The 56,884-nt window shown below is 75.3% G+C and carries 49 protein-coding genes and 1 pseudogene (1 of these 50 cut by a window edge); 29 read left to right on the top strand and 21 right to left on the bottom strand.

The window, feature by feature from the left end:
* Together ACI795_RS11350 and ACI795_RS11345 are read left to right on the top strand one after the other, a co-directional pair.
* Positions 1-695, top strand: partial view of a ferredoxin reductase gene (locus ACI795_RS11350; RefSeq protein WP_457075603.1) — the 3' portion only. The gene continues 409 nt to the left of window position 1, outside the view; 695 of the gene's 1,104 nt are visible here — the last part of the coding sequence; its start codon lies off the left edge, out of view; it ends in the stop codon at positions 693-695.
* Between the two features lie 34 nt (positions 696-729).
* Positions 730-1,947, top strand: coding sequence for a fatty acid desaturase family protein (locus ACI795_RS11345; RefSeq protein ID WP_457075602.1), 1,218 nt, complete (start codon positions 730-732; stop codon positions 1,945-1,947).
* 59 nt (positions 1,948-2,006) lie between these two features.
* Here the strand turns inward: ACI795_RS11345 and ACI795_RS11340 are convergent, their stop codons facing one another.
* From ACI795_RS11340 to pabB, 5 genes are all read right to left on the bottom strand, one after another.
* The gene (locus ACI795_RS11340; protein ID WP_457075601.1) at positions 2,007-3,215 is read right to left on the bottom strand and encodes an esterase-like activity of phytase family protein; all 1,209 of its coding nucleotides are present in this window, start codon (positions 3,213-3,215) and stop codon (positions 2,007-2,009) included.
* Between the two features lie 195 nt (positions 3,216-3,410).
* A complete protein-coding gene (locus ACI795_RS11335) occupies positions 3,411-4,718 on the bottom strand; it encodes a glucose-6-phosphate dehydrogenase (RefSeq protein ID WP_457075600.1) in 1,308 nt (435 codons plus the stop codon).
* Positions 4,715-5,575 (bottom strand): NAD-dependent epimerase/dehydratase family protein, encoded by an 861-nt coding sequence (locus ACI795_RS11330; protein ID WP_457075599.1) that lies wholly within the window; start codon positions 5,573-5,575, stop codon positions 4,715-4,717. Before ACI795_RS11330 ends, ACI795_RS11335 begins: the two co-directional genes overlap by 4 nt.
* 66 nt (positions 5,576-5,641) lie before the next feature.
* Positions 5,642-7,276 carry a glycoside hydrolase family 13 protein gene (locus ACI795_RS11325; protein ID WP_457075598.1) on the bottom strand — a complete coding sequence of 545 codons (1,635 nt, stop codon included), beginning with the start codon at positions 7,274-7,276 and terminating at the stop codon, positions 5,642-5,644.
* 387 nt (positions 7,277-7,663) lie between these two features.
* Entirely contained in the window at positions 7,664-9,433 is a 1,770-nt protein-coding gene (gene pabB, locus ACI795_RS11320; RefSeq protein WP_457075597.1) for an aminodeoxychorismate synthase component I, read from the bottom strand.
* Positions 9,434-9,549: 116 nt separating this feature from the next.
* Between pabB and ACI795_RS11315 the strand changes: the two genes are divergently transcribed.
* The 7 genes from ACI795_RS11315 (at position 9,550) to ACI795_RS11285 (ending at position 18,276) form a co-directional block, all read left to right on the top strand.
* A complete protein-coding gene (locus ACI795_RS11315) occupies positions 9,550-10,779 on the top strand; it encodes an ROK family protein (protein WP_457075596.1) in 1,230 nt (409 codons plus the stop codon).
* A gap of 327 nt (positions 10,780-11,106) precedes the next feature.
* Positions 11,107-12,669, top strand: a complete 1,563-nt coding sequence (locus ACI795_RS11310; protein ID WP_457075595.1) for a sugar ABC transporter ATP-binding protein — start codon at positions 11,107-11,109, stop codon at positions 12,667-12,669.
* The gene (locus ACI795_RS11305) at positions 12,669-13,802 is read left to right on the top strand and encodes an ABC transporter permease (RefSeq protein ID WP_457075594.1); all 1,134 of its coding nucleotides are present in this window, start codon (positions 12,669-12,671) and stop codon (positions 13,800-13,802) included. The genes ACI795_RS11310 and ACI795_RS11305 overlap by 1 nt, the downstream gene beginning before the upstream one ends.
* 128 nt (positions 13,803-13,930) lie before the next feature.
* On the top strand, positions 13,931-14,986 hold the full coding sequence (locus ACI795_RS11300; RefSeq protein ID WP_457075593.1) for a substrate-binding domain-containing protein: 1,056 nt from the start codon (positions 13,931-13,933) through the stop codon (positions 14,984-14,986).
* 60 nt (positions 14,987-15,046) lie between these two features.
* Positions 15,047-16,246, top strand: a complete 1,200-nt coding sequence (locus ACI795_RS11295; RefSeq protein ID WP_457075592.1) for a Gfo/Idh/MocA family protein — start codon at positions 15,047-15,049, stop codon at positions 16,244-16,246.
* The gene (locus ACI795_RS11290) at positions 16,246-17,253 is read left to right on the top strand and encodes a sugar phosphate isomerase/epimerase family protein (protein ID WP_457075591.1); all 1,008 of its coding nucleotides are present in this window, start codon (positions 16,246-16,248) and stop codon (positions 17,251-17,253) included. Before ACI795_RS11295 ends, ACI795_RS11290 begins: the two co-directional genes overlap by 1 nt.
* A gap of 57 nt (positions 17,254-17,310) precedes the next feature.
* Complete coding sequence (locus ACI795_RS11285; RefSeq protein WP_457075590.1) at positions 17,311-18,276, top strand: threonine/serine dehydratase; 966 nt, start codon at positions 17,311-17,313, stop codon at positions 18,274-18,276.
* A 29-nt stretch (positions 18,277-18,305) separates the two neighbouring features.
* On the opposite strand, the gene ACI795_RS11280 is transcribed toward ACI795_RS11285, so the two are convergent.
* Positions 18,306-19,568 (bottom strand): FAD-binding protein, encoded by a 1,263-nt coding sequence (locus ACI795_RS11280; RefSeq protein ID WP_457075589.1) that lies wholly within the window; start codon positions 19,566-19,568, stop codon positions 18,306-18,308.
* A gap of 475 nt (positions 19,569-20,043) precedes the next feature.
* On the opposite strand from ACI795_RS11280, the gene ACI795_RS11275 reads away from it, so the two are divergent.
* Positions 20,044-21,072 (top strand): LLM class flavin-dependent oxidoreductase, encoded by a 1,029-nt coding sequence (locus ACI795_RS11275; RefSeq protein WP_457075588.1) that lies wholly within the window; start codon positions 20,044-20,046, stop codon positions 21,070-21,072.
* A 79-nt stretch (positions 21,073-21,151) separates the two neighbouring features.
* Here the strand turns inward: ACI795_RS11275 and ACI795_RS11270 are convergent, their stop codons facing one another.
* Entirely contained in the window at positions 21,152-22,684 is a 1,533-nt protein-coding gene (locus ACI795_RS11270) for an ATP-dependent DNA ligase (protein ID WP_457075587.1), read from the bottom strand.
* Positions 22,685-22,755: 71 nt separating this feature from the next.
* Here ACI795_RS11270 and ACI795_RS11265 point away from each other — a divergent pair, with 71 nt between their 5' ends.
* From ACI795_RS11265 to ACI795_RS11255, 3 genes are read left to right on the top strand one after another with little or no spacing between them, the layout of a single operon-like run.
* The gene (locus tag ACI795_RS11265) at positions 22,756-23,406 is read left to right on the top strand and encodes a class I SAM-dependent methyltransferase (RefSeq protein WP_457075586.1); all 651 of its coding nucleotides are present in this window, start codon (positions 22,756-22,758) and stop codon (positions 23,404-23,406) included.
* On the top strand, positions 23,403-23,978 hold the full coding sequence (locus tag ACI795_RS11260; protein ID WP_457075585.1) for a hypothetical protein: 576 nt from the start codon (positions 23,403-23,405) through the stop codon (positions 23,976-23,978). The genes ACI795_RS11265 and ACI795_RS11260 overlap by 4 nt, the downstream gene beginning before the upstream one ends.
* On the top strand, positions 23,975-24,352 hold the full coding sequence (locus tag ACI795_RS11255; protein ID WP_457075584.1) for a DUF4267 domain-containing protein: 378 nt from the start codon (positions 23,975-23,977) through the stop codon (positions 24,350-24,352). Before ACI795_RS11260 ends, ACI795_RS11255 begins: the two co-directional genes overlap by 4 nt.
* Positions 24,353-24,369: 17 nt before the next feature.
* Here the strand turns inward: ACI795_RS11255 and ACI795_RS11250 are convergent, their stop codons facing one another.
* Both ACI795_RS11250 and ACI795_RS11245 read right to left on the bottom strand, forming a co-directional pair.
* Positions 24,370-24,549, bottom strand: a complete 180-nt coding sequence (locus ACI795_RS11250; RefSeq protein WP_457075583.1) for a hypothetical protein — start codon at positions 24,547-24,549, stop codon at positions 24,370-24,372.
* Positions 24,546-24,698 carry a hypothetical protein gene (locus tag ACI795_RS11245; protein WP_457075582.1) on the bottom strand — a complete coding sequence of 51 codons (153 nt, stop codon included), beginning with the start codon at positions 24,696-24,698 and terminating at the stop codon, positions 24,546-24,548. The genes ACI795_RS11250 and ACI795_RS11245 overlap by 4 nt, the downstream gene beginning before the upstream one ends.
* Before the next feature lie 74 nt (positions 24,699-24,772).
* On the opposite strand from ACI795_RS11245, the gene ACI795_RS11240 reads away from it, so the two are divergent.
* A complete protein-coding gene (locus ACI795_RS11240; RefSeq protein WP_457075581.1) occupies positions 24,773-26,422 on the top strand; it encodes a bifunctional 3'-5' exonuclease/DNA polymerase in 1,650 nt (549 codons plus the stop codon).
* A gap of 65 nt (positions 26,423-26,487) precedes the next feature.
* Here ACI795_RS11240 and ACI795_RS11235 read toward each other — a convergent pair whose 3' ends face one another.
* Positions 26,488-26,706: a hypothetical protein gene (locus ACI795_RS11235; protein ID WP_457075580.1), complete on the bottom strand. Its 219-nt coding sequence runs from the start codon at positions 26,704-26,706 to the stop codon at positions 26,488-26,490.
* Positions 26,707-26,941: 235 nt separating this feature from the next.
* Between ACI795_RS11235 and ACI795_RS11230 the strand changes: the two genes are divergently transcribed.
* Both ACI795_RS11230 and ACI795_RS11225 read left to right on the top strand, forming a co-directional pair.
* Positions 26,942-28,045 (top strand): glycosyltransferase, encoded by a 1,104-nt coding sequence (locus tag ACI795_RS11230; protein WP_457075579.1) that lies wholly within the window; start codon positions 26,942-26,944, stop codon positions 28,043-28,045.
* Entirely contained in the window at positions 28,042-28,770 is a 729-nt protein-coding gene (locus ACI795_RS11225; protein WP_457075578.1) for an SGNH/GDSL hydrolase family protein, read from the top strand. Before ACI795_RS11230 ends, ACI795_RS11225 begins: the two co-directional genes overlap by 4 nt.
* On the opposite strand, the gene ACI795_RS11220 is transcribed toward ACI795_RS11225, so the two are convergent.
* Positions 28,747-29,727: a patatin-like phospholipase family protein gene (locus ACI795_RS11220; protein WP_457075577.1), complete on the bottom strand. Its 981-nt coding sequence runs from the start codon at positions 29,725-29,727 to the stop codon at positions 28,747-28,749. The two genes, ACI795_RS11225 and ACI795_RS11220, sit on opposite strands and share 24 nt — an antisense overlap.
* Before the next feature lie 185 nt (positions 29,728-29,912).
* Between ACI795_RS11220 and ACI795_RS11215 the strand changes: the two genes are divergently transcribed.
* From ACI795_RS11215 to ACI795_RS11200, 4 genes are read left to right on the top strand one after another with little or no spacing between them, the layout of a single operon-like run.
* Positions 29,913-32,381 carry a molybdopterin oxidoreductase family protein gene (locus ACI795_RS11215; RefSeq protein ID WP_457075576.1) on the top strand — a complete coding sequence of 823 codons (2,469 nt, stop codon included), beginning with the start codon at positions 29,913-29,915 and terminating at the stop codon, positions 32,379-32,381.
* The gene (locus ACI795_RS11210) at positions 32,378-32,860 is read left to right on the top strand and encodes a hypothetical protein (RefSeq protein ID WP_457075575.1); all 483 of its coding nucleotides are present in this window, start codon (positions 32,378-32,380) and stop codon (positions 32,858-32,860) included. The genes ACI795_RS11215 and ACI795_RS11210 overlap by 4 nt, the downstream gene beginning before the upstream one ends.
* Positions 32,860-33,543 carry a GPR1/FUN34/YaaH family transporter gene (locus tag ACI795_RS11205; protein ID WP_457075574.1) on the top strand — a complete coding sequence of 228 codons (684 nt, stop codon included), beginning with the start codon at positions 32,860-32,862 and terminating at the stop codon, positions 33,541-33,543. The genes ACI795_RS11210 and ACI795_RS11205 overlap by 1 nt, the downstream gene beginning before the upstream one ends.
* Positions 33,544-33,574: 31 nt before the next feature.
* Positions 33,575-34,927 carry a DUF2254 domain-containing protein gene (locus ACI795_RS11200; RefSeq protein WP_457075573.1) on the top strand — a complete coding sequence of 451 codons (1,353 nt, stop codon included), beginning with the start codon at positions 33,575-33,577 and terminating at the stop codon, positions 34,925-34,927.
* A 29-nt stretch (positions 34,928-34,956) separates the two neighbouring features.
* On the opposite strand, the gene ACI795_RS11195 is transcribed toward ACI795_RS11200, so the two are convergent.
* Positions 34,957-35,562: a copper chaperone PCu(A)C gene (locus ACI795_RS11195; RefSeq protein ID WP_457075572.1), complete on the bottom strand. Its 606-nt coding sequence runs from the start codon at positions 35,560-35,562 to the stop codon at positions 34,957-34,959.
* Between the two features lie 159 nt (positions 35,563-35,721).
* Between ACI795_RS11195 and ACI795_RS11190 the strand changes: the two genes are divergently transcribed.
* Together ACI795_RS11190 and ACI795_RS11185 are read left to right on the top strand one after the other, a co-directional pair.
* A complete protein-coding gene (locus ACI795_RS11190; protein ID WP_457075571.1) occupies positions 35,722-37,272 on the top strand; it encodes an LLM class flavin-dependent oxidoreductase in 1,551 nt (516 codons plus the stop codon).
* A 325-nt stretch (positions 37,273-37,597) separates the two neighbouring features.
* Positions 37,598-38,446 (top strand): hypothetical protein, encoded by an 849-nt coding sequence (locus ACI795_RS11185; RefSeq protein WP_457075570.1) that lies wholly within the window; start codon positions 37,598-37,600, stop codon positions 38,444-38,446.
* 216 nt (positions 38,447-38,662) lie between these two features.
* Here ACI795_RS11185 and ACI795_RS11180 read toward each other — a convergent pair whose 3' ends face one another.
* The gene (locus ACI795_RS11180; protein ID WP_457075569.1) at positions 38,663-38,956 is read right to left on the bottom strand and encodes a hypothetical protein; all 294 of its coding nucleotides are present in this window, start codon (positions 38,954-38,956) and stop codon (positions 38,663-38,665) included.
* Positions 38,957-39,084: 128 nt separating this feature from the next.
* Here ACI795_RS11180 and ACI795_RS11175 point away from each other — a divergent pair, with 128 nt between their 5' ends.
* Positions 39,085-40,833: a DUF2207 domain-containing protein gene (locus tag ACI795_RS11175; RefSeq protein ID WP_457075568.1), complete on the top strand. Its 1,749-nt coding sequence runs from the start codon at positions 39,085-39,087 to the stop codon at positions 40,831-40,833.
* A 38-nt stretch (positions 40,834-40,871) separates the two neighbouring features.
* Positions 40,872-42,329 carry a protein adenylyltransferase SelO gene (locus ACI795_RS11170; RefSeq protein WP_457075567.1) on the top strand — a complete coding sequence of 486 codons (1,458 nt, stop codon included), beginning with the start codon at positions 40,872-40,874 and terminating at the stop codon, positions 42,327-42,329.
* A gap of 20 nt (positions 42,330-42,349) precedes the next feature.
* Here ACI795_RS11170 and ACI795_RS11165 read toward each other — a convergent pair whose 3' ends face one another.
* Positions 42,350-43,384 carry a 5-methyltetrahydropteroyltriglutamate--homocysteine methyltransferase gene (locus ACI795_RS11165; protein ID WP_457075566.1) on the bottom strand — a complete coding sequence of 345 codons (1,035 nt, stop codon included), beginning with the start codon at positions 43,382-43,384 and terminating at the stop codon, positions 42,350-42,352.
* A gap of 50 nt (positions 43,385-43,434) precedes the next feature.
* Positions 43,435-44,109, bottom strand: coding sequence for a M23 family metallopeptidase (locus ACI795_RS11160; RefSeq protein WP_457075565.1), 675 nt, complete (start codon positions 44,107-44,109; stop codon positions 43,435-43,437).
* 166 nt (positions 44,110-44,275) lie between these two features.
* Here ACI795_RS11160 and ACI795_RS11155 point away from each other — a divergent pair, with 166 nt between their 5' ends.
* Positions 44,276-45,784 carry a mannitol dehydrogenase family protein gene (locus tag ACI795_RS11155; protein ID WP_457075564.1) on the top strand — a complete coding sequence of 503 codons (1,509 nt, stop codon included), beginning with the start codon at positions 44,276-44,278 and terminating at the stop codon, positions 45,782-45,784.
* Positions 45,785-45,798: 14 nt separating this feature from the next.
* Here the strand turns inward: ACI795_RS11155 and ACI795_RS11150 are convergent, their stop codons facing one another.
* Entirely contained in the window at positions 45,799-46,554 is a 756-nt protein-coding gene (locus ACI795_RS11150; protein ID WP_457075563.1) for an IclR family transcriptional regulator, read from the bottom strand.
* Positions 46,555-46,699: 145 nt separating this feature from the next.
* On the opposite strand from ACI795_RS11150, the pseudogene ACI795_RS11145 reads away from it, so the two are divergent.
* From ACI795_RS11145 to folP, 3 genes and pseudogenes are all read left to right on the top strand, one after another.
* Positions 46,700-47,623 (top strand): annotated as a pseudogene (locus ACI795_RS11145) (PDR/VanB family oxidoreductase); the annotation flags it as partial.
* Between the two features lie 17 nt (positions 47,624-47,640).
* Positions 47,641-48,852, top strand: a complete 1,212-nt coding sequence (locus tag ACI795_RS11140) for a cytochrome P450 (protein WP_457075562.1) — start codon at positions 47,641-47,643, stop codon at positions 48,850-48,852.
* 146 nt (positions 48,853-48,998) lie between these two features.
* On the top strand, positions 48,999-49,898 hold the full coding sequence (gene folP / locus ACI795_RS11135; RefSeq protein WP_457075561.1) for a dihydropteroate synthase: 900 nt from the start codon (positions 48,999-49,001) through the stop codon (positions 49,896-49,898).
* Between the two features lie 60 nt (positions 49,899-49,958).
* Here folP and ACI795_RS11130 read toward each other — a convergent pair whose 3' ends face one another.
* Positions 49,959-50,552 carry a GNAT family N-acetyltransferase gene (locus tag ACI795_RS11130; protein ID WP_457075560.1) on the bottom strand — a complete coding sequence of 198 codons (594 nt, stop codon included), beginning with the start codon at positions 50,550-50,552 and terminating at the stop codon, positions 49,959-49,961.
* Positions 50,553-50,655: 103 nt separating this feature from the next.
* On the opposite strand from ACI795_RS11130, the gene ACI795_RS11125 reads away from it, so the two are divergent.
* On the top strand, positions 50,656-51,465 hold the full coding sequence (locus tag ACI795_RS11125; RefSeq protein ID WP_457075559.1) for an arginase family protein: 810 nt from the start codon (positions 50,656-50,658) through the stop codon (positions 51,463-51,465).
* A 350-nt stretch (positions 51,466-51,815) separates the two neighbouring features.
* On the opposite strand, the gene ligM is transcribed toward ACI795_RS11125, so the two are convergent.
* The 4 genes from ligM to purU form a co-directional block, all read right to left on the bottom strand.
* A complete protein-coding gene (gene ligM / locus ACI795_RS11120) occupies positions 51,816-53,216 on the bottom strand; it encodes a vanillate/3-O-methylgallate O-demethylase (RefSeq protein WP_457075558.1) in 1,401 nt (466 codons plus the stop codon).
* A 73-nt stretch (positions 53,217-53,289) separates the two neighbouring features.
* On the bottom strand, positions 53,290-54,156 hold the full coding sequence (locus ACI795_RS11115; RefSeq protein WP_457075557.1) for a methylenetetrahydrofolate reductase: 867 nt from the start codon (positions 54,154-54,156) through the stop codon (positions 53,290-53,292).
* Between the two features lie 201 nt (positions 54,157-54,357).
* Positions 54,358-55,215, bottom strand: coding sequence for a bifunctional methylenetetrahydrofolate dehydrogenase/methenyltetrahydrofolate cyclohydrolase FolD (gene folD, locus ACI795_RS11110; protein WP_457075556.1), 858 nt, complete (start codon positions 55,213-55,215; stop codon positions 54,358-54,360).
* On the bottom strand, positions 55,215-56,123 hold the full coding sequence (purU, locus tag ACI795_RS11105) for a formyltetrahydrofolate deformylase (protein WP_457075555.1): 909 nt from the start codon (positions 56,121-56,123) through the stop codon (positions 55,215-55,217). The genes folD and purU overlap by 1 nt, the downstream gene beginning before the upstream one ends.
* Positions 56,124-56,884: the final 761 nt, after the last annotated feature.

The raw sequence follows: 56,884 nt of genomic DNA, 5'->3' as shown, positions 1-56,884 counted from the left end.
CGATCGTCCAGCTCGACCAGGCCACCGGTGAGTTCGTGCTCCCGGCGGAGCGGCCGGCCAAGGCGCTGTTCGTCACCGCCGGCTCGGGGATCACGCCGGTGATGGGCATCCTGCGCAACCACGTCGACGAGCACGAGGACGTCGTCCTGGTGCACTCCGCGCCCACCGCCGACGACGTCATCTTCGGCCGGGAACTGCGGGAGCTGGCGGCCGCCGGCCGGATCCGGCTGGTCGAGCGGCACACCGCCACCGACGGGCTGCTCGACGCCGCGGCTCTGGCCGACCTCGTGCCCGACCTGGCCGAGCGGTCGACCTGGGCGTGCGGGCCGATCGGGCTGCTCGAGGCGCTGGAGGAGCACTGGGCCACCGAGGGGATCGCCGACCGGCTCTACACCGAGCGCTTCCGCCCCCGCGTGCTGGTCACCGGTGAGGGCGGCACCGTCTCCTTCGCGAAGTCCGGCCGGGACATCGAGGTCGACGGCTCGACCCCGATCCTCGACGCCGCGGAGGAGGCGGGCCTGCTCATGCCCAGCGGCTGCCGGATGGGCATCTGCTACGGCTGCGTCCTGCCGCTGCGCGAGGGCGCCGTCCGCGACCTGCGCAACGGGGAGCTGACCGTCGCCGCCCCCGGCGACGGCGTGCTCGTCCAGACCTGCATCAGCGCCGCCGCCGGCGCCTGCGACATCGACCACTGACCCACCCGACCGAGCACTCCGGAGGAGCCACCTCGTGACCGTCCTGCAGAAGAAGCCCGACAACCCCGTCGCCCACCTGACCCCCGAGGACATCGAGGCGATCGGGCGTGAGCTCGACGCCATCCGTCAGGGCGTGATGGACAGCCGCGGCGAGTCCGACGCCGCCTACATCCGCCGGGTGATCGACGTCCAGCGCAAGCTCGAGCTGGGCAGCCGTGCGGTGCTGCTGTTCTCCAAGTTCCCGCCGGCCTGGGTGCTGGGCACCGCCGGGCTGTCGGTGGCCAAGATCCTGGAGAACATGGAGATCGGGCACAACATCCTGCACGGGCAGTGGGACTGGATGCGCGACCCGAAGATCCACTCCACGACGTGGGAGTGGGACATGGCCAGCCCGGCCGAGCAGTGGAAGCACTCGCACAACGAGCTGCACCACACGTACACGAACGTGATCGGCAAGGACAATGACCTCGGCTACGGCATCATGCGCGTGGACGAGGACCAGCGCTGGGTGCCGATGTTCCTGCTCCAGCCGGTGTGGAACTTCATCAACGCCTGCTTCTTCGAGTACGGCATCGCCGCCTACGACCTCGAGCTGGGCAAGAACCTGGCCACGCCCGAGCGCCGGAAGAACCCGGCGTTCCGGGCCGCGGCCAAGCAGGTGCTGAAGAAGATCCGCAAGCAGGCGACCAAGGACTACCTGGTCCACCCGGCGCTGTCCGGCCCGTCGTTCCTGCCCACCCTGGCGGCCAACTTCACCGCCAACGTGGTGCGCAACCTGTGGTCGCACTCGGTGATCATGTGCGGCCACTTCCCGGAGGGCGTGGAGACCTTCGAGAAGAAGTCGATCGACGGGGAGACCCGCGGTGAGTGGTACCTGCGCCAGATGCTCGGTTCGGCCAACATCTCCGGCAGCAAGGCCATGCACATCATGACCGGCAACCTCTCCCACCAGGTCGAGCACCACCTGTTCCCCGACCTGCCGAGCAACCGGTACGCCGAGATCGCCCCGCAGATCCGCGACCTCTTCCAGCGCTACGGCCTGCGGTACCACACCGCGTCGCTGCCGCGTCAGGTCGCGTCGGCCTGGCACAAGGTCATCCGGCTGTCGCTGCCCAACGGCTGGCTGGCCGAGACCACCCCGGCCAACGCCCCGGCCCAGGTCGCCAAGCTGTACAAGATGACGACCGGCGGCCCCAAGGTCCGCCGTCAGCTGCAGGGCGCCGCCTGGAACCAGGGCAGCCAGGCCGCCTGATCGCCGCCTGACACACAACGGCGCCCCGACCCGACGGGTCGGGGCGCCGTTGCGTGTGGTCAGCGGCGGCCGCGGGCGTTGATCGCGGCCAGCGCCGGGTCGACCTGCAGGTCCTCGTCCACCTGGATCACCACGTACTCGTTGTCGTCGGGCACGCCGGCGGTGCGCCCGGCCGAGCCCGGGTAGTTGTTGTCGTTGCCGACGATGATGCGGTGGTCGTCCAGGACGGCGATCTGCTCGATGGTGACGAACGGGAAGGTGAAGTAGCCGCCCGCGGTGCCGCCGACGCCCTGCGGGTCCGGGATGGCCATCAGGTTGGCGATCAGCCGCTTGTCGGCGTAGCCGTCCCGGTCGATGTCCCGGGTGTCGATGAGGTAGACGGCCTTGAGCTGGGCGGTCGGGCCCTGGCCGTTGTCCCGCTCCAGGATCAGGAAGCGGTTCTGGTCCAGCGCCACCATGTCGCCCAGGGCGTTGTTCGGCACCTCGAACTTCACCTTCGCCTTGAGGCCGGTGTACTTCCCGCGGTTGGTGTCGAAGGAGTAGATCCGGCGGGTGGCCGGGTCGTCACCGGCGACGGCGCCCTCCAGCATCGGGTACAGGGTGTGGCCGTCGACGCCGAGGGCCATCCCCTCGAAGCCCCTGCTCGAGCCCAGCGTCGGGGCGGCACCGCCCAGGTTCCAGGCCTCGGGGGAGCGGACGCCCTCGGGCTGGACCGGCGCGGACAGCACCCGGCCCGTCGCGTCGACGTGCACCAGGCTGGGGCCGAACTCCTCGCCGATCCAGAAGGTGCCGTCGGGCATCCGCTGGAACGACTCGGGGTCCAGGTCGGCGCCGGTGAGCCGGCGGTCGCTGCGGGTCAGCGGGAACGGCAGCTTGCGGTCGGGGTCGGACAGGCTGAAGCCACCGTCGAGCACCGTCGTGCGCTGGGTGGCGGTGTCGATCCGCAGCTTGACCACGCGCAGCAGGAAGTCGCCGCTGTTGGCCTTGGTGCCGTACCCGTTGTCCTCCAGCACCAGCCAGTCGTCGCCGTCCCGCAGCAGTCCGGAGAAGCCCTGGATCGGCTGGGCGGCGAACGGCGGGGTGACGCCGTTCGCCGGGCTGGCCAGGGCGCCGGAGGGGACCTGCTCCCCGAAGGTGGCCGAGGGCAGGACGGAGTGCCCGACGAGCTGGGCCTGCTGGGTCCCGTTGCCCTGGGGCACGGGTGGGGTGCTGCTGGCGATGGCCGGCACGGCGACGGCGGTCAGCAGACCGGCAGCGGTGAGGGTCACGGCGGTACGGCGGGACGGACGGCGCACGGGTGGTCTCCCTGGCTCGGGCGGTGGAGGCGGGCCGGGGAGACGGTGTCGCGGTCAGGCAGCCGGCGGTCGGCGCCTCCGTGGCCGCGCTGTGAGGAGCCCGTGAACGCACCGGGTCGGTCGCCGGCGGTACCGGCGACCGACCCCACCCTCACCGGGACGGCGGGGTCACCGGGACGGCGGGAGCGAGCCGGCGGGGTGCTCCAGCAGCGGTGGCTCGCCGTCGGACCAGGCGCGCCGCACCGGGTCGACGAAGCGCCAGGCCTCCTCCGCCTCCGCGGCGCTGACCGCGGTCCGGGTGCCGCCGGACAGGACGTCGGCGAGCACCGTGCCGTAGGCGGTGCGCTCCCCGGGCGCGTGCACCCGGACCCCGTCGTCGGCCGGCCGTGCGCCGTCCAGGGCGATCTCCAGCCGGTCCTCGGCGACCCGCTCGACCCCCGGCGGGCACTCCACGGGTGCCGGCGCGCGCAGGTGCAGCACCACCCGCTTGCGGTCGGCCGGCATCGCCTTGCCGGTGCGCAGCACGAACCGGGTGCCGGCCCACCGCGGCGTGTCCACCTCGAGGACCAGCTCGGCGAAGGTCTCGGTGCACCGGGCCGGGTCGACGCCGTCGGCCGCCACGTAGGCGCGCGTGGCGGGGCCGGCGGCGTAGCGCGCCCGGCGGGTGGCCGTCACCTCGGGCACCCGCACCGCCCGGAGCAGCTCCAGCCGTGCGTGGTGCAGGTCCTCCTCGGCCGGCGTCGTGGGCAGCTCCATCGCCAGCAGGGTGAGCACCTGGACCAGGTGGTTCTGCAGCACGTCGCACAGGGCACCGGTGCGGTCGTAGAAGCCGGCGCGGCTGCCGACGTCCAGCGTCTCCTCCCAGACCACGTCCACCTGCGCGAGGTGCTCGGCGTCCCACCGCGCGGCGAGGGCGCTGTCCGGCCCGCGCAGCCCCGGGAGGGCGGCCACCGCCGGCATGCCGAGGAAGTGGTCGACCCGGAAGGCGGCCCGGTCGACGCCGCCGGTCACCTCGGTCAGCAGCGCGTTCAACGACCGGGCGTCTGCCAGGTCCCGGCCGAACGGCTTCTCCACCGCGATCCGGCTGCCCGGCGGCAGCCCGGCCGTCCCCAGGGCGCGGATCGCAGCGGCGAACAGCGGCGGTGGCAGGGCCAGGTACGCGGCGACCGGCCCGGTGCCGGCGACGCCCGCCACGGCGGCCGCGACGGTGGCCGGCTCGCCGAGGTCGACCCGGCGGTAGCGGACCGCCGCCAGCAGCGCCTGCCGGGCGGCGGACGGCACGTCCCCGGCGTGCTCCTGCAGCCGGGCGGCGACGTGCTCGGCGAACCGGGCGTCGTCCCAGTCCTGCTCGGCCGCGCCCACGACCTCCAGGCCCCCGGGCAGCCGCCCGGCCGCGGTCAGCTCGGCGAGCGCGGGCAGCAGGAAGCGGCCGGCGAGGTCGCCGGTGGCACCGAGCAGCAGCAGCCGGGTGATCACCGGGCTCCGGAGTCGCGCCAGGAGTGCTCGGGCTCGAAGCCGAGCAGCCGGCGGGCCTTCTCGATCGACAGCAGCGTCTCGTGCTCGCCCAGCTCCCGGGTCACCGGGACGTCGGGGAAGACCTCGGCGGCCAGCTGCGCCGTCGGCCGGGACATCACCGTGTCGGCGTTGGCGACGATGAACACCTCCGGCCCGGGCAGGCGCTGCTCCAGGGCGCGCCGCACCGCCTGGGCCCCGTCGCGGGCGTCGATGTAGCCCCAGAGGTTCCACCGGCGGAGCTGCGGGTCGGCGTCGAAGGCGGGGAAGCCGGCGTACTCCTCGGCGTACATGACGTTGCTGAACCGCAGCCCGGTCATCGACAGGTCCGGGTGCCACCGGCACAGCTGGCGGGCCAGCTCCTCCTCCATGGTCTTCACCAGCGAGTAGGTGGTCGTCGGCCGCGGCGGGTACTCCTCGTCGACCGGCAGGTACGGCGGCGCGTCGTCGAACGGCAGCCCCAGCACGGTCTCGCTGGAGGCCCACACGATGCTGCGCACGCCCGCGCGCAGCGCCGCGGTGTAGACGTTGAACGACGCCGTCATGTTGTTGGCGAACGTGGTCGCGTTGGGCACCAGCCCCGGGGCCGGGACGGCGGCCAGGTGGACCAGGGCGTCGATCCCGTCGTGCACGTCGTCGATGCCGCTCACCGCCTCGACGGCCTGGCCGAAGTCGGTGAGGTCGACGACGGAGGAGGCGACGTCGGTCCGGGGCGAGCGCACCCGGTCCAGGGCGACGACGTCCCACCCGTGCTCGACCAGGTGGTCGACCACCACCCTGCCGAGCTTCCCGCTGCTGCCCGTGACCGCGACCCGCGCCATGCACCTCTCCTGTCCTCGGAACCGGCCGTCAGCCTGACCCAGCCCGGCTCGGTCCGCGAGGCGGGGTCAGTCCTCGGCGAGCCAGACGGCGCTGTCGGCGGGCAGCGCGACGCTGCCGGCCGACCGGCGGACGCCGGTGGTCGAGGCGAGCAGCACCGTGCCCCGGGTGCGGACCAGCGTCGTGCCTCCGCCCATGTTGACCACGCAGCGCACGACCGAGCCGTCGGCCGCGGTGCACCGCACGGTCAGCACGTCCCCGCGGGTGCTCACGGTCGCCGCACCCGACCCCAGGGCCGGGTGCGCCTCGCGCAGCGCCAGCGCCCGCCGGTAGAGGGTGAGCATCGAACCGCCGTCGCGCGTCTGCCGGGAGACCGCCCAGCGACCCCAGTTCTCCGGGACGGGGAGCCACGGCCGGGCGGCGCCGTCGGTGGAGAAGCCCACGCCGGTGGTCTCGTTCCACGGCATCGGCACCCGGCAGCCGTCGCGGCCGGCCCGGGCCCCGCCGCTGCGGTGGAAGATCGGGTCCTGCTTGGCCTCGTCCGGGACGACGGCCTGCGGCAGTCCCAGCTCGTCGCCGGCGTAGACGTAGGCCGATCCGGGCAGCGACAGCATCAGCAGCGCCGCGGCCCGGGCGCGGGCGGTGCCGACCTCGCCCCCGCCGAAGCGGGTGACCTGCCGGTCCTTGTCGTGGTTGCCCAGCACCCAGGAGACCGGGGCCCCGACGGCGCCGAACGCCTCCAGCGCCGACCGCACGCCGTCGGCGAACTCCCCGACGACCCAGCCGGACTTGAGCAGCCGGAAGCAGAACGACTGGTGCATCTCGTCCGGGCGGGAGTACAGCGCGACCTGCTCCGGGTCGGCCAGGCAGACCTCGCCGACCAGCATGGTCTCGGGGTACTCGTCGCAGATCGACCGCCAGCGCCGCCAGACGTCGTGCACCTCGGGCTGGTTCCAGGTCATCGCCTGCTCCGGCCCGTGCCCGAACAGGGTGGGGGAGTAGACGCCCGGGTTGTCGCGCAGGCCGGCGTCCTTGAACAGGCCGTAGGCGACGTCGACCCGGAAGCCGCTGACCCCGCGGTCCAGCCAGAAGCGCAGCGTCCGCTCGAAGTCCGCGCCCACCGCCGGGTCGCGCCAGTTCAGGTCCGGCTGCTCCGGGGCGAACAGGTGCAGGTACCACCGGCCGTCCGGGGTGCGCGACCACGCCGGCCCGCCGAACAGCGAGCGCCAGTTGTTCGGCGGCTGCTCCGACGGCGGCGCGAAGTGGTAGCGCCCGGCCTCGGGGCAGTCGGGGTCGGCCAGCGCCGCCTGGAACCACGGGTGCTGATCGGAGGTGTGGTTCGGGACGACGTCCAGGACGACGCGCAGCCCCAGCTGGCGGGCGTCGGCGACCAGGGCCTCCAGGTCGGCGACGTCGCCGTAGTCCGGGTCGACCGCGCGGTAGTCGCTGATGTCGTACCCGCCGTCCGCGCCGCCGGAGGGGTAGTGCGGGTTGATCCACAGCGCGTCGACGCCCAGCCAGGACAGGTAGGGCAGCCGGGACCGCAGGCCGGCCAGGTCACCGATGCCGTCGCCGTTGCTGTCGGCGAAGGAGCGCAGGTAGACCTGGTAGACCACGGCCGAGCGCCACCAGGGGTCGGTCGCGACCTCGGGGGTGAGCCCGTGCCGGGGAGAGGTCCGCGCCGTTGCGAGCCGAGCTGCCATGCACCGATCATCGGCAGCCGCCCGCCGCGCCTGTTGTGGCGCCGGTCACGAACATCGGCCGGGAAGTTCGGCGGTTCTCGACAAGGCAGTGCGCGACCGACCCCTGGACCCGCAGCTCCTCCCGCCGCCCGTCGGCATGATCACCACGGGCTGAGCGCGGTCACCCGGCCCGGGTGACCGCGCTCAGTCCGTTCTCGATGCCGGCGGCACCGGATCAGAACTGGCCGGAGTCCTGCTGGAACTCGGGGCGGCCCTGCAGCCGGAGGGGGAGCCGAGCCCGGTGCCGACTGGCGCTCTCCGTTCGGGGGTGAGTGGCTGTCGGCGCCCAGCCTGCTCAGCGGCGGGCGGCCCCGGAGAGCCGAACGCCCCGGACCCGCGGGCCGCTGGTCAGCTGCCTGACGTGGCGTCCAGCAGCACCGCGGGGCGCCAGCCGCGCAGCGAGCTCACCAGCGCCAGTTCCTCGGCCGCGGCCAGGTCCGCGAGGTGCAGCACCCGCTCGCGCAGCACGCCGGCGTCCAGCAGTCGGCCGCGCTCCACCCCGGGCAGGCAGCCGACGTCGACCGGTGGGGTCCACCAGCTGCCCCCGATCCGCACGGCCAGCGACGCGACCGTCGTCTCGGTGACCTCGCCGCGCTCGTTGACCAGCACCACGTCGTCGGCCTCCGGGTGCCGCGCCGCCCGCGCGGTGTACACGTCGCGCCGGGTGGTCTTGTGCTGCAGCCAGCGGCTCGCGGAGTCGACCGGCTCGGGGTCGACCACCAGCCGTACCGGACCGGACGGCGCGGCCGGCAGGTCCGCGAGCTCCACGGTGACCACGCCGGCCCGGTCCAGCAGCAGCCGGACCCGGGCGCCCCTGTTCCGCCCGGCCACGGCGTCGGCGACCGCGGCGCGCACCCGGTCCGGTGCGCAGGCGAACCCGAGGAAGCCGGCCGAGTCGGCCAGCCGGGCCAGGTGGCGCTCCAGGTTGCGGACGCTCGTCCCGTCGAAGGCCATCGTCTCGAGAAGCTGGTGCTCCCCGGCCGGCTCGGTCAGCACCGCCGCCTTGGCCCGCACCTCGGCGCGCTCGGCCGCCGGGTCCGATCCCCAGGTGATCCCGCCGCCGACGCCGTAGACGGCCGCGCCGGTGCTGCGGTCGACGACCACCGTGCGGATGGCCACGTTGAACCGCGCGCGGAACGGCGCCCCCGGCGGGGCCACCAGGCCGACGGCGCCGCAGTACACCCCGCGGGGTGCGGGCTCCAGGTCGGCGATCAGCTGCATCGTGCGCCGCTTCGGCGCGCCCGTGACGGAACCGCACGGGAAGAGCGCGCGCAGGACGTCGACCAGTCCGACGTCCGGCCGGGTGCGCCCGGTGACCTCGGAGGTCAGCTGCCAGACCGTGGGGTAGCGCTCCAGCGCGAACAGCTCCGGCACCGCCACGCTGCCCACCTCGGCCACCTGTGCGACGTCGTTGCGCAGCAGGTCGACGATCATCAGGTTCTCCGCCTGCTCCTTGGCGCTGGCCCGCAGCTCGGCGGCCTGCGCGGCGTCCTCGGCGGTGTTCCGGCCCCGGGCTGCGGTGCCCTTCATCGGGCGGGTGCGCAGCCGGGCGCCGTCCCACTCGAAGAACAGCTCCGGGCTGGCGCTGGCCACCGCGAACCGGCCGAGGTCCAGGAAGGCGTTGTGGGCCCCGCGCTGCGCCAGGGCGAGGTCGGCGTAGAGCCGCTCGGGGTCGCCGACGTCGCGGGCCCGCAGCCGGTCGGTGAGGTTGCACTGGTACGTCTCGCCGGCGGCGATGTGCTCGCGGACGGCGGCCACCGCGCGGGCGTGCTCCGCGTCGGACCAGTCCGGCGTCCAGCGCACCGGCGGCCGCTCCCGGGGGGACGGCGCGACCGGCGGCACCTCCTCGGGCGCACCGCAGAGACCGAACCAGGCCAGCGGCAGCCCGTCGCCGGCGGGCGGGGCGACCGGCAGGGCGGGATCCAGCCCGGCGGCCGCCTCGTAGGCCAGGTAGCCGAACGCCCAGCTCCCGGCCGCCGTCGCCCGCTCCACCTCGGCCAGCACACCGGCCACCTGGTCGACGCGCTCGGCGACCAGCACCCGGTCCGGGGGCGGGCAGCGCAGCGCGGTGCCGGCGACCAGGTCGTCGAACCGGGCGCCCGGCGCGGTCGCGGTCACGGCAGCCCCCTCCGACGTCGGTGTCCCGGTGATCCTCGCCCACCGGTCCCGGACGGCGGGACCGGGGCGCCGGGACGGTTGCTCGGAGGGGTCGGCCACGACTCCGGCGTGCGACGATGGCTGTCGTGGCGCACCCCTCTGCCTCGGCCGGCGCACTGCTGCGGCACGTGCGGACCGGGCGGGCGCGGAGCCGGGCGGAGCTCGTCGCCCTCACCGGGGCAGCCCGCAACACGGTGAGCGCGCGGGTCGACCAGTTGATCGCCGCCAACCTGCTGGAGGAGGGCGGCCGCGGCTGGTCCACCGGTGGGCGGCCGCCCACCCTGCTGCGCTTCAACAGCCGCGCCGGGTGCGTGCTCGCCGTCGATCTCGGTGTCACCAGCGTCGACGTGGCGGTCACCGACCTGTCCGCGCAGATCCTGGCCACCGTCGGGCACCCGATCGACATCGGCGAGGGGCCCGGGCCGGTGCTGGCCGAGGTCGACCGGCTGGCGCAGCAGGTGCTGGCGGAGGCCGGGCTGACCACCGGGGACGTCTGCGCGATCGGCATCGGGGTGCCCGGACCGGTCGAGTTCTCCACCGGTCGGCCGGTGCACCCGCCGATCATGCCCGGCTGGCACGACTTCTCCATCCCCGGCGCCTTCGCCCGCTACGGCTGCCCCGTCTTCGCCGACAACGACGTCAACGTCATGGCGCTGGGGGAGATGGGCATCGCCGGGTCCGACGAGGACGTGCTGGTCGTCAAGGTCGGCACCGGCATCGGCTGCGGCATCGTCGTCGACGGCCAGATCTACCGCGGGGCGCAGGGCAGCGCCGGGGACATCGGGCACATCTCGGTGGCCCCGCCGCGCGGGCGTTCGGTGCTGTGCCGCTGTGGCAACGAGAACTGCCTGGAGGCGATCGCCGGCGGTGGGGCGCTGCTGCGGGACGCGATCGCCGCCGGTCTGCCGGCCACCACGACCCGGGAGCTGGTGCAGTTGGCGGCCCACGGCGACGGGCCGGCGCTGGAGCTGGTGCGCAACGCCGGGCGGACGATCGGCACGGTGCTGGCCAGCCTGGTCAACTTCTTCAACCCGCACCGGATCGTGATGACCGGCGGGGTGGCGCAGGCCGGGCCGCCGTTGCTGGCCGGGATCCGGGAGGCGGTGTACGGCCGGTCGCTGCCGCTTGCCGCCCGCGCGCTGGAGATCACCGTCAGCGACGCCCCGGACCTCTCCGGCCGGCTGGGTGCGGCGCTGATGGCCATCGAGGGCTTCCTCGACGAGGACTCGGTCTACGAGGCGGCCCGCAGCGACATCCCGGTGGCCGGCCTCCCGGTGCCGGCAGCCGGCGCCCCCTCCGCGCGCTGAGCCCTGCCCGCTGGGCCCCACCCGCAGCGCCGAGTCGCCGAGCGCTGTGCGCTCGGTGCCCGCCCCACACCGGGAACGGGCGGTGAGCGCACGGTGCTCACGCTGGCGCCGCTCGTTCCTGACGAGGCCCACCCCGGCGGCGCTCACCCGGGAGTGGTCGTACCTGGCCGCCATCGGGTTGCGGTTCGGTAACGCGCCACCGCGGCCTTGACCCCTTTGTGACGCCGACCATAGTCTCCTGCTGCGCGTACTTCTGTTCACCGTTGAGCAAAAGTAAGGAGACAGTTCGATGGCCGTCGTCCCGTTCCCCGCTCCGGGGGCGCCCGCGTGAGCGCGCCCGCCGCGCCGCCGCGGACTCCGTTGCTGGAGATGCGCGGCATCGTCAAGCAGTTCCCCGGCGTCCGGGCCCTGGACGGCGTCGATCTCGACGTCCGCGCCGGTGAGGTGCACTGCCTGCTCGGCCAGAACGGCGCCGGCAAGTCGACGCTGATCAAGGTGCTGGCCGGAGCCCACCAGCCCGATGAGGGCGAGATCCGCTGGGACGGCCACCCGGTCACCCTCGGCGACCCACAGGCGGCGATGACCCGGGGGATCGCGACGATCTACCAGGAGCTCGACCTGGTCGCCGGCCTGACCGTCGCCGACAACGTCTTCCTCGGCCGGGAGCGCTCCCGGCTGGGCCTCACCCGGCCGGCCCAGGCCAACCGGGCCGCCGGTGAGCTGCTCGCCCGGCTCGGGCATCCGGAGATCCGGCCCACCGCCGAGGTCGGCTCGCTGTCCGCGGCGGCCCAGCAGATGGTCAGCATGGCCCGGGCGCTGTCCCAGGACGCCCGGCTGATCGTCATGGACGAGCCCTCCGCCGTCCTGGACGGCGAGGAGGTCGACCACCTGTTCCAGGTCGTCCGCGACCTCACCGCCGACGGCGTCGCCGTCGTCTACATCTCCCACCGGCTGGAGGAGATCCGCGAGATCGGCGACCGGATCACCGTGCTCAAGGACGGCCGCACGGTCGCCACCGGGCTGCCGGCGCGGGAGACCTCCACCAACGAGGTCATCACGCTGATGACCGGCCGCACCATCGAGTACGTCTTCCCGGAGCGCCGCGAGTCCGCCGGCCGGTCCGCCGAGCCGGTGCTGGAGGTGCGTGACCTCTCGCTCGCCGGCCATTTCAGCGACGTCTCCTTCGCCGTCCGGCCGGGGGAGGTGCTCGGCCTGGCCGGGCTCGTCGGCTCGGGCCGGTCGGAGATCCTGGAGACCGTGTGCGGCGCCCGGCGGGCGACCAGCGGCACGGTGCACGTCGTCGGACGCCGGCTGCGGCCCGGCGACGTCGCGGCCGCTGTCGGCGCCGGGGTCGGGCTGGCCCCGGAGGAGCGCAAGAGCCAGGGCCTGCTCCTGGGCGAGCCGATCTACCGCAACATCACGCTGTCCAGCCTGGCCCGGTTCGCCCGCGGTGGGTTCCTGGGCGGGGGGCCGGAGCGGAAGGCCGCGCAGGAGCAGGCCGAGGCGCTGGACCTGCGGCCGATCGACGTCGACCGCGAGGTCCGCACCCTGTCCGGCGGCAACCAGCAGAAGGTGGTGCTGGCCCGCTGGCTGCTGCGGGACTGCGCCGTGCTGCTGCTCGACGAGCCCACCCGCGGCGTCGACGTCGGCGCGCGCTCGGAGATCTACGCGCTGATCCGGGGGCTGGCCGACCGCGGGGTCGCCGTGGTCGTCGTCTCCAGCGAGATCCCGGAGGTGCTCGGCCTGGCCGACGAGGTGCTGGTGATCGCCGACGGCGCCATCGTCGCCCGCCGCCCGGCCGGCGAGCTCGACGAGCACCAGGTGCTCGACATGGTCATGGAGGGAGCGGCCCCGGTTCCCGGTGCCGCACGCGAAGGGGATGTGGCGTGATGAGCGAGACCACCACTGCGGCACCGCCGTCCGGCAGCGGGGCCGGCGCCGAGAACGGAGGCCGCGGCAAGGGCCCGGGCCTGCTCGCCGGCCCGCTGGGGCGCAACCTCGGCCTGGTCGTGGCCCTGCTGGTGCTCTGCATCGTCGGCGCCCTCACCGCGCCCGGGCGCTTCGTCGACGTGGACAACGTGCTGACGATCCTGCGGGCGGCCGCCGTCGTCGGCGTGGTCAGCGTCGGGATGACCTTCGTGATCATCGGCGGCGGGATCGACCTGTCGGTGGGGGCGCTGGTCGCGCTCTCCTCGGTCTGGGCGACGACGCTCGCCACCCAGGCGATGGCCGAGGACTTCCACTGGATCGTCATGGTGTTCACCGCGATCGCGGTCGGCGCCGGCGCGGGGTTGATCAACGGGATCGTCATCGCGTACGGGAAACTCGTCGCCTTCATCGCCACCCTGGCGATGCTCGCCGCCGCCCGGGGCCTGGCGGAGATCATCGCCAACCGGCGGACCCAGATCGTGCAGGACCGCGGGTTCATCGAGTTCTTCGGCGGCGACGTCCTCGGCGTCCCCACCCTGGTGATCGTCTTCGCGCTGGTCGCCGCGGCCGGCTGGGTGCTGCTCAACCGCACCACCTTCGGCCGCCGCACCTTCGCCGTCGGCGGCAACGCCGAGGCCGCCCGGTTGGCCGGCATCCGGGTGCAGCGGCACACCGTGTGGCTGTACGTGCTCTCCGGGGTCACCTGCGGCATCGCCGCGGTGATGCTGATGGCCCGGACGACGGTCGGCAGCTCGACCCACGGCACGCTCCTGGAGCTGGACGCGATCGCCGCCGTGGTCATCGGCGGGACGCTGCTGGTCGGCGGCCGCGGCACGATCGTCGGCACCGTGCTGGGCGTGCTGATCTTCACCACGCTGGCCAACGTCTTCACGCTGAACAACCTCTCCAGCTCGGCGCAGGAGGTGGCCCGCGGCGTGATCATCGTGATCGCCGTGCTGCTGCAGCAGCGGCTGGCCGCCGGCGGGGCCCGGGGGCGCAAGAAGGCCCGCGGTGCCGGGGGCAGCGCAGCCGCCGCGACCGGCGGTCCCGCCGGCGCCCAGCCCGGTGCCTCCGGCGGCCGCCCGCCGGCGTGAGCCCCGAGCACACCCCTGACCCACGCCCCGGACCCACACCCCTGACCTCCGGCGGGCCACCCGGCCTGCCGGCGCACCACCCGACTCCCTGGCGACGCAGCCAGGGCGGCGATCTGCGAGGAGAGAACATGTCTGCAACGAAGCAGCGTCCGTACGGTCGCCTGCTGTCCACCGCCGTCTGCCTGGTCGGTGCCGGTGCCCTGGTGGCCGGCTGCACCAGCAACACCCCGGAGAGCTCCGGCTCCTCCGACGGCGGCAGCAACGTCGCCAGCTCCAACGACGAGACCGGCGAGACGGTGCGGATCGGCTTCTCCGCGCCGGCCGCCGACCACGGCTGGATGGCCGGCATCAGCACCGCCGCCCAGGCCGAGGCCGACCGGCGCGAGGACGTCGACCTGATCGTCGCCGAGGGCACCAACGACGTCAGCGCGCAGATCGCCCAGGTCGAGACCTTCATCAACGAGGGCGTCGACGCGATCGTGCTGCTGCCCTTCGACGGCGCGGCGCTCACCCCGGTCGCGCTGCGGGCGATGGAGGCCGGCATCCCGGTGATCAACGTCGACCGGGAGTTCTCCAGCCCGTTCGCCGCCCGGGCGACCATCCTGGGCGACAACTACGGCATGGGCGTCTCCGCCGGCACCTACATCTGCTCCCGGCTGGGCGACCAGCCCGACGCCGTGGTCGCCGAGATCGCCGGCATCGACTCGCTGCCGCTCACCCAGGAGCGCAGCCAGGGCTTCGCCGACGCGCTGGCCGACTGCGGCCTGGACGTCGACAACCGGGTGGCCGCGGAGTTCACCCCGGAGTCCGGCGAGGAGGCGGCGGCGAACCTGCTGCAGGCCGCCCCGCAGATCGACGCCCTCTGGAACCACGACGACGACCAGGGCGTCGGCGTGCTGGCCGCGATCGACAACGCCGGCCGCGACGAGTTCTTCATGGTCGGCGGCGCCGGTTCGGCGAACGCCATGCGGGAGATCCAGTCCGGTGACTCGGTGCTGGAGGCGACCGTCATCTACCCGGCCACCCAGGCCGCCGACGGCATCTCGCTGGCCCGGCTGATCGCCCAGGACAAGAGCCTGTCCGACCTCGTCTCGCACGAGGTGCCGCGGCAGATCGTGCTCAACGCCCCGGTCGTCACCGCGGACAACGTGGAGGAGTACCTCGACACCGCGTTCGAGTCCTGATCGCCCCGGGGCGCCGGTGACCTGCTCACCGGCGCCCCGGTCCTCTCCCTGGAGCCCCGGATGACCTCTGCTGCCCGGCCGGCGCTGCGCGTCGGCCTCATCGGCTACGCCTTCATGGGCGCCGCCCACTCCCACGCGTGGCGCACGGCGCCCCGCTTCTTCGACCTCCCGCTCACCCCCGAGCTGACCGTGCTCGCCGGCCGGGACCCCGCGGCGCTGTCCGCGGCCGCCGACCGGCTGGGCTGGGCCGGCACCGAGACCGACTGGCACCGGCTGCTCGAGCGCGACGACGTCGACCTGGTCGACATCTGCACCCCCGGTGACACCCACGCCGAGATGGCGATCGCCGCGCTGGCCGCCGGCAAGCACGTGCTGTGCGAGAAGCCGCTGGCCAACACCGTCGCCGAGGCCGAGGCCATGGCCGCCGCGGCCGAGCGGGCCGCCGCCTCCGGCGTCCGCGCGATGGTCGGCTTCACCTACCGCCGGGTGCCCGCGATCGCCTTCGCCCGCCGGCTGGTCGCCGACGGGCGGCTCGGGGAGATCCGGCACGTGCGTGCCCAGTACCTGCAGGACTGGATCGCCGACCCCGCGGCCCCGATGTCCTGGCGGCTGCAGAAGGAGAAGGCCGGATCCGGCGCGCTGGGCGACATCGGCGCGCACGTCGTCGACCTCACCCAGTTCATCACCGGTGAGCGGCTCACCGGCGTCAGCGCCGTGCTGGAGACCTTCGTCCGCAAGCGCCCGCTGCCGGCGGTCAGCGGCAAGCTCGGCGGCGTCGGGGGGGAGGGCATGGGCGAGGTCACCGTGGACGACGCCGCGGTGTTCCTCGGCCGGTTCACCGGAGGAGCGCTGGCCACCTTCGAGGCGACCCGCTTCGCGCTGGGTCGCAAGAACGCCATCCGGATCGAGGTCAACGGCTCGGCCGGCAGCCTGGCCTTCGACTTCGAGGACATGAACGTCCTGCACTTCTTCGACGGCGCCGAGCCGGCGGCCACCGCGGGCTTCCGCCGGATCGTGGTCACCGAGCCCGAGCACCCCTACGTCGACGCCTGGTGGCCGGCCGGGCACGGGCTGGGCTACGAGCACGGCTTCACCCACCAGGTCGTCGACCTGGTCACCGCGCTGGCCGCCGGCGAGCAGCCGACGCCGTCGTTCGCCGACGGGCTGCAGGTGCAGCGGGTGCTCGACGCCGTGCAGCGCAGCGCCGCCGACCGCTCGACCTGGACCGAGATCCCCACCGACCACCCGGGAGAGAACTGATGCCCCGCCCCGTCACCCTGTTCACCGGCCAGTGGGCCGACCTGCCGTTCGAGGAGGTGTGCCGCCTCGCCTCGGGCTGGGGGTACGACGGCCTGGAGATCGCCTGCTGGGGTGACCACCTCGACGTCGCCCGGGCCGCCGAGGACGACTCCTACGTGCGTGACCGGCTCGACCTGCTGGAGCGGCACGGCCTGTCGGTGTTCGCGATCTCCAACCACCTCAACGGCCAGGCCGTCTGCGACGACCCCATCGACGAGCGGCACCGCGGCATGGTGCACCCCCGGGTGTGGGGCGACGGCGACCCCGAGGGCGTGCGGCAGCGGGCGGCGGAGGAGATGAAGCTGACCGCCCGGGCCGCGCGGGCGCTCGGTGTGGACGTCGTCGTCGGGTTCACCGGGTCGAAGATCTGGAAGACCGTGGCGATGTTCCCGCCGGTGCCCGAGTCGATGATCGACGACGGCTACGCCGACTTCGCCGCCCGCTGGAACCCGATCCTGGACGTGTTCGACGAGGTCGGGGTGAAGTTCGCGCACGAGGTGCACCCCTCGGAGATCGCCTACGACTACTGGACGACGGTCCGCGCGCTGGAGGCCATCGGCCACCGCGAGGCCTTCGGGCTGAACTGGGACCCGTCGCACTTCGTGTGGCAGGACCTGGACCCGGTCGGTTTCCTCTGGGACTTCAGGGACCGGATCTACCACGTCGACTGCAAGGACGCGAAGCGCCAGGTGGGCAACGGCCGCAACGGCCGGATGGGGTCGCACCTGCCCTGGGCCGACCCGCGGCGCGGCTGGGACTTCGTCTCCACCGGCCACGGTGACGTGCCGTGGGAGGCGTGCTTCCGGATGCTCAACACGATCGGCTACGCCGGCCCCATCTCGGTGGAGTGGGAGGACGCCGGGATGGACCGGCTGGTGGGTGCGCCGGAGGCGCTGGCGTTCGTCCGCCGGCTCGCCTTCGACCCGCCGGCCGCGGCCTTCGACTCGGCGTTCGCGAGCGGGAACTGAGCCGTCCGTGCCCCCGGTCCCCGCGTGGACCGGGGGCACAGATCTAGCCTCGGCGGCGTGACGACCGAAGGAGCGCCCCTGCCCGCACCGGTCACCCGGGCGGAGGTCGAGGCGGCCGGCGTCCGGCTCGGCGGGCGGGTGCGGCGCACCCCCACCGTCGAGTGGGAGGTGCCGCTGGCCGGCGGCCGGCTGCCGGTGGTGCTCAAGCTGGAGCAGCTGCAGCACACCGGGTCGTTCAAGGCCCGCGGCGCGCTCAACCGCCTCCTCGCCGCGGACCGGCTGCCGGAGCTGGTGGTCACCGCGTCGGGCGGCAACCACGGGCTGGCCGTGGCGCACGCCGCCCGCGAGCTCGGCGTCCCGGCGGAGGTGTACGTGCCCGAGACCGCACCGCCGGTGAAGATCGCCGGCATCCGGCAGCGCGGTGCCACCACGGTGCTGGCCGGCGCCTCCTACGCCGAGGCCGCCGCGGCCAGCAGCGCCCGGGCCTCGGCGCCGGGCGCGCTGTACGTGCACGCCTACGACGACCGGGACGTCGTCGCCGGGCAGGGCACCGTCGCCCGCGAGCTGGCCGAGCAGGCCCCGGACCTGGACACCGTGCTGGTGGCCACCGGCGGTGGCGGGCTGATCGGCGGGATCGCGGCCTGGTACGCCGGCTCGGTCCGGGTCGTGTCGGTCGAGACGCACGGGACCGCGACCATGTCGGCCGCGCTGGCCGCCGGGCACCCGGTCGACGTCGAGGTCTCCGGGCCGGCCGCCGACTCCCTCGGCGCCCGGCGGGTCGGCGGGCACGGGTTCAGCACCGCCCTGGCCACTGGCGTGCGGTCGGTGCTCGTCGACGTCGATGCGGTCCGCGCCGCCCGGCACCTGCTCTGGCAGGACCTGCACGTCGCCGCCGAGCCCGGCGGGGCGACCGCGCTCGCAGCCCTGCTCAGCGGCGCCTACGTGCCGGCGGCGGGGGAGCGGGTCGGCGTCGTCGTCTGCGGCGCCAACGCCGACCCGGCCGACCTGGGCACCGGCGGCTGAGCCGGCCGCGCGACCTGCTGCCCGCCGGCTCAGCCGGCGACGTACCGCTCGAACCAGTCGTTGCGGAAGGCCCCGCGCGGGTCCAGCCGCTCGACGAGGGCGAGGAAGTCGCGGTGCCGGGGGTACCGGGTGGCGATCGTCGCGGCGTCGGCGAGGAAGAGCTTGCCCCAGTGCGGTCGCGGGCCGAACGGCTCCAGAGCGCCCTCCAGGTGCACCAGCAGCTCCTGGACCGCGGCCTGGTCGGGCAGCCAGGTGAAGTGCAGGGCCACGCTGGGCTCGTCGTACGCGGTGCTCATCCAGAGGTCGTCGGCGGCGACGGTGCGGATCTCGCAGGTCTGCAGCAGCGGCCGGATCCGGTCGCCGAGCGAGCGCAGCGCGTCGATCGCCGCCACCGCGTGCCGGTGCGGCACGAGGAACTCCGACTGGATCTCGTCGCCGTTGCTCGGGGTGAAGCCCATCCGGAAGTGCGGGAGCCGGTCCGACCACAGCCCGGGCACACCCTGCTGCACGGTGGCCGGGCCGGACGGCAGCCCGGGGATCGGGTGGCGTTCGCCGTCGGCCTCCCGCGCGCCGAACAGGTCACCGGCCGGGCCCTCGCCGGCGTCGGTGCGGGACTTCACCCAGACCATGTCCACCGCCTCGCCGAAGAGGGTGAAGACGCTGACGCTGTACCCGGCCGAGACGACCTCGTCGAACCGGTCGGCCAGCGTCGACCACGACAGCCCCTCGAACACCCGCTGCTGCACCTCGAAGGCCGGTTCGACGTCCAGCGTGACCCGGGTGACCGCGCCCAGCGCGCCCAGCCCGACGACCATGCCGGGGAAGCCGGCGGCACCGCGCGCTGCCCGCACCACCTCGCCGGTCGAGGTCACCACCTCCAGCCCGGCGACCGCGCCGGCGAGGTTCCGGTTGGCCACGCCCGAGCCGTGGGTGGCGGTGGCCACCGCACCGGCCACCGAGATGTGCGGGAGCGAGGCCAGGTTGTGCAGCGCCAGCCCCTGCTCGCGCAGCACCTCGGTGAGCTGGCCGTAGCGGACGCCGCCGTCGACGGTGACGGTGCGGCGGTCGGGCGAGACGGCGACGCTGCCGGTCACCGCCTCGAGGGAGAGCAGCTCGGTGGAGTCGGCGACGCCGGTGAAGGAGTGCCGGGAGCCGAGGACACGCACGCGGGACGCGGCGGCGACGATCTCCTGCACCTGCTCGACGCTGCTGGGGCGGTGGAGCCGGGTCGCGCCGTAGGTGTAGTTGCCGGCCCAGTTGCGGGCCGCGGTCAGTTCCGCCGTCTCGGTCACGCCCCAGTGTCCCGCGCCGGCCGGGAAAGGGCTCGCGCCCCACCAGCGACCGGTGCAGACTCCCCGCCGTGCGCGCGGACCGGGCGCGGCAGGGCGGGGAGGACGCGTGGCGGACCTGGGACGTCGGCCTCCTCGCGCTCGCCGGCTTCCTGGCCGGTGAGACGGTCCATGAGGACCCCCGGATCTGGGAGATCGGCCCGGAGGTGCAGCGCGCGTCGGCTGCGGCCGTCGAGTGCTGGGCGGCCGCCGTGGGCGACACCGCGTACCCGACGAGCTCGCCGCGGGGGCCGCGATGGCCCTCGAGCAGTTCAGCCCGGACCTGGGCGCGGGGAGCGGGGCCACCGGGGACGGGCCGGCGGGAGGCTGACCGCACGTCCGGGCGCCGGGCCGCGCCGGCGGCCCGGGTCTGGTTCACTTCCGTTGAACGTTGAACCGGATGGGCTCCGGGCCCACCGGACCACCATCTGGAGGACCCGTGTACCTCGGCGTCGACAGCTTCGTCTCGGCCGTCACCGACCCCTCGACCGAGCGCCTGATCGGCCCCGAGGAGCGGATCGAGCACCTGCTGGAGGAGATCGCCCTCGCCGACCAGGTGGGCCTGTACTCCTTCGGCATCGGCGAGCACCACCGCCCGGAGTACTACGACTCCGCGCCGCCGGTCATCCTCGCCGCCGCGGCGGCCCGCACCTCGCGGATCCGGCTGGGCAGCGCGGTCGCCGTGCTCAGCGCCGCCGACCCGGTCCGGGTGTTCCAGCAGTTCGCCACCCTCGACCTGATCGCCAAGGGGCGCATCGACCTGGTGGTCGGGCGCGGCTCCTTCACCGAGGCCTTCCCGCTGTTCGGGCTCAGCCTCGCCGACTACGACGAGCTGTTCAGCGAGAAGCTGGACCTGCTGCTGCAGATCCGCGAGTCCGAGCACGTGACCTGGTCGGGCCGGCACCGCCCGCCGCTGACCGGCCAGGGCGTCTACCCGCGCCCGCTGCAGGACCCGCTGCCGATCTGGGTCGGCGTCGGCGGCACGCCGGAGTCCTTCGTCCGGGCCGGCCTGCTCGGGCTGCCGTTGATGGTGGCGATCATCGGTGGCGAGCCGCGGCAGTTCGCGCCGCTGGTCGACCTCTACCGCCGGGCCGGCGCCCAGGCCGGGCACGCGCCGGAGACCCTCCAGGTGGGCCTGCACGTGTTCGGCTTCGTCGCCGAGAGCACCCAGGTGGCCGCGGACACCATCTACCCGGGGTGGCACCAGATGTTCACCGCGGTCTCCCGCGAGCGCGGCTTCCCCCCGCCCACCCGCGCCCAGTTCGACGCCACCAGCGGGCCGAACGGCGCCTTCTTCATGGGCGACCCGCAGACCGTGGCCGACAAGCTGGTCCGGGTCTCCGAGCAGCTGGGCGGGGTGCAGCGGATCTCGCTGCAGATGACCAACCCGCGCCTGGCGCACGCCGACCTGCTGCGCGGCATCGAGCTGCTGGGCACCGAGGTCGCGCCGCGGGTCGCCGGCGCCTGAGCCGGCGCCTCGTGGCGCCGGTCCGGCTGCTCGGGCGTGCTGGGCTGCCTGCAACGCGGTAGGGGGCCAGCGGGTGGGCTCAGCCCCCGGGCAGCAGGGCGCGGACGGCGTCGAGGGTGTCGGCCTCGGCCGGCGTCTTGTCCGGCCGGTACCGCACCACCCGGGCGAAGCGCAGCGCGACGCCGCCGGGGTAGCGCGGGCTGCGCTGGGCGCCGTCGACGGCGATCTCCACGACCAGCTCCGGGCGCAGCCGCACGCCCCAGTCGGCCTGCTCCAGGGCGGAGTCGGGGAAGGTGCGGGTCTGCCAGGCGAGCAGCTCGTCGGTCATGCCCTTGAACGTCTTGCCGACCATCACCGGCTCACCGCCGTCGGGGTCGCGGGCGCCGAGGTGGATGTTGGACAGGGTGCCCGTGCGCCGGCCGTACCCCCACTCCGCGCCGAGCACCACCAGGTCCAGGGTGTGCACCGGCTTCACCTTCTGCCAGGCCCGGCCGCGGCGGCCGGCGGCGTAGGGGGCGTCCAGCGCCTTGACCACCACGCCCTCGTGGCCGCTGGCCAGCGCGTCGTCGAGCAGCGCCGCGGCCTGGCCGGCGGTGGGCCGCCGGACGCCGGGCATCCGCAGCGCCGCCTGGGCGTCGTCGGCCAGCAGCCCGGCCAGCGCGTCGAGCCGCTCGGCCAGCGGTGCGTCGAGCAGGTCCCGGCCGTCCAGGTGCAGCAGGTCGAAGAAGAACGGGCTCAGCAGCACCCCGGCGTCCGGCGCGTCGCTGCCGAAGCGGCTCATCGTGTCCTGGAAGGCGCGCGGCCGGCCGTCGTCGTCCAGCGCGAGGGTCTCGCCGTCGAGCACGCAGGTGCGGCAGGGGAGGGCGCGCACCCGCTCGACCAGCTCGGGCACCCCGTCGGTGACCTCGCGCAGCGTCCGGGTCCACACCCGCACCTGCTCGCCGTCGCGGTGCACCTGGATGCGCGCGCCGTCGAGCTTGTACTCCACGGTGACCTCGCTGCCCAGGTCGGCCAGCGCCGCCTCCAGCGACGAGCCGGGGCTGGCCAGCATCGGCCGCACCGGGCGGCCGACCCGCAGCCGTTCGGCGTCCAGCGCATCCACCCCGCCGGTCAGCGCCGCGTCCGCCGTCCCCGGCAGGCTGCCGGACAGCATGAACGCCCGGCGCACGCCCGCGGCCGGGACGTCGGCCGCGGCGGCGATCGCGTCGAGCACCACCCCCTCCAGGGCACCCTGCCGCAGCTCGCCGGTCAGCAGCCGGACCAGGAACTGCTGCTCCGCCGCGGTCGCCGCACCCAGCAGGGCGGACAGGCCCGCGTCCCGCCGTGCTGCCGAGCCGGGGCCCGAGGTGGTGGCGAGCACCGCCAGCGCGGCGTCCACGTCGCCGACCGCCAGGGACGGCGCGTCCGCCGGGGCGCCGGTGAACCGGGACAAAGTCCGCCAGCCCACGCCGAGCCGGCCCTGGCGGGGCTCGCCGGCCAGCCAGGCGGTGACCGCGGCGACCTCGCCGGCGTCCGCCCGCCGCAGCAGGCCGGCGATCACGGTGGCCTTGGCGGTGCGCGAGCGGGTGGCCGCGACGGCGGCGGAGGCGGCGACGACGTCGGCGAGCAGCACGGCGCCATCGTCGCAGCCGGGCCGGCGGCGGACCGCGATTGTGCCGGGGTCCGGGCGGGCACCACCGGGGCGTGTCCGACATCCCTGCCGCCACCCCCTCCCGCGCCCCGGGGGTGCCGCCGACCCTGGTCGACGGCACCCGGTTGTGGGTCGACGCCCGGCTGCGGGCCCTCGTGCAGCGCCGCGCGGAGGCGGCGATCCTCCACCGGCTGGGCGGGGACGTGCCCGGTGGCCGGGCGCTGGAGCTGGGCACCGGCCGGCGCGGCACCGGCCTGCGGCTGGCGGTGGAGCGCTTCGGCGCCGAGCACGTCACCGGCATCGAGCTCTTCCCGGCCTCGGTGGAGGCCTCCCGCACGGCGACCCGCGACCTCGGCGACCGGGTCACCGTGCAGCAGGGCGACGCCACCGCGCTGACCCTGGACGACGCCTCGGTCGACGCGGTGTTCGGCTGGCACGTGCTGCACCACGTCGGTCCGTGGCGCGACGTCGTCCGGGAGGCGGCCCGGGTGCTGCGCCCCGGCGGACGGCTGTACTCCTGCGAGATGACCGCCCGGTTCATCGACAGCCGGCCGCTGCGGGCGGTCGCCCGGCACCCGGCCGACGGCGACCGGCCCACCCCGGAGGGGATCGCGAGCGCGTGCCGGGACGCCGGTCTCACCGTCCTCGCGCAGGAGACGAAGCTGGCCGGCTGCTGGACCGGGCTGGTCGCGGCCCGGTCGTGAGGGATCCGGACGCCCGCCCCGGCGCCACGCTGGGCGCCGCGCTGCGGCTGCTGGCCCGGCGGTGGCGCGCCGCCTACCTGGCGGCGCTGGTCGCGGCCTCGGTGAACGCCGTGCCCGACGTGCTCCGGCAGGTGCTGGTCTGGGACGACCCGCGGTACGCCGCCGCCCTCGCGGTCGACGTCGTCGGCTTCAGCACCGCGTTGATCGCGCAGCTGTGGGTGACCGGCGCGGTCGCCGGGCTGCCGGACGGCGGCCCGCTGCGGCTGGGCGGGGCGCTGGGCCGGGGCACGCGGACGGCGCTGGCCGCCGTCCGGCGGGCCCCGCTGACGGTGCTGGCCGGGGTGGTCGCCGGCGGTGCGGTCTCCGCGCTGCTCACCGTGCCGGCCTCGGTGGCCGCCCTCGGCCTGGACCGGGTGATCGGGCCGCTGGACTCCCCGGGGGTCGTCCCCTTCGCCGTCGCCACGGTCAGCGACTGGGTGGCCAGCACCGCCACCCTGCCGTTCCTGGCGGTCGTGCTGGTGCTCGTGGGCACCGGTTGGTCGGCAGCCCGACCGGGCACCAGCCGGACATGACTCGCGACTGGGACCTGACCCGCAAGACCATCGGCTCGCTGTCGGTGTGGCTCGGCACCGGTGCGCTGTTCGCGCCGCGAGCGATCACCGCCGTGCTCGGCGTCCGGGAGCAGGCCGCACGGGGCGACGTCGCGCTGCCGCTGCTGGTGCGCCTGATCGCGGCGCGGAACATCGCCATGGGCGCGGCGCTGCTGGTCACCCCCGCGCCGCAGGCCCGCCGGACGACGGAGGTGACCCTGCTGCTCACCGCGCTGGACGCGGCCGCCGTGCTGGTCGCCCGCCGGGGCCGGGACGTCGCCGACCGCAGCGCGGCGCTGTCGCTGGTCGTGCTGTCGCTCGCGGCGGCCGGCGCGGTGCGCTGGCACCGGAGCTGACCGCCCCCGACGCGGGGTCAGGCGGGCACGCCGTCGGGGTCGTCCGGGCCCTCGGGGTCGACGGTGGGTTCGACCGGCAGGTCGGGCTCCGGCGGGGCCGGCGGCAGGTCGTCCGGGGTGTCCGGCAGCAGCGGACCCGGGTCGTCCGGCACCGGCGCGTCCGGGTCCAGCGGCGGGTACTCCGGGTCGGCGGTCACAGCAGCCGGTCCAGGTCGTCGGGGCCCGGGCCGGTGCCGCCGGAGTCGCGGAGCGGAGAGGTCTCGGGCAGGTCGTCGTCCGGCGGCTCGGTCGCCACCGGACCCTCGGCGTAGAGGGTGTCGGGGTCCCTCGGGTCGATCTCGGTCATCCGCCTGCCCTACCCGCCCGGCCCGCGCTGACGCACCTCGCGCCGACGTGGGCCCCCTCGGCGACACTGCGGGGGTGGAGCGGGTCCTGCTGGTGCGGCGGGGTGGCGACGTCGTCGAGGCGCTGACCCCCGCCGGGGACGAGGTGTCGGCCACCCGGTTGCCGGCCGCGGAGCTGCCCTGCTTCGTGGCGGAGCGGGGCGAGTCGGTCCGCTGGACCTGGGACGACACCACGCGCTGGTACCCGGCGCTGCTGGAGGCCGGGGTGCGGGTGGCGCGCTGCACCGACCTGCGGCTGTGCCACGCCCTGCTGCGCCGGTCGCCGTTCGTCGACCAGGCACTGCTGGCCGGCCCGGACACCGCCGGCTGGGACGCCCTGCAGCCCGTCGTCGCCGCCGACCCCGCGCTCTTCCCCCTCGCCGACCCTGCCGACGCCCTCGACCCGGTCGCCGAGACCGCGCGCCAGCAGGCCGCCCTGGCCGCCTCGCCGCACCGCGGCCGGCTCGGTCTGCTGCTGGCCGCCGAGTCCTCCGGCGCGCTCGTCGCCGCGGAGATGACGCACGCCGGCCTGCCCTGGCGCAGCGACCTGCACGAGCAGCTGCTCACCGACCTGCTCGGGCCCCGGCCGCCGGGCGGCCGGCGCCCGGAGGTGCTGGAGCGGCTGGCCGGCCGGATCCGGGCCGCCCTGCGGGCGCCGGAGCTGAACCCGGACTCCCCGGGTGCCCTGCTCCGGGCTCTGCAGGCCGCGGGGCTCGCGGTCGAGGACACCCGCTCCTGGACGCTGGAGCAGCTCGACCACCCCGCCGTCCCGCCGGTGCTCGAGTACAAGAAGCTGTCCCGGCTGCTGGCCGCCAACGGCTGGAACTGGCTGGACACCTGGGTCCGCGACGGCCGGTTCCGCTCGGTCTTCGTCCCCGGCGGCGTGGTCACCGGTCGGTGGGCGTCCAACGGCGGCGGCGCGCTGTCGGTGCCCACCCAGGTGCGCCCCGCCGCGGTCGCCGACGAGGGGTGGCGCCTGGTCGTCGCCGACGTCGCCCAGCTGGAGCCGCGGGTGCTGGCCGGGATGAGCCGGGACGCCGCGATGGCCGAGGCGGCGCGCTCGGCGGACCTGTACGCCGGCATGGTCGCCAACGGCACGGTGGCCACCCGCGCCGAGGCGAAGGTCGGCATGCTCGGGGCGATGTACGGCGGCACCCGCGGTGAGAGTGGGCGGATGATGCCGCGGCTGACCCGCCGCTACCCGCGGGCGATCGGGCTGGTCGAGGAGGCCGCCCGGGCGGGGGAGCGCGGCGAGGTGGTGCACACCCTGCTCGGCCGCGGCGCGCCGCTGCCCGCCGGTTCCTGGGCTGACCGGGCCGCCGACCCGGGGGAGCCGCCGGAGTCGGCAGGGTCGCGCGAGGACACCGACCGGCGCCGCCGCGCGTGGGGCCGGTTCACCCGCAACTTCGTCGTGCAGGGCACCGGCGCGGAGTGGGCGCTGTGCTGGCTGGCCGACCTGCGCAACCGGCTCTGGCGGCTGGGGGAGGGCGCCCTGACCGACCGCCCGCACCTGGTCTTCTTCCTGCACGACGAGGTGCTGGTGCACACCCCGGCGCAGCACGCCGACGACGTCGTCGCCGCGGTGCGGGCCTCGGCGGCGGAGGCCGGCCGCCTGCTGTTCGGGGACTTCCCGGTCGACTTCCCGCTCGACATCGCCGTCGTCGCGTCCTGGGCGGACGCGGACTGAGCCGGGGACGGAGCCGGCCCCGCGGCCGGTGACCGCGGGGCCCGCTCACGTCCGCGGCGATCCGGTCAGGCCAGATCCTCGTTGTGCGGCTCGATGCTCGCCGAGGGGTCCACGCCCTCGTCCGCGGCAGGCTGCACGCGGCCCTCGCCGGGCTGGGAACCGCTGCCGGCCGCGGTGTTGCGCGAGGACCGCTCCGGGTCGGTGACGTCGGTGGTGGTCGGCGCCTGGCCGATCCGCTTGGCCGCCTCGCCCGTGCCGGTCTCCTCGATCTCGTGCTCGCTCACGTGTCCTCCGTCCATGGATGCGGTCAGCTGCGTCCGGAGTCCTACCCGGGGCGCCGCCGACCACGCACCGATCGCGCACCCCGACCGGTTCCGAGGTCGACGGCCGGGCACGGCGAGTTCGCCCGGAGTTCAGCCGCACGCGCGCGTGCACGGTGGGACACGGCGCCTGCGCCGGGCAGGCTCGGCCCATGTCCGGCGCACCGACCGCGGGGGCGGTCCGCGGGAGGGCCGCGGGTTGAGGGTCCTGCAGGCGGCCAACTTCGTCTCGGCCACCTCCGGCGGGCTGCGCACCGCCCTCGACCACCTGGCCGAGGGGTACGCGGCGGCCGGTCACGAGGTGGTGCAGCTGGTGCCCGGTCCAGCGGACGCCGTCATCCGCACGAGCTGGGGCCGGCGGATCGTGCTGCGTGCCCCCGCCCTGGTCGTGGCGCCGGGGTACCGCGCCCTGCTCGGCCGCCGGCGCGTGCGGGCCGTCGTGGCGGAGCTGGCCCCGGACCTCGTCGAGGTGCACGACCGCGCCACCCTGCGCTGGTTGGGTCGCTGGGCGCGTGCCGCGGGCGTACCCGCGCTGACCGTCAGCCACGAGCGGCTCGACCGGTGGGTCCGGCAGTGGACCGGGCTGCCCGGTGCGGCGGTGGCCGACCGTGCCAACGCCGCCCTGGCCCGCGACTTCGACGCCGTCGTGTGCACGACCGAGTGGGCTGCCGAGGAGTTCCGCCGGATCGGCACGCCGCACCTGGCCGTCGTCCCGCTGGGCGTGGACACCGGCACGTTCGCCGCCCGCACCGGGGAGCGGCCCGAACCGACGGAGGAGGTGCAGCTGGTGATGGCCAGCCGGCTGTCCTGGGAGAAGCGCCCGGACCTGGCGGTGGCGGCGCTGCGCGAGCTCCGGCGCCGGGGAGTGCCGGCCCGGCTGGTCGTGGCGGGGGACGGGCCGCTGCTCCGGCCGCTGCAGGCGGCCACCCGGGGCCTGCCGGTCGAGTGGCTCGGGTTCGTCCGGGGCCGGGACCGGCTGGCGCAGGTGCTGGCCGACGCCGACGTCGCGCTGGCCCCCGGTCCCGTCGAGACCTTCGGCCTGGCCGCCCTGGAGGCGCTGGCGTGCGGCACCCCGGTGGTCGCCGCGTCCCGCTCGGCGCTGCCGTCGGTCCTCGGTCCGCGGGCCGGTCGTGCCGCGGCGGGCACCGGGGCGGCCTTCGCCGACGCGGTGCAGGACCTGACCCGGATCCCGGAGGGGGAACGGCGCCGGGCAGCCCGCGCCCGGGCCGAGGAGTACTCCTGGGCCGCGACGGTGGACGGGTTCCTGGCCGTGCACGCGTCTGCGCGGCGGGTGCGGTCATGACGCTCCTGGCCGCGCTGGGCGACAGCCTCTCCTGCGGGGAGGGCGTCGGCCTGCGCATCGAGCCGGAGTGCACCTGGGTGGGCCTGGTGTGCGCCGCGCTGCCGGGCGCGCGGCTCGTACCGCTGGCCACCGCCGGGGCCCGGGTGGCCGACGTCCGCGACCGGCAGCTGCCCCGGGTGCCCGGCGAGCTGGACCTGGCCACGGTGCTGGTGGGGCTCAACGACGTGGCCCGCGCCGGCTTCGACCCCGCGGCGGTGCGCGCCGGCCTGCTCGACGTCGTCACGGCCCTGCGGGCGCGGCGGGCCGAGGTGCTGCTCGGCCGGCTGCACGACCCGGCTGCGGTGCTGCGCGTCCCCGGGCCGGTGGCTCGCGCGGTCCGGGAGCGGACCGCGGTGGTCAACGCCGCGGTCGACACCGCGGCCGGGCTGCCCGGGGTGCACGTCGTCGACCTGGGCGCCGTGCCCGCGCTGGCCGGCACCGCCGGCTGGGCGGCCGACCGGGTGCATCCCAGCCGGGCCGGGCACCGCGGACTGGCCGCCGCGGCGGCCGAGGTGCTGCGCACGGCCGGGTGGACGCCGGACCGGGTGGCCGCGCCGGAGCCCGGCGGTGGCCCCACGGCCGGCGAGCGGGTCCGGTGGGCGCTCAGACACGGCCTGCCCTACGCCGTGGGGCACGCCCGGGAGCTGGGCGGCCCGGTCGCCTCAGCGGTCCTGCGCCGCGGCTGAACTCGGTGCCGGGCGGCCGGTCAGCCAGCGCGCGGCTGCGGTCCGGCCGGCCTGCAGCAGCTCGGCGGTGCGTCGGACGTCGCGCGGCCCGGTGGGCAGGGTCGCCAGCAGCCCGCCGGCCCACGCGTCGGCGACGTGCGGGAGGACCTCCACCCGCGGGTCGTCCAGCGCCTCGCGGACGGCGGCCCGGTTGGCCGCCGCCCGGGCCACGGTGAACGACTGCAGCACGGTGTCGAGCGCGCCGAACGCGCCCTCCACCGGGGCGACGTAGGCGCCACGACCGTCGGCCACCGGCAGGCCGCAGGCCAGCGCGGGCGCGACCTCGGAGGCGGCCGCGCAGACGTCCACCCGGCCGGTCACCGGGGCGAGCCCGCAGTCGAGGACCAGCACGCGGTCGTCCGGGCCGGCGACCGCCAGGGCGCCGGAGACGGGGACGCCGTCGACGATGCCGCCGTCGACGTGCAAGTGGCCGTCGGGCAGCCGGACCGGCCGGAACAGCCCGGGCAGTGCGGAGCTGGCCACCAGGGCGTCGCCCACCGCACCGGCGGCGTGCCGGGCGGCCGTGCCGCAGTCCAGGCAGGTGGTGGTGACCGTGACCGGCACCGACAGCTCGGCCAGGTCGTGTGCCGGCACGTGGGCGGCGATCATCCGGCGCAGCGGCCGGTCGTCCAGGAGCGCGCCACCGCGGCGCAGCGAGCGAGCCAGCCCGGCGGCGCGGGACCGCCAGCCCGGGCGGAGCACCCCGGTCAGGAGGGGGTCGCACCACAGCTCCGCGAGCTCGTCGGCGCGACCGGCATCGGGTCGTACGGCGAGGAAGGCGGCGTTGATCGCGCCGACGGAGGCGCCGTGCAGGTGGTCGACCTCGATCCCGGCGCCCAGGAGCGCCTGCAGCGCGCCGGCCTGGAACGCCCCGAGCGCGGCGCCGCCGCCGAGGACGACGTGGGTGCGCTGCGGCACGCGTGACCTCCTCCGGTGCGGGTGGACGGTCGACGGTACGCGCGCGCCGGGCCACCCCGGGGTGGCCCGCCGGGAGCGGACGGTTGGCGATGTCATCGAAATGCCATGTGCCGGGCGTGTGCTCTGCGGATGGGCCGGGAACGGGCTGTTGCGGACGACCACGCCGAACGAGCTGGAGGCTCCCGATGTCGCGGATCGACCGCATCGCCGAACCATGGGGCACGCGCACCCCGTACGGGCCGGGCGAGGACTGGCCGGTGCGGGTGGACACCCACCTGGCCGAGGGGGTCGCGGAGAGCGACGTCGACCGGTGGGTGCAGTCGGCGACGATCCTGCACTCCAACGGCGACGGGCTGGACATCGCGGTCAAGGACGGCGAGATCGTCGGCGTCCGGGGCCGTGCCGAGGACCGGGTCAACCACGGCCGGCTGGGCCCCAAGGACCTGTTCGGGTGGCAGGCGAACAAGTCACCGGACCGGTTGACCAGGCCGCTGATCCGGCGCGACGGCGAGCTGGTGGAGACCGACTGGGCCACCGCGATGGACGCGGTGGCCGGCCGCGCCAAGGAGCTGCTCGAGGAGCAGGGCCCCAGCGCGATCAGCTTCTACACGACCGGGCAGCTGTTCCTCGAGGAGTACTACACCCTCGGCCTGATCGCGCACGGCGGCATCGGCACCAACCACGTCGACGGCAACACCCGGCTCTGCACCGCCACCGCGGCCGCGGCGCTGAAGGAGTCCTTCGGCAGTGACGGGCAGCCGGGCTCGTACACCGACATCGACCACGCCGACGTCCTCGCGCTCTTCGGCCACAACATGGCCGAGACCCAGACCGTGCTGTGGACCCGGATCCTGGACCGGCTGGCCGGCCCGAACCCGCCGCAGGTGATCTGCGTCGACCCGCGCGAGACGCCGGTCGCCCGGGCGGCGACGGTGCACCTGGCGCCGCGGCCGGGCACCAACGTGATGCTGATGAACGCCCTGCTGCACGAGGTCATCGCCAACGGCTGGGTGGACGAGGAGTACGTCCAGGCGCACGCCGTGGGCTTCGCCGAGCTGCAGAAGCGGGTCGCCGACTACCCGCCGGAGGTCGCGGCCGAGGTGTGCGACGTCCCGGTCGAGCAGATCCGCGAGGCGGCCCGCATCCTGGGCACCGCCGAACGGCTGATGTCCAGCGTCCTGCAGGGCTTCTACCAGTCCCACCAGGCGTCCGCTGCGGCCACGCAGGTCAACAACCTGCACATCATCCGGGGCATGCTCGGCAGGCCCGGCTGCGGCCTGCTGCAGATGAACGGCCAGCCGACGGCGCAGAACACCCGGGAGTGCGGCGCCGACGGCGACCTGCCGGCCTTCCGCAACTGGTCCAACGAGGAGCACGTGAAGGACCTCGCAAAGGTCTGGAACCTCGACCCGATGCAGATCCCGCACTACTCGCCGCCCACGCACGCCATGCAGATGTTCCGGTACGCCGAGGAGGGCTCCATCCGGTTCATGTGGGTGCAGGCCACCAACCCGGCCGTCTCGCTGCCGGAGCTGGGCCGGATCCGCGAGGTCCTGGCCCAGGAGCGGCTGTTCCTCGTCGTCCAGGACATCTTCCTGTCCGAGACCGCCCAGCTCGCCGACGTCGTGCTCCCCGCCGCCACCTGGGGCGAGAAGACCGGCACCTTCACCAACGTCGACCGCACCGTGCACCTCTCGGACAAGGCGGTCGAGCCGCCGGGCGAGGCGCGGCCGGACCTGGACATCTTCATCGACTTCTCCCGCCGGATGGACCTGCGCGACAAGGACGGCCAGCCGCTGGTGAAGTGGGACGACCCGGAGGGGGCGTTCGAGGGCTGGAAGGAGTGCACCCGCGGCCGGCCGTGCGACTACACCGGCCTGAGCTACGACAAGCTCCGCGGGAGCAGCGGCATCCAGTGGCCGTGCAACGACGAGCACCCCGACGGCACCGAGCACATCTACGTCGACGGGCAGTTCTGGGCCGCCCCCGACTACTGCGAGAGCTACGGCCGGGACCTGGTCACCGGTGCACCGGTGTCGCAGACCGAGTACCGGGCGCTCAACCCGCACGGCAAGGCGGTGCTCAAGGCGGCCGAGTACCTGCCGCCCCACGAGATCGTGAGCCAGGACTTCCCCTTCCAGCTGATCACCGGCCGCACGCTGTACCACTTCCACACCCGGACGAAGACCGCCCGGGCCCCACAGCTGCAGAAGGCGGCGCCGGAGGTCTGGGTGGAGCTGTCGGCCAGCGACGCCGCCGACCGCGGCTGGAGCGAGGGCGACCTGCTGGAGATCAGCACCCCGCGCGGCCGGGTCGAGGCCCGGCTGCGGATCAGCGGCATCCGCCCCGGGGTGGCGTTCCTGCCCTTCCACTACGGCTACTGGGACGCACCCTCCGGGCACCAGCCGGACGGCGAGCGCGGCCGGGCCGCCAACGAGCTGACCATCACCGACTGGGACCCGGTCTCCAAGCAGCCGCTGTTCAAGTCCGCCGCTGCCCGGGTCGAGCGGCTCGAGAAGAGCGTCGGCCGTCCCTCGGTGGCCCCGACCACGACCGGATCGCGCCCGGTGACGGGCGACGTCCCGCCGACCGTGGGCGGCGCCGCCGCCGAGAGCACCGAACAGTTCGCGACCGTCACCGGAGGTGCACGATGAAGCTCGGCCTCGCCATCGAGGAGCTCCACCGCTCGGAGAACCACCTCGCCGGGGCGCTGCTGGCCGCCTCGGACCGGCACAAGACCGACCACGAGGTCTTCTACGTGGCCCGCGACATCGCCCGCTGGTCGCAGGACCACGTGCAGGCGCTCGCCGCGATCGGGCAGGACTACGACGTGCAGCTGGACCCCGAGCCGGAGGGCGACCCCAGCCTGCTCGCCACCCTCCGTCAGCGGGCGTCGGATGCGGTGGGCCGGCGGCCGGAGCCGGGGATGCTGCTGCTCGCCGACCTGCGGCACATCCACCGCGAGGCCGCCGGGGTGTCGCTGGACTGGGAGCTGCTCGCCCAGGCCGCCCAAGGGGCCAGGAAGCCCGAACTGCTCCAGCTGGCCCAGCGGTGCCACCCGGAGACGCTGCGGCAGATGCGCTGGGCCAACGCGAAGCTCAAGGAGTCCGCGACCCAGGCCCTGGTCAGCTGATGCCCGACCAGCACCTCGAGGCGGCTCCGCCGTCGACCCGGGTGGTCCTCCGCCCGCTGGCCACCCCGCTGCCGCTGGGGTTCCTGGCCCTCGCCCTGGCCACCACGGTGTTCAGCGCCGTCCAGCTGGGCTGGGTCGACCCGGACCAGGGGCGGATCGCCGCGATCACGGCGCTGGCGGCCACCCTGCCGCTGCAGCTGCTCGCCTCGGTCCTCGGGTTCCTCAGCCGCGACCCGGTCGCCGCCACCGGCATGGGCATCCTCAGCGGCACCTGGGCGGTCGCCGGCTTCACCACGCTGACGCTGCCGCCGGGCAGCACCAGCTCCGGGCTGGGCGTGTTGCTGTTCGTCGCCGGGCTGGCCATGCTCGTCCCGGCGGCGACGGCGGTCAGCAGCAAGGTGATGCCGGCGCTGGTGATGGCGGTCGCCGCAACCCGGTTCGTGACGACAGGCGTCTACGAGATGACCGGGTCGTCGGACTGGAAGGCGGTCGCCGGGTGGGTGGGCATCGCGCTGGCGGCGGTGGCGTTCTACACCGCCCTGGCGCTGGAGCTGGAGGGCGCGCACGAGAGGACGGTGCTGCCGGTCGGCCGGCGCGGTGCCGGCCGCTCGGCGATGGACGGGCAGGGGTCGCTGGACCCGGGTGCCCTGGCCGCGGAGGCCGGCGTCCGGCCGCAGTTGTGACCCCGGCCGCCGGCGCACCCGGGCACGGCCGGTGAGCGGGTTGAGCGACAGCCCGCTCGGGAACCTGGCCGACCGGGTGCGGGGGTCGCTGTGGCCCATCCCGTTCATCGGGATCCTGGTCGCCGTCGGCCTGGGCATCCTGCTGCCCACGGTCGACGGCTGGCTCGCCTTCGGCGACCACCCGCTGACCTTCGCCTTCGGCGGCGGGCCCGCCGCCGCCCGGGACCTGCTCTCGGCGATCGCCGGTTCGCTGATCTCGGTGACCGGGCTGGTCTTCTCCCTGACCGTGCTGGCGCTGCAGCTGAGCAGCAGCCAGTACTCACCGCGGCTGCTGCAGACGTTCGTCACCGACCGGGTCGTCCAGCTGACGCTCGCCCAGCTGGTGCTCACCTTCGTCTACGCCCTCACCGTGCTCCGCAGTGTGCGGACGGCGGACGCCACGACGGGCGAGTCGGCGTTCGTGCCACGGCTGTCCATCGCCCTGGCGTTCCTGCTGACCCTGGGCAGCGTCGTGGCGCTGGTGCTCTTCATCGGCCACCTGGCCTCGGTGCTCCGGGTCGAGACGATGCTCCGCGACGTCCACGACGAGTCCAGCAGCACGATCGCCCGGGAGCTGGGCGCGGGGAAGGAGCGCGGCCCGGCGGACACCGGGGGCGACAGCCCTGCGCGCGGCCGGGAGGTGCTGCTCACCGCCCGGTCCAGCGGCTTCCTGGTGGGGGTCGACGCCCGGGCGGCGGTGGCCGCCGCGACCGAGGCCGGCGCGGTCGTGGAGCTCGAGGTGCGGATGGGCGACTCGGTCGTGGAGGGCACGCCGGTGGCCCGGGCCCGGCTCGAACCCGGCGCGGACCCCGACGTCGAGGCGCTCACCGGCCGGCTGGACGACGCGCTCCGGCTGCACTTCGAGCGGTCGGCCAGCCGCGACGTCGCCTACGGCCTGCGCAAGGTCATCGACATCGCGCTACGGGCGCTCTCCCCGGGGATCAACGACCCGACGACGGCGGTGCACGCGCTGTCCCACGCCTCGGCCCTGCTGGGTCAGCTCGCGGTGCACCCGGCCGACGAGCGGGTCTTCCGGGACGAGGCGGGGGTCGTGCGGGTCGTCGTGCCGCCGTGGGACCTGCCGGCCCTGCTGCAGCTGGGCCTGGAGGAGCCGCTGCACTTCGCCGACGGCCAGCCCGCCGTGCTGCGCCGGATGGCCGGCCTGCTGCGCGAGGTCGCGTGGCGGGCCCGCGGCCGCGGCGTCGACGACCTGGTGCTCGGTTACGCCGACGCCGTCGCGGAGAGCGCGCGGCGGTCGACCCAGGTGCCCGAGGCGGAGACCCGGGCGTGGTGTGAACGGGTGGAGCAGGCCCTCGCCGGGGAGTGGCCCGCCGGTCGGCGCTGACCGGCGGGCGCCACCCCGGCCGTCGCGGCTCAGCCCTCCGAGGGCGTCTCGCCCGAGGGGTCCTCGTCCGGGTCCGGGAAGTCGTAGGTCGGCAGCGGGTCCTGGTCCTCCGCGGAGACCATCGCCTCGATGGTGACCTCGCCGGCCCGCTCGAAGGTGAAGGTCACCGGGATCGACTGCGACGAGCGCAGCTGGGTCTGCAGGTCGACCAGGGTGATCGCCGGCATCCCCTCCGCCCCGACGTAGACGTTGTCGTTGGCGTCGACCTGCAGCGAGATGTCGTCGCCGCCGGCGCTGCCGTCCGGGCCCGTGATCCGGGCGTCGGCGAAGTCGGGACCGCTCACGTCGACGAGGGTGTCGGCCTCGGTGCCGTCGTTCGCGATGCCCAGGAAGAGGGTGGCGTCCTCGCCCTCCTCGTAGACGCCGTCCAGCGGGTACTCCAGCTGCACCTGCAGCAGCGTGATGTTCTCGCTGGCGTCCTCGTCGGGGCCGACGGCGCCACCGGTGACCTCCAGCGACGAGGTCTCCCGGGGTGCGTCGTCGTCGTTCCCGCAGCCGGCGGCACCCAGCAGGGCGACGGCTGCGGCAGCGGCCGTGAGCGCTCGGCCCCGGGGTGCGCGGTTGGTGATGTGCACGGTCAGGTCTCACTCCTCCGGTCGGGAACGGCCGGTCCGGCCGTCCACGGGACTCGCCGTTCACTACCCGGACCTGCCCCGGTGAGAGCTCCCGCCCCCGATCCGTGAGCGGAATGTCATGCGTGCTGGCCAGGCGGGGCGGCGTGCGAGAGTCGGCCGGTGAGCGACCCCGGCCAGCCGCTGTCCTTCGGCGCCTTCCTGACCCCCGCCAACGCCGAGCCCGACCGCACCGTCGCCCTGGCCGTGCTGGCCGAACAGGTGGGGCTGGACCTGGTCACGTTCTCCGACCACCCGTACCAGCCCGCCTTCCTCGACACCTGGACGCTGCTCAGCTTCGTGGCGGCACGGACCAGCGCCGTCCGGCTGGCGGCGAACGTCACCAACCTGCCGCTGCGCCCCCCTGCGGTGCTGGCCCGGAGCGTGGCCGGCCTCGACCTGCTCAGCGGTGGCCGGGTGGAGCTCGGGCTGGGCGCCGGCGCCTTCTGGGACGCGATCGAGGCGATGGGCGGGCGCAGGCTCTCCGGCGGGCAGGCGGTGCAGGCGCTGGAGGAGGCGATCGAGGTGGTCCGCCAGACCTGGGACACCGGCGCGCGGGGCGGCGTGCGGGTGGAGGGGGAGTTCCACCGGGTGGTCGGTGCGAAGCGCGGTCCGGCGCCCGCGCACGACGTCGGCATCTGGCTGGGCGCCTACAAGCCGCGGATGCTCGCCCTCACCGGCCGCCGGGCCGACGGCTGGCTGCCGTCGCTGAGCTACCTGCAGCCCGGCGACCTGGCGCGTGGCAACGCGGTCATCGACGAGGCCGCCGTCGCGGCCGGCCGGTCGCCGGCGGACGTGCGCCGGCTGCTCAACGTCACCGGCACCTTCACCGCCACCGGTCGCGGACCGCTGCAGGGGCCCGCCGGACAGTGGGCCGAGGAGCTCGCCGAGCTCGCGCTGGAGCACCGGATCGGCACCTTCGTGCTGGGCAGCGACGACCCCGACGACCTGCGCCGGTTCGCCGCCGAGGTGGCGCCCGGAGTCCGGGAGCTGGTGGCCGCCGAGGGCCCCGGGCTCGACGACGAGACCCCCGCGGTCGCCGAGCCGGCGGCCCCGTCCGCGGTGGTGGGGGAGGCGGGGTTCCCCGTCGTCCCAACGCCCGACGACGGGACCCGGCGCAGCGACCGGCAGGTGTGGGACGAGTCGACCCGTCCCTCCGGCCCGGCGCCCACCCCGGGGCGCAGCTACACGCCGGACGAGCTGGCCCAGGGACAGCACCTGGTCGCCATCCACGACGGGCTGCGCGCCGAGCTGGCCCAGGTGCAGTCGCTGGTCGACCAGGTGGCCGCCGGCACGATGGACGTGGGGACGGCGCGGTCGCACATCAGCGTGATGACCATGCGGCAGAACAAGTGGACGCTGGGCACCTACTGCGAGGCCTACTGCCGGATCGTGACCACGCACCACACCATCGAGGACCAGTCGATGTTCCCGCACCTGCGCGCCGGTGACCCGCGGCTGGGCCCGGTCATCGACCGGCTGGAGCAGGAGCACTCCGCCATCCACGACGTGCTCGAGGCCGTCGACCGGGCGCTGGTGGAGTTCGTCTCCGCCCCCGACGGGATGGCCGGGCTGCGGGCCGCGGTCGACCTGCTCAGCGACACGTTGCTGTCCCACCTCGCCTACGAGGAGCGGGAGCTGGTCGAGCCGCTCGCCCGGCTCGGCATGCACTGAGCCCGGCGACCGGGCGACCGGGCACGGCGTGGCCCGGGGCGGGACGCCTGTGACGCGAGGGGCGTCACTCGACGAATCTGCCCGACCGGATTGTCACGAACTCACAACACACCTACGGTGGCTGAGTCCGGTCGGCCGTCCCGCTCCTCAGCGGCGGGGTCCGAGCGGGCGCCACCGACGTCCACCCCCGGGGATCCCGGTCCGGTGCGCCCGGTGGCCCGCCGCAGCCCGCGGCGCCCTCCCGGGCGCCGCCGACCGCCGTCTCGGAGCCCTCCTGCTCATGCGCCCCCGTACCACTGCTGCCCGCCGCACCCCGCCCACCGGCATGCGCCGCCCACCGCTCCTCTTGGCGGTCGCCGCCGCCGGCGCCGTCGGGATGAACGTCCTCGCCGGCGCGGAGCCCGCCGCGCACGCGGAGGCCGCACCCACCGAGACGGTCAGCGTCGCCCAGGCGCTCGGCCTGACCGGGTCGGCCCGACCGGTCGACCCCGAGCGCGACCTGGCGCCGCTGCAGGAACTCGCGGCCACCCGCAGCAGCCGCGAGGACGCCCAGGTGGCCGCGCAGCAGGTCCAGGCCGCCGCCGACCAGGCCGAGCTCGACCGCCAGGCCGCCGAGGCCGAGGCGAAGGCCGCAGCGGAGCGGGCCGCCGCGGAGGAGGCGGCGGCGAAGGCTGCCGCCGAGGCCGAGGCCGAGGCCGCGGCGCGGCGGCAGGCCGAACAGGCCGAGCAGGCCGCTCCTCAGCGGGGCCGCGCGGCGGCGGCGGCCGGTGCCACCGCAGCGGCCGGTGCCACCGCGGCGGCCGCGGGCGCGGTCGCACGCATCAGCAACACCGCCGGTGCCGTGCGGCCGGTGGTACAGGCAGCGGCGAACGCGGTCGTCTCCGCCGTCCCCGGTGCCGACCGCATCACCCTCGGCGGCACCCGCGCCAGCGCGACCGACCCCGGTGGCCATCCCTCGGGCCTGGCGCTGGACTACATGGTCATGTCCGACGCCGCCCTCGGCGACGCCATCGTGGCGTACCACCGGGCGCACTGGGCCGAGCTGGGCGTGGACTACCTCATCTGGGAGCAGCGGATGCTCTCCTCGCCGTCGGGCTCCTGGAAGGCGATGGAGAACCGGGGCAGCGCCACGGCCAACCACTTCGACCACGTGCACGTGAACTACCGGGGCTGACCCCGGCCGGCGCAGGGACGTCCGCCCCGGCGCCGCCTGCGGAACGTCCCTGCTCTGGGACCGCCGGCATGGCGGGGCGCGGGGCATGGGCGCCACCGAGCAACTGGTCGGCACCGCTGCGCGCGCTCCGCACCACGGCCTGCCGGTCGGCTGGTGCGCCACGGCGTGAGCGTCCTGCCGCGGCTGGACCAGCGTGGACCCTGGCTGCGCCTGCGGTCAGGGACGCGGGTTCGTCCGAGTCCAGCCGCGTTCGTCCCGGCGGGCGCCCATCCCCGCCCGGCAGCGGCGGCAGACCTCGGCGACGGCATCGGCGTGCCGGCCGGACTCCGGCTGCACATCGGCCCACGCCACGTGCGGGAACCGGCGCAGCCGCGACCGGCTCAGCGACAGGCCGCAGACGGTCTCGTTGCGCCCGGACTGCCAGGCGTGCACCTCACCGGCCGGCCGGCGGATCCCGTCGGGGTCGGTCCACTGGTCCGCGGCGGCGACCGACGCGCTCCCTGTTCCCATGCGGTCCGCCCTACCCACTGCCCGGGCCGCACGCACGGCCCGCCGCGTTGACCGGCCGTCGCTGCGCGGCGATCCTCGGTCGGTTGCAGCTGGCACGGCGATGACAGGGACGGACGGGCGGGGCGCACATGGACGGCACGGGTACACCGCGGGCACTCGCGACGGGCGGGCTGCTCGTCCTCGGGGCAGCGCTGCTGGGCGGCTGCACCAGTGACGGACCGGCGGAGGCGATCCGCTCCTACGACGTGCGGGTCGAGGCGGCCGCCGACGGCACACTCCGGGTCACCGAGGTGATCGACTACGACTTCGGCGACGAGGAGCGGCACGGGATCGAACGGCTCATCCCGGAGCGGCTGCCCTACGAGCAGACCCGCGACCGGCTGCACCCGATCAGCGACGTCAGCGTCGACAGCCCCACCGGCGCCCCGGCGGACACCGAGCTGACCCGCGAGGACGGCGTGCTGACCATCCGGGTCGGCGACGAGGACACCGAGGTCAGCGGTCGGCACACCTACGAGATCGGCTACCGGGTCGCCGGCGTCGCCGACGCCGGCTCCGAGGTCGACGAGCTGCGGTGGAACGCCGTCGGCACCGGCTGGCAGGTGCCCATCGACGACGTGGACGTCCGGGTCACCGGCCCGGGGGGCGCCGCGCCGGTCGAGGCGGACTGCGTCGTCGGCGACCAGGGCTCGCGAACCCCGTGCGAGGCGGCGGTCGAACCCGGCGGCGAACTGCACGCGCAGGCGTCCGGGCTGGAGCCGGAGGAGGGCGTCACCGTCGCGGGGCGCTGGCCGGCGGGCACCTTCGCCGCCGCCGAGCCGCTCCTGGACGACACGTTCAGCCCGGCCCAGGCGTTCCGGGCCACCCCGGCCACCGTGGGTGTCGGCCTCGCCGCGCTGCTGGCCCTGGCCGGCCCGGTGGTGCTGCTCGCCCGGCGCGGCCGCCCACGCGGGCCGTCCGGGCCGGTCCCGCCGCAGCTGACCCCGCCGCAGGACGGGCGGCCCGCCCAGCTGGGCACGGTGCTCGACGGGCACGCCCAGCGGCACGAGGTGACCGCCACCCTGCTGGACCTGGCGATCCGCGGGCACCTGCGGATCGAGGAGACGGGCGGGACCGCGGCCGACGGGAGCGACGGGCCGGCCGACTGGCGGCTGGTGCGGACCGGGACCGACCCGCGGGATCTGCGCGGCTACGAGCGGCTGCTGCTGGACGGCGTCTTCGCCGAGGGCGACGTCGTGACCCTGTCGGAGCTGCAGCCGCGGTTCGGCGGGCTGGACGGCCGGGTGCGCGCCGCCGTCTACGCCGACGTCGTCGAGCTGGGCTGGTTCACCGCCGACCCGGCGGCGGTCCGGCGCCGCTGGTACGGGCGCGGTGCCGCGCTGCTCGCTGCCGGCGTCGTCCTCACGGTCGTGCTCGCGGTGGCCACCACCTGGGCGCTGGCCGGTCTGGGCGTCGTGCTGGCCGGGCTGGTGGTGCTCGCCCTCGCGGGGCGGATGCCGCAGCGGACGGCGGCCGGCGCGGAGGTGCACCAGCAGGTGGTGGCGTTCCGCGAGACCCTGGCCGCGTCGGACGCGCTGGCGCGGGTGGCCGCCGGCCCGGTCGGCGACCTGGCCGGGGACCCCCGGGCCCGCTACCTGCCGCACGCCGTCGCGCTGGGTGTCGCGAAGGAGTTCGCCGGGACGCTGGAGGCGGCCGGTCCGGCACCAGCGCCGGACTGGTACCTGCCGGCGCACGGGGCCGGTTACGTCGGCATGTGGCCGGCCCTGGTGGCCTTCTCCTCGCCGGACAACCCGGTGCTCTCCCCGCCGGTGAGCAGCGGCGCCGGCGCGACGTCGGTGGGCGGGGCGGCCGGTGGAGGTGGCGGCGGCAGCTGGTGACCCGGCCGGACCGCGGGATCGCTCGTACGCTCGACGGGGTGAGCATCGCCCCTGGCCCCACCGTCCGGCTCGACGACCGCTTCGCCCGGGAGCTGCCCGAGCTGGCGCTGCCGTGGCAGGCCGAGCAGGCGCCCGCGCCGGCGCTGCTGGTCCTCAACGAGGAGCTGGCCGGGGAACTCGGCCTGGACGTCGACTGGCTGCGCAGCCCCGAGGGCGTGCGCTTCCTCGTGGGCAACGCCGTGCCCGAGGGGGCGCACCCGGTGGCGCAGGCGTACTCGGGCCACCAGTTCGGCAACTACTCACCCCGGCTGGGCGACGGGCGGGCACTGCTGCTCGGTGAGCTCGTCGACGACGGTGGCCGGCCGCGTGACCTGCACCTGAAGGGGTCCGGCCGCACCCCGTTCGCCCGGGGCGGCGACGGGCTGGCCGCGGTCGGGCCGATGCTGCGCGAGTACGTGGTCAGCGAGGCGATGCACGCCCTCGGCATCCCGACCACCCGCTCCCTCGCCGTCACCGCCACCGGGCGCGACGTGCGCCGGGAGACCCTGCTGCCCGGCGCGGTGCTCGCCCGGGTGGCCAGCAGCCACCTGCGGGTGGGCACCGTCCAGTACGCCCGCGCCACCGGCGACGTCGACCTGCTCCGCCGGCTGGCCGACGTCGCGATCGCCCGGCACCACCCCGCCGCGGCCGACGCCGAGCAGCCGTACCTGGCGCTCTACGAGGCGGTCGTGGCCGCCCAGGCGTCACTGGTGGCGCAGTGGATGCTGGTCGGCTTCGTGCACGGGGTGATGAACACCGACAACGTCACGATCTCCGGCGAGACGATCGACTACGGCCCCTGCGCGTTCCTCGACGGCTACGACCAGGCCACCGTGTACAGCTCGATCGACACCGGCGGTCGCTACGCCTACGGCAACCAGCCGCTCGCCGCGGAATGGGACCTGGCCCGGCTCGCCGAGGCGCTGCTGCCGCTGCTGCACGACGAGCAGGAGCAGGCCGTGCCGATCGCGGTCGAGGCGCTCGGGCGGTTCCGCGGCGAGTACAACGCGGTCTGGGGCGCCGGCATGCGCGCCAAGCTGGGCCTGGGCGAGGGGACCGACGAGACGGCCGCGGTGGTCGAGGAGCTGCTGCCGCTGCTGCAGGAGAGCCGGGCCGACTGGACGTCGTTCTTCCGCGCGCTCGGCACCGCCGCCCGCGGCGACGCCGAGCCGGCCCGCCGCCTGGTGCTCGACCTGGCCGCGTTCGACGGCTGGCTGGACCGCTGGCGTGCGCTGGCCCCGGACGCCGACCTGATGGACCGCACCAACCCGGTCTACGTGCCGCGCAACCACCTGGTCGAGGAGGCGCTCACCGCGGCCACCGCCGGCGACCTCGCCCCGTTCCAGCAGCTCGTCGCCGTGGTCCAGCGCCCCTTCGCGGCGCGGCCCGGCCTGGAGCGGTACGCCGCCCCCGCGCCGGAGACCTTCGGGCCGTACCAGACCTTCTGCGGCACCTGACCGGCTACAGCCCTGGACGGCTACAGCTCCGTGCGCAGGACGGCGGCGGCCTCGGCGAGGGAACGCATCTTGCCCGCCGCCGAGGCCCGCGGCAGGTACTTCAGCCCGCAGTCGCTGGACAGCAGCAGCTCGTCGACGTCGACGGAGTCCAGCGCGCGGCGGACCCGGTCGGCGATCACCTGCGGGGTCTCCACCTCCGGGGTGGAGAGGTCGAGCACGCCCAGGGCGATGCCCTTCCCGCGCAGCGGGCGGAGCGTCGCCGGGTCCAGGTGCGACTGGGCGGTCTCGACCGAGACGGCGGCGACCGGCACGTCGGCCAGCTCGGGCAGGAACGAGTAGCCGGCCGGTCGCTCGGCGACCATCGCGGCGTAGCCGAAGCACAGGTGCACGTGCACCGGGCCGGCGGCGCCCTCCACCGCACGGGTGAGCGCCTCGGCGCCGTACTGCCGGGCGATCTCCGGGCGGGCCTGCAGCCAGGGCTCGTCGACCTGCACGATGTCGGCGCCGGCGGCGAACAGGTCGGCGATCTCCTCGCGCACCACGTCGGCGTAGGCCAGCGCCAGGGCGCGGTCGTCGGGGTAGTGGTCGTTCTGCGCCTGCTGGGCCATGGTGAACGGGCCGGGCACGGTGATCTTCACCGCGCGGTCGGTGTGCGCGCGGAGGAACGCCACGTCGGCGACCTGCACCGGCGCCGGACGCCGCAGCTCACCGGTCACCCGGGGCACCGGGATGTCGACGCCCGACCGGTTGCGCACGTGCCCGGGCTCGTCGAGGTCCAGCCCGGCCAGCGCGGTGGCGAAGTGGTTGGAGTAGGACTCCCGGCGGATCTCCCCGTCGGTGACCACGTCCAGCCCGGCCTCCTCCTGCGAGCGGATCGCCGCCAGCGTGGCGTCGTCCTGCGCCTCGGCGAGGTGCTCGGCCGGGATGCGCCACAGCTCGGCCGCCCGCACCCGCGGCGGGAACTGGTGACCCAGCCGCTCGCGGTCGATCAGCCAGTCGGGCTGGGGCAGGCTGCCGACGACCATCGTGGGCAGGGGCGGGAGCTCGCGCGGCATCCGCTCATCCTGCCGGTCCGGCCGGCCGCACGCGTGCCCGGGGCGGGCGGTCAGCGCGGCTCGACGACGTCCTGCTCGCCCGGCACGCCACGCGCGAGGTCGACCGGTGGTCCGCCGTCCGCCGGCCACACCCGGAGGTCGGCGAAGAGCATCGGCAGGCCGCGGGCGCGGAACGGGTCGGCGTCGTCCATCGCCTGCAGGTGCACGTGCGGCTGGGTGGAGTTGCCCGAGTTGCCGCACTCGGCCACCTGCTCACCGGGTTCGAGGTGCTGCCCCACCGCCACCCGGATCGAGCCGCGGCGCAGGTGCGCGAGGACGACGAAGGCACCGTCGCCGGCGGCCAGCACCACGTGGTTGCCCGCCAGCGCGCCCGCGCCGCCGCGGGCGCGGGAGGCCTGGGTGAGCGCATAGGACATCCGGGCCGGCGCCGACCGCCGGGCCGCGGAGTCGGGCTCGCCGTCGTGGACGGTCACCACCCGGCCGGCCGCGGGGGAGAGCACCGGCTGCCCGAAGGCGACGAACCGCTCCGGCGGTTCGGTGGCCAGCACCGTGCGCCAGTCACGGGTGCGGGCCGTCTCCTGCCCGGCGACGGCGACGAAGTCGATCGCGAAGGTGGTGGCGAACAGGTGGCTGCCGTGGCTGGGTACCCGTCGCGCCGGGCTGTTCACCGCGCGCCAGGTGCCGGCGAACGGCAGCCGGAGGAGCACACCGTCGGATCCGGGCACCGGTCCCCCTCGGCCTCGTTCGGGCAACCCGGGCAGCATGCCGGAGGGAGCGGCTCCGTGGGCCGTCCGCCGGCGCCGGTGTGCCGACCACGGCGGTGCGGGTAGGGCCTCGGCCCACCGGTGCGGCACGCTGCACGCCGGCCCACCCGACCTCCCGAGGAGCCCGATGCCCCGCCTCGACGCCGCCACCCTGTCCGCGCTCGACCCGGCGGTCGGGACGCCGGGGTACGACCGCCGGGCCGTGCGCCCCGGGATCGTGCACCTGGGCGTGGGCGGGTTCCACCGCTCGCACCAGGCGCTGTACCTGGACCGGCTGCTGGCGGCCGGGCAGGCGCAGGACTGGGGCATCTGCGGGGTCGGCGTGCTGCCCGCGGACCGCCGGATGCAGGAGGTCATGGCCGCCCAGGACTGCCTGTACACGCTGGTCGTCAAGCACCCCGACGGGCAGCTGGAGGCCCGGGTAGTCGGGTCGATCGTGGAGTACCTGCTCGCGCCGGACGACCCGGAGGCGGTGGTGGAGAGGATGGCGGCCGAGTCGACCCGGATCGTCTCGCTGACCGTCACCGAGGGCGGGTACAACGCCTCCGCGGTCACCGGCGAGTTCGACGCGCAGGCGCCGGCCGTCGTCGCCGACCTGCAGCCCGGCACCGCGCTGCGGACGTCGTTCGGTCTGGTCACCGAGGCGCTGGTGCGCCGCCGCGACCGCGGGCTGCCGCCGTTCACCGTCGTCTCCTGCGACAACATCCCGGGCAACGGCGAGCTGGCCCGGCGCAGCTTCGCCGCCTTCGCCGCGCTGCGCGACCCGGCCCTGGGGGAGTGGGTCGCCACCGAGGTCGCCTTCCCGAACTCCATGGTCGACCGGATCACCCCGGTCACCACCGACGGCGACCGGGCCGAGCTGGCCGATCGCTTCGGCGTCGAGGACGACTGGCCGGTGGTCTGCGAGCCGTACACCCAGTGGGTGCTGGAGGACCACTTCCCGGCCGGCCGCCCGCCGCTGGAGGACGTCGGGGTGCAGCTGGTCGACGACGTGGCGCCCTACGAGCTGATGAAGCTGCGCCTGCTCAACGCCGGGCACCAGGTGCTGGGGCACCTGGGCCGGCTCGCCGGGCACGAGTTCGTGCACGAGGCGTGCCAGGACCCGGTGTTCCGTGAGTTCCTGCGCGGCTACCTCGAGGAGGAGGGCTCGCCGACCCTGCCGCCGGTGCCCGGCATCGACCTGGCGCAGTACCGGGCCGACCTGCTCGACCGGTTCGCCAACCCGCACGTCCGGGACACCCTGGCCCGGCTGTGCGAGAACGCCTCGGACCGGGTCCCGCAGTTCCTGCTCCCGGTGCTCCGCGCGAACCTGGCCGGCGGTGGGGAGGTGCGGCGGTCGCTGGCCGTGCTGGCCGGCTGGGCCCGCTCGGCGGAGGGCACCGACGACGCCGGACGACCCATCGAGCTGCGCGACCCGCGCGCCGGGGCGCTGGTGGAGCGCGCCCGGCGGCAGCAGGCGGAGCCACTGGCCTTCCTGGCCGCTCCCGACCTCTTCGGCGACCTCGTCGACGACGACCGCGTCGCCGCCGGCTACCCGGCCGTGCTCGCCGGGCTCCGTGCCGAGGGGGCGCGCGCGACGGTGGCCGGGCTGCTGGCCGGCGGGCCGGACCGGCTCGGGCGGGCACTCCTGGACTGACGTGCCCCCTGCGGTCAGGGCGCGGCGGGCCCGAGCGTGCGGCCGATCCCCCGGGCGGTCGCCAGCAGCAGCGGCACCAGCTCGGCGGCCCGGCCGTCGGTGGGGACGATGACCGACAGCGCAGCGACCACCTGCCCCCCGCCGTCCCGCACCGGGACGGCGACGCCGGTGGCGTCGGGGTGCTGGTGCCCGGCGAGCACCGCGGCCTGGGTGCGGCGGACCTCCGCGAGCGCGGCCCGCAGCTCGGCGGCCGTGCGCAGCCCGGCCGGGGTGACCGGGTGCAGCGGCTGGGCCAGCACCCGCTCCTGCACCGGGTGCGGCGCGTGGGCGAGCAGCACCAGGCCCGAGGAGGACGTCGCCAGCGGGAGGCGGCCGGCGATCCGGGTGAAGTTGATGACGGCGTCGCGGGCGCTGAGCCGCTCCACGAAGATCACGTCGTCGCCGTCCCGGACCCCCAGCTGGACGTGGTGGCCCACCACGGCGTGCACGTCCTCCAGGAAGGGCATCGCCGCGTCGCGGAGGGAGAGCGTCGGTGAGGCGCGGGACCCCAGCTCCCAGAGCCGGACGCCGATCCGCACCTCGCGGCTCGGCCCGCGTTCCAGCAGCCCGTGGTGCACGAGCTCGCCGATGAGCCGGGACGCCGTCGCCACGTGCAGGCCGCTGCGCCGGGCGATCTCCCCGACCGTCAGCGCGGGTTCCTCCGCGCTGAAGGCGTCCAGCACCCGCACGGCGCGGGCCAGCACCGACTCTCCGGTCGCGGTGCGGGCCACGGGACCAGTCTGCCACCAGTTGTCTCGTCCATTGAGAACCGGGTACTGCGGGACGTGATCCACGCCGCATCCTCGGCGCAGCGACGACGAGGAGGTCGGGATGCTCGATGCGGAGCAGCGCAGGGCGGCGGACCGCACGGTGGTGCGGGTGCTGGACAAGACGCCGGTCGCCGACGGCGTGGTGGTGGTGACCCTCGCGGCGCCGGACGGCCGACGGCTGCCGGACTGGACGCCGGGGGCGCACGTCGACCTCACCTTCGGCAACGGGCTGACCCGGCAGTACTCGCTGTGCGGGGACCGGTGGGACCCGCACACCTACCGGGTGGGCGTCCTGCTCGAACCGGCCGGCCGGGGTGGCTCCGCCTACGTGCACGAGCAGCTCCAGCCGGGGCACCAGGTGCAGCTCGGCGGGCCCCGGAACAACTTCCCGCTGGTACCCGGCGACGCCTACCTCTTCGTCGCCGGCGGCATCGGCATCACGCCCCTGCTGCCGATGATCGTCCAGGCCGAGCTGCTCGGTGCGGACTGGCGGCTGCTCTACGGCGGCCGGCAGCGCAGCTCGATGGCGTTCCTCGACGAGCTGGCCCCCCACGGCGACCGGGTCCTCGTCCGGCCCCAGGACGAGTTCGGCCTGCTCGACCTGGCCGGCTTCCTGGGCGAGCCGCGGCCGGGCGTGCACGTCTACGGCTGCGGTCCGGCGCCGCTGCTCACCGCGCTGGAGGCCGCCTGCGCGGACTGGCCGGCGCGCGCGCTGCGCACGGAGCGGTTCGCCGCTGCCGACGGCGGTGCACCGGTGCGCACCACGCCGTTCGTGGTCGAGCTCGCCCGCACCGGGCGCAGCGTCACCGTGACCCCCGAGGTCTCCGTGCTGGAGGCGGTGGCCGCGGCGGGCGTCGACGTCCTCTCCTCCTGCCGGCAGGGCACCTGCGGCACCTGCGAGACGGTCGTCCTCGCCGGCACCCCCGACCACCGCGACGCGCTGCTGGACGACGGCGACCGGGCCGCGGGGGACTGCATGTACCCCTGCGTCTCCCGCTCCTGCAGCGACCGCCTCGTCCTCGACCTCTGACCCCGCGGGAGCCCCAGATGACCCTCACCGTCCAGCCCACCGGCCAGTTGCCGGTCAGCGACGTCGACCCCTTCTCCCACGACGTGCTCGAGGACCCCCTCCCGATGCACCAGCAGCTGCGCGAGGCCGGTCCGGTGGTGCACCTGAGCCGCTACGACGTGTTCGCCCTCGCCCGCTACGAGGAGGTGCACGCCGCCCTGGTCGACTGGCAGCAGTTCCAGTCCGCCGCCGGCGTCGGGCTGAGCAACTTCCGCACCGAGAAGCCCTGGCGGCCGCCGAGCCTGCTGCTGGAGGCCGACCCGCCCCGGCACGACGCACCCCGGCGGGTGCTGACCGCGGTGCTCGGCCCCCGGGCCCTCCGCCGGCTGCGCGACCGGTGGGCCGCCGACGCCGAGCAGCTGGTCGACGCCGTGCTGGCCGAGGGCACCGAGTTCGACGCCGTCCCGGCGCTGGCGCAGGCGTTCCCGCTGCGGGTCTTCCCCGACGCGGTCGGGCTGGGCCCGGACGGCCGGGAGAACCTCCTCCCGTACGGCGACCACGCCTTCAACGCCTTCGGCCCGGGCAACGACCTGGTGGCCAAGGGCGAGCCGCGCGTGGCGGAGTTGTCGGCCTGGGTCGCCGCGCAGTGCGCCCGGGAGGCGCTCACCGACGACGGGTTCGGTGCCGCGATCTGGGCCGCCGCCGACCGCGGCGACATCACCCCGCAGCAGGCGCCGCTGATGGTGCGGTCGCTGCTCACCGCCGGGGTGGACACCACCGTGCACGGCATCTCCGCCGTCCTGTACGGCCTCGCGACGCACCCGGGGGAGTGGGAGCGGCTGGTGGCCGCCCCGTCGCTGGCCCGGGTCGCCTTCGACGAGGCGGTGCGGTGGGAGTCGCCGGTGCAGACGTTCTTCCGCACCACCACCACCGACGTCGCGATCGGCGGGACCGTCGTCCCCGAGGGCCGCAAGGTGCTGATGTTCCTGGCCGCGGCGAACCGGGACCCGCGGCGCTGGTCCGACCCCGACCGGTTCGACCTGACCCGGGACCCCTCCGGCCACGTCGGCTTCGGCATGGGCCTGCACCAGTGCGTGGGGCAGCACGTCGCCCGGCTGGAGGCCGAGGCGGTGCTGACCGCGCTGGCCCGCCGGGTGCGGTCGATCGAGCTCGTCGGCACCCCCCGGCGGCACCACAACAACACCCTGCGGGCGCTGGACAGCCTGCCGCTGCGGCTGACCCTCGGCTGACCGGCGTCCGGGTCATCTGTCGCGGTGCGGGCAGGACGGGTGACCGCGAGCGGATCGGGCACCGGCCCGATCTGCCCGCGGCGCCGGCTCCGTAGCGTCGACGGACCGGCGGCCGCAGGGCGCCGCCCCGTTCCAGGGAGCACCGCGTGGCCACCGTCGTGAACTCGCCCAGTGCGCCGCCACTGGCCCACCCGCAGCTGCGCCGGCCCGGCCGGTGCGCGGTGCTGGGCGTCCTGAACGTCACCCCGGACTCCTTCTCCGACGGCGGGCTGTGGTCGACCCCGGACGCCGCCGTCGCGCACGGCCTGGCGCTCGCCGCCGACGGTGCCGACTACGTGGACGTCGGTGGCGAGTCCACCCGGCCGGGTGCCGACCGGGTCGAGGTCGCCGAGGAGCTGCGCCGGGTGGTCCCGGTGGTCGCCGAGCTCACCGCCGCGGGGGTGGCGGTCAGCGTCGACACCACCCGGGCCGCGGTCGCCGAGGCAGCGATCGCCGCGGGCGCGGTGCTGGTCAACGACGTGAGCGGTGGGCTGGCCGACCCGGCGATGGCCCGCGTCGTCGCCGACGCCGGGGTGCCCTGGGTGCTCATGCACTGGCGCGGTCACAGCCGGGACATGTACGCCGCCGCCCGCTACTCCGACGTCGTCGCCGAGGTCCGCACCGAGCTGACCGCCCGGGCCGACGCCGCGGTCGCGGCGGGCGTGGACGCCGGGCGGCTGGTGCTCGACCCCGGGCTGGGGTTCGCCAAGCGGCCCGAGCACGACGTCGCCCTGCTGCGGCACCTCGACGCGCTGGTCGACCTCGGGTTGCCGTTGCTGGTGGGCGCCTCGCGGAAGCGGTTCCTGGACGCGGTGCTGACCGGGCAGGGCGGGGTCTCCCGGACGGCGGAGCAGCGTGACCCGGCGACCCTGGCCACCTCGGTGCTGGCCGCACAGGCCGGCGCCTGGGGCGTCCGGGTGCACGAGGTGGCCGGCACCGCGGACGCCCTGCGCATCCTGTCCGCCGTCTCCGCCGTCTCCGCCGTCTCCGCCGTCTCCGCCGGCTGACCACGGACCGCGGCTGCCGGAGGCCGGGACCGGTCCGGCCCCACGGGCGAGGGACGTCCGTCAGGCCGGCAGGTGGCGGACGAAGCAGACCCGGTCCAGGCCGGGCCCGTCGTAGTCCGGCTGGATGGCCACCCCGTCGAGCTCGGTCGCGCCCGGTTCCACCTCGAAGCCCAGGCGGGTGCGGAAGGCGACGGAGGCCCTGTTGCCCGGGCTGGTGATGCAGCGCAGGGTGGTCGCTCCGCGTTGCGACACGGCGCCGGCGAAGTGTTCGTAGAGCCAGCGGCCGAGCTGCTTGCCGCGGAACGCGGGATCCACACCGACGAAGTGGATGTAGGCCGTGCCCGGCTGCGACTGGGACAGGAAGCCGACGAGGAAGGCGACCAGCCGGTGGGACCGGTCCTCGACGAGCCAGCTGGTGTCGGTGAAGTGCTGGAAGAACAGGCGGGGCACCAGCAGGGCTCGCTGCTGCGCCCCGGCGGTGCCGCCGAAGCCGCCCCACCAGGTCTCGAGCCCCTCCAGCACCCGGACGTGGTCGTCCGCCGTGGGGTGGACGGCCGACAGCCCGGCTGGCAGCGCCGCTGCGCTCCGCGGGGAGGTCGTGGCGACATCAGGCAGCCGGTCCGGCTCGCCGGTCCCGGCGCTGCCGCGGGTCACGGCGCAGAACCCGTTCGCCCGGTCCCCGGCGCTGTCGTCGACGCTGGGGTGGCGGGCATGCGGGGAACCTACGTCCTGGTCGCGGGCCGGGCAGGATGGGCCGGTGCGCGCCGACGTCTCGCTGACCGTGTACCGAGGTCCCGCCGGGGACCACAACGACCGCGCCGGACAGGCGGTGGTCGATGTGGGCGCGGCGCTCGCGCGCCGGCTGGGGTCCGACGGCGTCATCGTGGGCGAGCCGGCCCCTGCCCGGCCGGCCTGGTGGGACGTCGAGCTCGACCGTGCGCGGGCGACCCTGCAGGCGATGGCCGCCCGCATCGACGAGGTGATGACCGGCGGGCAGGTGCCGGTGACGGCGATGACCCGGTGTGCCGTGGCGCTCGCGACCCAGCCGGTCGTGGTGCGGCACCGTCCAGACACGGTGGTGGTGTGGCTCGACGCCCACGGCGACATCAACACCCCGGGGGACACCCGGACCGGCTTCCTCGGCGGGATGGCCCTGTCCGGCCCACTGGGCTGGTGGGACTCCGGGCTGGGCGCGGGCGTGCCCGCGGACCACGCCGTGCTCGTCGGCGCGCGCGACCTGGACGACGCCGAGACGGCACACGTGCAGGCCGGGCGCATCGCGCTGGTCCCGCCCGGACCCGGCCTCGGCGAGCGGCTGGCCCGGGTGATCGCCGGGCGCCCGGTGTACCTGCACATCGACTGCGACGTCCACGAGCCGGGCGTCGTCGCCACCGACTACGCCGTCCCCGGCGGCTTCACCCTCGACGACCTGCACACCTGCGCGACGGTCGTCGCCCGCAGCGAGGTCGTCGGTGTGGAGGTGGCCGAGTTCGAGGGCCCGGGGAGCGCCACCGCGGACGACCTGGTGGACGCGCTGGCTCCGGCCCTCGGCCCCCGGGATCCATGATCAGCTCGGGTTCAGCGCTGTCTCGTGGACGTGGTGACCGCGCTGGGCCCGAGGTGATCATGGGTGCCACGGACCTGCCGGGACGCCTCCCGAACCGGCGCGGCGCCCGAGGTGATCGCGAGGGGGGAGCGGCCGGCGGAGCGGACGTGCCGCCGAACGGCCAGGGGGGGGGGGGGGGGGGGGGGGGGGGGGGGGGGGGGGGGGGGGGGGGGGGGGGGGGGGGGGGGGGGGGGGGGGGGGGGGGGGGGGGGGGGGGGGGGGGGGGGGGGGCCGGCGCGGAGCCGGGGGGGGGGGGGGGGGGCCCCCCCCCCCCCCCCCCCCCCCGGCCCCTGGTTCGACCGACCCGGAGGTCAGCTGGCGGCGGTGCGCCAGCCGGGCTGGTAGCTCGAACGCGCCATCTCGGTGTACGGCGCCGGGCTCACGATCGCGCGCACCTCGATCTGCTCGTGCGGCTCGACGGTGGTCTTCTTGCTGCCGCCGTTCGGCTCGCCCCAGACGACCCGCACCTCGGCGCCGTGCGGCACGTCGGGGTTGAGGGTGGCCAGCGACAGGGCGGTGCGCTCGTTGGAGCTGTAGCCGGTGAACAGCGACAGGCCGACCTGGTTGCCGTCGCCGTCGAGCACCGCGTCGTAGTTCGACGACCCGTAGTTGGCGTTCGGCAGGTCGAAGAACTGGTAGCCGGGGCCGTCCTTGTCGACCGGGGACGCCAGGATCTTGGCGACGTCCTCGGCGTTCCAGGCCAGGGTCACCTTGCGGCGCTGGCTGTCCTTGTCGATGTTCTCCAGCGCCTCGCGGCCGATGAAGTCGTGGTCGAACTTCACGAAGCTGCCGTAGCCGAGCTCCCACGGGTTGAGGTAGTAGTCCTCGATCCGGTCGGAGACGAAGCTGCCGGCCAGCGCGTTGGTGGCCTCGTAGCCGTCGGCGGGCAGCCACTCGCGGTAGTCGCGCAGCCCCTCGCTGGAGTAGACGGCGGGCAGCGGCGAGGGGATCCAGCCCGACTCCAGGGTGTTGCTGGAGTAGGCGCGCGAGCCGCAGGGCTCGATGCCGAACTCCTGGCCGGCCTCGAGGATGGCGTCGCGGGTCTGGTCGTAGGTCTCGTACGGACCCCAGATCTCCAGACCCGGGGCACCGGCCATGCCGTGACGCAGCGTGCGGACCTGGTTGCCGGCGATGTTCATCGTGCTCATGCGGAAGAACTTGAGCTGCTCGACCGTGCCGCCGTTGAGCTTCTCGATGACGTCCCAGGCGCGCGGGCCCTGGATCTGGAAGCGCCAGACGCTGCGGGTGACCTGCTTGCCGTAGGGGCGCGACGGCGAGCGCGGGTCGTTCTCCAGCTCCACGTCGTAGCCCGTGCGGCCGTGGAACATCAGCCAGTTGGCCACCGGCGCGCGGCCGACGAAGACGAACTCCTCCTCGGCCAGGCGGAAGAGGATGCCGTCGCCGACGACGCCGCCCTCGGGGGAGACCGGCACGAACTGCTTGGCGCTGTCGACCGGGAAGTTCGCGGTGCTGTTGATGCCGGTGTCGGTGAGCAGCTTCAGGGCGTCCTTGCCGCGCACGTAGGTGTTGAACATGTGGTGCGACTGGTCGAAGAGCACGGCGGTGTTCTGCCAGGACTTGACCTCACGCCGGAAGTTGGTGAACTCCGCCGGCACCACGGGGTAGATGTAGGCGCCGATCTGCGAGTCGCGCAGCATCTCGACGGTGTTGCCGTTCTGGTCCAGCAGTTCCTGCAGGTTCTTGGCGGTCATCTGGGTCCGTTCGTCGTCGATGGTCCCCCGGTGCCGTCCAGGAGGGCGGCGGGGCTGTGCAGGTGGTGCCGGCCTAGTGCTCCGCGAGGCGGTTGAGCATCTGCTGCCGCCACGCCTCGGTCGGCGCGAGGTCGTTGAAGGTGAAGACGTGGAACTTCTCGATCCGCTGGTCGCTCGCCCCGATCGAGGGCGCCAGGCCGCGGATGATGCCGTCCGGGCTGTACCCACCGGGCAGGAAGAACCGCCAGAGCAGGTTCTGCTGCTTCTTGAGGAACTTCGCCGACTCCCCGATGCCCAGGCCGTTGGAGACCCGCAGCAGCTTCTGCCGGGTCACCGCGCCGGGGATGCCGATGTGGATCGGCAGGTCGATGCCGCGCCGGCGCAGCTCCCGGGCCCAGGTCTGGATCCGCTTGGTGTCGAAGCAGATCTGGGTGGTGATGTGGTTGGCGAAGGGCGCCTTGTCGGCGAGCGCGCCGAAGAGCACGTCGTCGGAGACGGACGGGTGGCCCTCCGGGTGGCCGCCGATGCCCACCTCGGTGAACGGGTGGCCGATCTCCTTCATCGCCAGGAGCAGCGCGTGCGCGTCGCGGAACTCGGTGGGGGTGTCGGTGGGGTCACCGCCGACCACGAACACCTCGGTGATGCCGGCCTCGCGCACCTGGGCGATGACGTCGGTCAGGTGCGCCCGGTCGGAGATCTGCTGCGCGCTCAGGTGGGGGGCGACGGTGTAGCCGGCCCGGGTCAGCCGGACGGCCAGCTCGACCGTGGCGCCGATGCCCTTCGCGGGGGACGCGGTGACGGTCAGGCGCACGTCGGTGGGGACGTGCTCCTGCACGTCGTCCCCGGTCTTCTTGAACGGGATGACCTCGTAGCCGAGGGTCTCGAAGGTCCGGCGCAGGGCAGCGCGGGTGTCGGGGCTGCGCGGCAGCGACCTGTTCACTCCGTGTCCCTTCCTCGTGTGGTGCGCGCCCGGGGCCGGGGCGCGGGCGGCGGGTTTCCTGCGGACCGCCCGATGGCGTTCGTCCTCCCGTCACCATAGGGAGCGTCCTGTGACCGGCGGCACAGTGCAATGGCGGGACCGCGGCGGCCGGGGGCGGCAGCGGTGGGCGGGTCAAATGTCGCGCGGAGAGGCACGGCCGGCTCAGCCGGCCTCGGTCTGCGCGCGGGCGGCGAGCAGGGTGTTCTGCAGCAACATCGCGATGGTCATCGGTCCGACGCCGCCGGGCACCGGGGTGATGAGCGAGGCCCGGGCCGCGGCGGCCTCGGTGTCGACGTCGCCGACGAGGCCGGAGTCGGTGCGGTGGATGCCGACGTCGACCACGACGGCGCCCTCCTTGACCCAGTCGCCCCGCACCAGCCCGGGCTGGCCGGCCGCGGCGACGACGACGTCGGCACGGCGGCAGACCTCGGCGAGGTCGCGGGTGCGTGAGTGGCAGACGGTCACCGTCGCGTTGCGCTGCAGCAGCAGCTGGGCGACCGGCTTGCCGACCAGCTCGGACCGGCCGATGACCACCGCCTCGGCGCCCTCGAGGGGGACGTCGTGCGCATCGAGCAGCTCGATCACCCCGGACGGCGTGCACGGGCGGAGCCCGGGGCGTCCCTGCGCGAGGAGCCCGGCGCTGAGCGTGGTCAGCCCGTCGACGTCCTTGGCGGCGGGGATGAGCTGGATCAGCGGGCCCGCGTCCAGACCCCGGGGGAGCGGCAGCTGCAGCAGGATCCCGGAGACCTCGGGGTCGGCGGCCAGCTCGGTGAGGACCGCGGCCACCTCCTCCTGGGTCGCCGTCGCCGGCAGGGGCCGGTGGTGGTCGGTCATCCCGGCCGCGACGCACTGCTTCCGTTTGCTGGCCACGTAGACCGCCGACGCCGGGTCGTCGCCGACCAGCACGGTGGCCAGGCCGGGGGTGCGCCCGGTGCGGGCGGTGAACTCGGCGACCTCCGCCGTCGTCCGCTCGCGCACCCGCGCCGCCAGGGCCTTCCCGTCCATCAGGGTGGCCGGCATCAGAGCACCACGGTCGCGTTGCCGTGCCGGAAGACCCGGTCCTCGACGTGCCAGGCGACGGCGCGGGCGAGCACCGAGCGCTCGACGTCGGCGCCCCGGCGCTGCAGCTCCGCCGAGGTCTGCGCGTGCGACACCCGGGTGACGTCCTGCTCGATGATCGGGCCCTCGTCGAGGTCCTGGGTGGCGTAGTGCGCCGTCGCGCCGATCAGCTTCACGCCGCGGGACTTCGCCTGCACGTAGGGGTTGGCGCCCATGAACGCCGGCAGGAACGAGTGGTGGATGTTGATCACCGGGCAGCCGACGTTCTCGAGGAAGGTGCTGCTGAGGATCTGCATGTACCGGGCCATCACGACCAGGTCGACGTTGCCGCGGAGGACGTCGAGCTGCCGGGCCTCGGCCTCGGCCTTGGTGTCCTTGGTGACCGGGATGTGGATGAACGGGACGCCGAAGGCCCGCACCTCGTCGGCCAGGTCGGGGTGGTTGCTGACCACCATGATCGGGTTCATCGCCAGCTCGCCGCGGCCGACCCGCCACAGCAGGTCGAGCAGGCAGTGGTCGTAGCGGGAGACCATGATCCCCACCCGCTTGGGCTCGTCGGCCCGGGTGAGCGACCAGTCCAGCTCGAACTCCGCGGCGACCTGGGCGAACTCCGCCTCGAGGCGCTCCTGCTGCGCCGACAGCCCCTCGAGGTGGAAGACGGTCCGCTGGAAGAAGCGGCCCCCCTCCGGGTCGGTGGAGTACTGGCCGAGCTCGATGATGTTGGCCCCGTGCTCGGCCAGGAAGGTCGAGACCGCGGCGACGACGCCGGGGCGGTCGTCGCACTGCACCAGCAGGCGGCCGACGTCCCGGGTGCCGGGCATCGGGGACGCCGCCGCACGCGGGGCGCCGAGGGTGACCATCTGGCTCATGGGGGAGGCTCCTGGCAGGGGTCGCTGGGACGGCGGTGGGTGGCCGGGGTCGTCCGACCACCTCTCTGGAGTGCAGGTTAGGAATGAGCTGCGTCACTCCGGATCGCGCGGATGACGGGACCCGCGCGGGCACTCGTCGCGGGCGTTCCGCGACAAGTGACGTAGCCGCTCGGTACGTCGGCTCCCGCGGCGGTCCGGTCAGGGGTGATCATGCCGCGACGGCGCTGACGAAGACGCAGATGCCCTCCCAGTCGGCGGCGCGGTGACGCAGCCCGACGGCACGCAGACCGGCGACCTCGACCCGGTGCGCCGGCAGATGTGCGGGGCGCCGTGGAGGAACGTCTTCAGCCGCGAGTGCGGGTGGGTCACGTTCGGTCTGCTGACCAGCAGGCGGTCCCCGACCCGCAGCAGTGACCGGATCGACCGGAGCGCCAAGGCCCCGGACCCGGCACCGACCCCGAGGATCCGGCTGCCGCTCCGCTGGCGTCACGAGCGCAGGCTCCCACGCCGGCACCGTTCGCGCGGCCCGAACCGGGTGGCCGCGGGGGCTGTCTCCCCGTTCGCCGCCGGCCCCGACCTCCTGCCCAGCGGCGTCCCGGGCGGTCGTCCTGGACCCGCGACGTTCGCCGGCAGCCCACCCGGCTGGGGGGGGGGGGGGGGGGGGGGGGGGGGGGGGGGGGGGGGGGGGGGGGGGGGGGGGGGGGGGGGGGGGGGGGGGGGGGGGGGGGGGGGGGGGGGGGGGGGGGGGGGGGGGCCTCGGG

The sequence above is a fragment of the Modestobacter sp. SYSU DS0290 genome (assembly GCF_054050955.1).
This window is presented reverse-complemented; position numbering and strand designations above follow the sequence as displayed.

What these genes read in the sequence shown, in the direction of transcription:
- ACI795_RS11330 (WP_457075599.1), bottom strand. Translation starts at nt 5,575, where the DNA reads ATGGCGCGGGTCGCGGTCACGGGCAGCAGCGGGAAGCTCGGCAGGGTG.
- ACI795_RS11325 (WP_457075598.1), bottom strand. Translation starts at nt 7,276, where the DNA reads ATGGCAGCTCGGCTCGCAACGGCGCGGACCTCTCCCCGGCACGGGCTC.
- ACI795_RS11315 (WP_457075596.1), top strand. Translation starts at nt 9,550, where the DNA reads ATGGCTGTCGTGGCGCACCCCTCTGCCTCGGCCGGCGCACTGCTGCGG.
- ACI795_RS11305 (WP_457075594.1), top strand. Translation starts at nt 12,669, where the DNA reads ATGAGCGAGACCACCACTGCGGCACCGCCGTCCGGCAGCGGGGCCGGC.
- ACI795_RS11300 (WP_457075593.1), top strand. Translation starts at nt 13,931, where the DNA reads ATGTCTGCAACGAAGCAGCGTCCGTACGGTCGCCTGCTGTCCACCGCC.
- ACI795_RS11295 (WP_457075592.1), top strand. Translation starts at nt 15,047, where the DNA reads ATGACCTCTGCTGCCCGGCCGGCGCTGCGCGTCGGCCTCATCGGCTAC.
- ACI795_RS11290 (WP_457075591.1), top strand. Translation starts at nt 16,246, where the DNA reads ATGCCCCGCCCCGTCACCCTGTTCACCGGCCAGTGGGCCGACCTGCCG.
- ACI795_RS11255 (WP_457075584.1), top strand. Translation starts at nt 23,975, where the DNA reads ATGACTCGCGACTGGGACCTGACCCGCAAGACCATCGGCTCGCTGTCG.
- ACI795_RS11245 (WP_457075582.1), bottom strand. Translation starts at nt 24,698, where the DNA reads ATGACCGAGATCGACCCGAGGGACCCCGACACCCTCTACGCCGAGGGT.
- ACI795_RS11225 (WP_457075578.1), top strand. Translation starts at nt 28,042, where the DNA reads ATGACGCTCCTGGCCGCGCTGGGCGACAGCCTCTCCTGCGGGGAGGGC.
- ACI795_RS11215 (WP_457075576.1), top strand. Translation starts at nt 29,913, where the DNA reads ATGTCGCGGATCGACCGCATCGCCGAACCATGGGGCACGCGCACCCCG.
- ACI795_RS11210 (WP_457075575.1), top strand. Translation starts at nt 32,378, where the DNA reads ATGAAGCTCGGCCTCGCCATCGAGGAGCTCCACCGCTCGGAGAACCAC.
- ACI795_RS11205 (WP_457075574.1), top strand. Translation starts at nt 32,860, where the DNA reads ATGCCCGACCAGCACCTCGAGGCGGCTCCGCCGTCGACCCGGGTGGTC.
- ACI795_RS11185 (WP_457075570.1), top strand. Translation starts at nt 37,598, where the DNA reads ATGCGCCGCCCACCGCTCCTCTTGGCGGTCGCCGCCGCCGGCGCCGTC.
- ACI795_RS11180 (WP_457075569.1), bottom strand. Translation starts at nt 38,956, where the DNA reads ATGGGAACAGGGAGCGCGTCGGTCGCCGCCGCGGACCAGTGGACCGAC.
- ACI795_RS11175 (WP_457075568.1), top strand. Translation starts at nt 39,085, where the DNA reads ATGGACGGCACGGGTACACCGCGGGCACTCGCGACGGGCGGGCTGCTC.
- ACI795_RS11165 (WP_457075566.1), bottom strand. Translation starts at nt 43,384, where the DNA reads ATGCCGCGCGAGCTCCCGCCCCTGCCCACGATGGTCGTCGGCAGCCTG.
- ACI795_RS11155 (WP_457075564.1), top strand. Translation starts at nt 44,276, where the DNA reads ATGCCCCGCCTCGACGCCGCCACCCTGTCCGCGCTCGACCCGGCGGTC.
- ACI795_RS11140 (WP_457075562.1), top strand. Translation starts at nt 47,641, where the DNA reads ATGACCCTCACCGTCCAGCCCACCGGCCAGTTGCCGGTCAGCGACGTC.
- ligM (WP_457075558.1), bottom strand. Translation starts at nt 53,216, where the DNA reads ATGACCGCCAAGAACCTGCAGGAACTGCTGGACCAGAACGGCAACACC.
- folD (WP_457075556.1), bottom strand. Translation starts at nt 55,215, where the DNA reads ATGCCGGCCACCCTGATGGACGGGAAGGCCCTGGCGGCGCGGGTGCGC.
- purU (WP_457075555.1), bottom strand. Translation starts at nt 56,123, where the DNA reads ATGAGCCAGATGGTCACCCTCGGCGCCCCGCGTGCGGCGGCGTCCCCG.